We start from the raw sequence: 57,671 nt of genomic DNA, 5'->3' as shown, positions 1-57,671 counted from the left end.
CGCGGCGGAGCGCTTCGAGCTGCCGAACGCGGTGTGGGCGGTGGTCGACGACCAGCAGCTGCACGAACTCCGCATCCGGCAGGCCGAACAGGACGCGCACCGCGCCGCCGAGGGGCCGGAGCCGCCGCGGCTGCCCGAGCCCGAGTCGCGGCCGGAGCGCGCGGACCTCAGCCCGATCCCGGACGGCCAGGACCTCGGCACCCCGCGCTGGGCGGACGGGGTGATCGAGCCGGTCGACCTGAGCGATCAGCTCAAGCCGCTGCACGACCAGCTGGTGCGGCGCCTCGGCCACGAACGGGCGGACGAGCTGCTTTCCCCGACGTCGCAGGGGACTGCGCACGACAACTACGCCGAAGCCGAGCGCTACCTGTCGCGGATCCAGGCTTCGCTGCGCGATCTGTCCAACGGCGGCACGAGCGCCCCGCTGCGGTTGGAGGACCGGCTCCGCGGCGAGACCTACGAGCTGCACGTGGCCGCCGAGCAGGTGGGGCAGGCCGAGCCGGTCGGCATCAAGCACGGCGAACGGCAGCGGGCCACCAAGGCGTCGTTCGTGACCAGCACGGCGCGCAGCTTCCGGCGGGCGGTGCTGGAAGTGTTCAACATGGCCATCCCGTCGGTGATGATGCAGAACGACGAGGCCGCCGCGAGCACCGCGCCTGCCGAGCACGGTGCGCCGTACAGCTACTGGGGGCTCGGGCTCGGCCACGCCTTCGAGGGGCTCAAGGCATCCCGGAACGTGCGCCAGGACGGCACGGTCGAGCACACCCACACCGAAACGGTGCGCGGCGCGCTGGCCGAGCACCGCGTGAAGCTGCTGTTCGACCTGCGCATCGAGCGCCACGGCGAGCGCATCGCGGCGGCTCCGGATACCCGCACCGTCACCACGCACACCCCGGTCGAGGACGCGACCCCCGGCCCCGCGGGCTCGCGCAGTGGCGAGATCCACCGACGCAGCGCGGACGACGCCGGTGCGGCAGCGCTGGCCCGGTGGCGCGCCGACGCCGTGCAACTCCCGGAGGACCCGGCGAAGTGGCGGGCGATCGACTTCGGCGGCGACGTGCGCGACCTGGTCCGCGGAGCCGAGCGAACGCTCGAGGAAGCGGGCGTCGAGGTGGACGCGCACACCCGCAGGATGCTGCGCGCCGCCCTCACGTCGAGCCGGGCGACCGGAACGTTGGGTTCGCACGGCTCCGACGGGGTGCCGCTGGATCTGCCGTCGAGCCTCGGCGTCGAGTTGACGATGCATCCGAAGGCGACCGGCCCCGGCGAACTGGCCGGCTCCAGCGGCCGCATCGAGCTGGGCGGGGAATCGGCCTTCCCGAGCAGCACCCGGACCGAACACAGCACCGCGACGGGCAACTCGCTGAGCACGCTGCCGTTCGCCGCGTTCGGCGTGCCGCAGCACCCGGACGCGGCTTCCTACCCGAACCGGGAGATGTTCGGGCAGGCCGGTGACTGGATGATCCCGAACGAGCCTCTCGGTGCGAAGCGCAGTGAGCAGGCGTACCAGGGCGGCACCTCGTCCGGCGGCAGGCAGCTGCCCGCGCACGACGCCGACCCGTCCGGGATCACCAGTACCTGGTCGCACGGCGCCGGGTACCGGTTCGTCGCCACGCCCACCTCGAAGCTGACCCGCAAGCGACCCGCCGTCGTGGACGTCGAGTTCGAGCAGGGCTTCGTGCTCCGCCGCGGCGATGTTTCGGGCGCGCTGCCCGCTTCCTTGATCACCGCGAGCAGGGAACTCGCCGCGCGGGACGCCGAGTGGCAGACCGCCCGCGCCCGGCGCCGCGCCGCCGACCCGTCCGCGCCGGGCGACCGGGACGACCTGACCACGCAGGTGACCGGCGCGCCGGAACTGAGCCCGCACGTCGAGGCCGAACGAGCCGCCGAAGCCGCCTATTGGCAGGCGAAACGTGGCTACGAGCAGGCGCTCGACCACGCGCGCAACGACCCGGGCGTGCGCGCGGTGGACCCGGCCGCGCGCGTGACGATCCCGGCCGGGGCCGAGCGGCTCCCGGTGCAGGAGCGTCTCCGGCTGCACTCGATCGCGCGGCAGGCACTGGCCGCGCACGCGGACGGCCACCAGCCGGTCGTGCGGTACCGGGTCCGCGGTGATGTCGATTCCTCCCGCGCGGCGAACGATTTCTCCGCGCTGATGCCCGAACTCGACCACGCGCTGCGGCTGGCGCAGCGGAACCGGCCGGAGGGCGACCGGCTGGGCCGCAGCGATCTCGGCTTCGCCGCCGCCCCGCACTTCGTGCACTCCGAGGGGCCGACCGGGGTGGAGATCTGGGTCGAGCCGGGCGATCGGGCTTCCTCCGATGACGGCGCGGTGAGCTCCGACTTCGCGGACGGCCGTGCCGCCGTGGACGAGTCCGCATCCGCGCTTGCGGGCGATCGGGAGCGGTTGCGTGCGCGGGCGGCTGCCGCTGAGGAGTCGTTGGGCAAGCGGCGCGTCGACGAATTCGAGGCGTTGCTGCGCGATGCCGGGCGGATCGTGGGTCGTGTGCACGAGGTTCCGCCGATGGCCGATGTCCGGGACGCGACGCCGCAGCAGCGGGCGGAGCGGGAGTTCTTCGAGGACGTCGTGCGTGTCGTGGCGCGGGAATTGCACGTGGGCGATCCGAGCACGGCCGAGTCTCTTGCACGGCAACTCGCCGGGGAGTTCGGGACGGCTCGCCGTTCGGTGCCGCCGGCCGGTTTCGGCGGGGCTCGTGGTGCGGACGGCGGCGCGCCGCAGACCGATCCGGAGGCAGGCCCGTCCGGTCGTTCCGGCGAAGCGGAACCCGACTCGCCCGCGCCGGAACCGGGCCGGGGCGGCGGCGAACCGGCCGGTTCGGAGCCCGGCACGGACGGTTCTGTGCTCGACCCGGCGGACATCGAGAAGGCGCTGGCCGGGGAACTGAACCCGCAACCGGAGGATGCGCACGCCCGCCGCCTCGGGCTCGACCCGTTCGGCGCGCGCCGGAACGTGCCGGACGCACCGGACCACCTGATGCAGCACGGTGTCGGCTACGACTTCCGGAAGCTGAACGCGGACAAGCGGGACGCGTTCTTCGAACGGATCGACATGGCGCGCGGCGACCGGCCGACCTGGGATGAGCTGCAACCGGAGAACCTGTCGCCGCGCGCCGACTCGGTGACCGAGGGCAGGCGGGTCGGACGCAGCAGCGGCCCTGGCTTCAAGCACCGGCGCATCCCGCACCTGGTGCACAGCATTTGGCTGGGCGGGCCGCTGTACCGGGACCAGGCGAACGGCGGTTCGCGCGCCGACTTCATGGCCAACATCGGCAGCGCGTCGAGGAACGCGGACCTGCGGGACTTCAAGTTCATGGTGTGGACGGACGTCTCGCGCGCGGACATCGAGCGGGTCGGCGGGATGGATTCGCCGACCGGCCGGGACGGCCGGGTCCGCCAAATGCTCGATTGGGCGCGCGAGCACGACGTCCGGCTGGTGAACATCGACGAGGTGTTCCCGCGCCAGAACCCGATGTCGCTGGACGCCGAAGTGCGCACCGAGCGGGCGCGCGGCACGGGTGCTTCGTATGCCGTGGCCAGCGACGTGAGCCGGATCGAGATCCTGGACCGGTTCGGCGGTGTCTACACCGACGGCGACAACTCGCTGGTGCATCCGGACGGCCGCGGCCGGGACCTCGCCGGTGCGGTGCGCCAGGCCGCGGGGCACAAGTTCGGATTCCTGCCTTCCCGGGAACGGTTCGGCAAGCTCAACAATTCGGCGCTGATCGCTGCTGCGGGTGTCGACGCCACCCGGGAGTACCTGGGTGTCCAGCGCGAGAATTTCGGCAAGGACCTGGCCGAGACGATCGCGCGTGCGCAGGTCGTCAGCAGCGCCGGCATCGAGATGGCCGAGCAGTGGACGGCCACTGATCGGCGACCCATGTGGCTGGTCAACGATCGCTCGTCGAACGAGGACAGCGTTCGCAGCGAGACGCTGGGCCGGACCGGGCCGACTCCGTACATCTTCAACCGGTTGGCGGCAGCGCTCGGCCTTGCCGGGGACAACCCGCGCGATGAACTGCCCGCCATCAGCGACGAGGTCATCCACGTCAACTCCGGGCACAGCTGGCTGGAGCCCGGCCAGGCGAGCCAGCAAGATGCCGCGCCTGCGCCACCCGCACATCCGGGACGGGACGGCGTGCTCGAGGCGGTGCGCAGTGCCGTGCTGACGCTGCACCGGGAACTGCCCAACCGCGGCGGCCACCTGCACCTGCCGGGTGCGGCGCGCACGATCGACAAGCTTCCGGTTGAGCAGCGTGCGGCGGCGTGGGAGGCGGCGCTGAATCTGTTCCATCGGACCTTGCCTGCGGATGCGCGGGTGCAGTTGGTGCCGAAGTGGTTGGAGGGTGTTCCGGCTGGGGTGGCCGAGCAGGCGCGGCGGTTGTTCGGTGGCGAGTCGGATACGCCTGCCGCGGCTGGTGAGCGTGTTCGTGCGTTGGCTGCGGGCCGTCGTGATCTGGACGATCTCGACGTGGAGGCGATTCGGTCGGCGTTCCGGAATCGATTCGAGCGGGTCGTGTCCACGGAGCAGGCGCGTGCGGCGTTCGGGGGTTATCTGGGGTGGATGCACGAGCATGGTCAGGAACGTCGTTTCCCGGAGAATTCGTCGCGGTTGGGTGTTGAGGTCGCGCAGTACGTGGTGACCGGCGATCCGCGGGAGCAACTGCGTGGTGGTGCGCGGCAGGTTTCGGATGCTGCTGGGTCTGCCGAAGGGTCGGGCAGGGAAGGCGAGGGCTCCGAGCGCTTGCCGAGCGATGCGGGATCGGCCGTGCGTGCGCCCGGAACGGACTCCGTGCTCGATTCGGCGGTGCTCGAGCAGGCGCTGGCCGGTGAGTTGAACCAGCAGCCGGAGGATGTGCACGCGCGGCGGCTGGGGTTGGATCCGTTTGGTGTGCGCCGGAATGTGCCGGATGCTCCGGAACATCTGATGCGGAACGGTCGTGGTTATGATTTCGACAAGTTGCGTGCGGTGAAGCGGGATGCGTTCTTCGAGCTAGTCGACATGACTCGTGGTGAGCGTCCGTCGTGGGATTCGTTGCAGCCGGAGAATTTGCCGTCTCGTGCTGAGTCGGTGACCGAGGGCAGGCGGGTCGGACGTAATAGTGGTGCGGGTTTCAAGAATCAGCGCGTTCCGCACTTGGTGCACAGTATTTGGCTGGGCGGGCCGCTGTATCAGGACCGGGCGGATGGTGGTTCGCGAGCTGATTTCATGGCGAATGTCGGCAGTGCGGCGACGAATGCGGATTTGCGGAATTTCAAGTTCGTGGTGTGGACGGATGTGTCGCGTGCGGACTTCGAGCGGGTTGATGGGATGGAGGTGCCCGCGGGCCGGGATGCCCGGATTCAGCAGATGCTGGGTTGGGCGCGGGAGCATGGTGTCCGGTTGGTGAACATCGATGAGGTGTTTGCTCGCCAGAATCCGATGTCGCTGGATGCTGAGGTGCGGACCGAGCGGGCTCGGGGTACGGGTGCTGCGTATGCCGTGGCCAGCGACGTGAGCCGGTTGGAGATCCTGAACCGGTTCGGCGGCGTCTACACCGACGGTGACAACTCGCTGGTGCATCCGGACGGCCGTGGCCGGGACCTTGCGGATGCGGTGCGCACGGCTGCGCAGCACAAATTCGGATTCCTGGCGTCCCGGGAACGCGATGGAAAGATCAATAATTCGGCGCTTGTCTCCGCCGCTGGTGTCGGCGCTACCCGGGAGTACCTGCGTATTCAGCAGGACAACTTCACTAAGGACCTTGCCGAGACGATTGCGCGGGCGACTGTCGTCGAGACCGCGGGCATCAACATGGCCGCGCAGTTCACCGCCGCTGATCGGGAGCCGACGTGGCTGTTGAACGACAGTTCCTCGTCGACCGAGAACGAGACCCTCGGCCGGACCGGGCCGACGCCGTACATTTTCAATCAGCTCGCGGCAGCGCTCGGCGTCGCCGGGAACAACCCGCGCGCTGACCTGCCCTTCATCAGTGACGAGATCGTCCACGTCAATTCCGGGCACAGCTGGCTGGAGCAGGCGCCGGACGTGCAAGAATCCGCGCCTGCCCCGCGGGCACATCCGGGACGCGAGGGCGTGCTCGACGCGGTGCGCAGCGCCGTGGTCACGCTGCATCGGGAGATGCCCAACCGCGGCGGCTACCTGCACCTGCCGGGTGCGGCCCGCACGATCGACAAGCTTCCCGAAGCGCAGCGTCCCGCTGCGTGGACGGCCGCGCTGAATCTGTTCCACAGGACGGTGCCATCCGGCACGCCAGTGCACTTGGCTTCCAAGTGGCTGGACGACGTCCCACCCGAGGTGGCCGAGCAGGCGCGGGACCTGTTCGGCGCGGATCGGAACACCCGAGGCGACGGTGCGCGCGCCCGGGAGCGGGGACTCGCGGACCGGGGCGAGTTGGACGCGCTCGAGGTGCAGGCGGTGCGATCGGCCTTCCGGAACGGGTTCGGTCGTTCGGTGTCGCCGGATGAGGCGCGCGCGGCCTTCCGGGAGTACCTGCGGTGGATGGATGAGTACGGGAAGGAGCGCCGCTTCCCGGAGAATTCGGCGCGGTTGGGTTCCGAGGTCGCCCAGCTGGCGGTGACCGGGGATCCGCGGCCGCAGCTGCGCGGTGGTGCGCGGGATTCCGGTGGACCGGCGGCCGGTGGTTCGGGTTCCGGGCCTTCCCGGTTCCGCGGCTGGAAACGTTTCGTCCCGATGCAGCGCGGGGACCGGGAAGTTTCGGCAAGCTCCGCCGCCGTCGCGGTGAGCGATTTCGTGGACCCCGAGGTCACGATTCGCGCGAAGGTCGGCCGGTTCAGGTGGACCAACCTGCGCCTGGGCGACATCGCCTACCACGTCATGCCCGGCGACGGGAGCGGATACGGTGTCTCGTTCGCCCAGGACGATCCGTATTACCTCACCGGCCGGTACTACGACACGCTCAACACCTTGCCTGGCGAGTCGCCGCACGCGGCGGCCGTCCACCGGACGCGGCCGTCCGCGCAGCGCACGCAGTCCGATGTGCGGGTGTTCTCCTACGCCGCGACCGACCGCGGGTGGTACGAGATCTTCCGGCACGACGGTTCTTCCGTGCGCGTCGACGCCGCCGGGTACGGCGAGATCCTGGCCAACTTCCGGCCGATGCGGACACTGTCGCAAGCGATGTTCGACAGTCCGGGCGTCAAACTGCTGTCGGCGACGCCTGATGTGCGCTCCACTGCCAGGGTCCTGCACCGCAGCGGGGTGCCGTTGGTGGTCGAGGCGCCGGTGGGTGGTTCGGCCACCCAGCTCGCGGACGGACCCTTCAGCACTCCCGGCAACCTGGGATGGCAAGAACACACCCCGCACGGGCAGGTCCACACCCACAGCGTCTACTCGGACGGCAACGTCGACAACATCAGATTTTTCGAGAGGTTCCTGCCCGGTGCGCCTGAGATCTTGGACGCGAACCGGCCGTTGACCGGGCATCTCGACGACGGCACCCCGTTCGAGTTCTATCCGCACGAACTACTGGACACCGAACTCAAGAGCAAAGGAACGGGTTGGACCCGAACCGTCGGAAATTCCTACAAGAGTTCCGAGGAATCGTCGAAAGAGCGCTATCGGGGCGGTCTTGCCGATGAGCTGCACCATGTTGTGCGGACGCGGAAGGGTGAGCGGTCGAAGCTCGACGATGAGGTCTCCGATCTCGATCGGCACGACCCGTACCACCGCCTGGTTCCTGCTCCGTTCGCGCCGACCACGGTCACCCTGTCGAACCCGCGCACCGGTGCACCGCAACAGGTCACCGCCGGGCCGAACATCCTCAGCGCGCACGGAACCGAGGAAACCGTCATCATCCACGTCGAGCGGGGTGGTCAGCGCTATAAGTTGTCGGTCGACGGGCGGACCTTCACCCGGCTGTCGTTGCAGCGCCGGAATTTCCACCGGATGGTCGCGGCCAACCCGGCCGGAAAACTCCTGTACTCCATGTGCAGCGTTGCGCGGAACACCAGTACCGGCTTCGCGGACGAACAGCCTGGGGGAGTCTTCTTCCGGTCGTCGGTCCAGGAGTTCCACGATTTCACCTTCACGAACACGGCTTACGGCCCGCGCGACATGCTGTGGATTCCCCGTCTCTACGTCGAGGACAACGCGGGATGGGCCAGCAGCTACGTCAAGGACGGCCGGCAGTTCATCGAAGTCCACGAGAGCACCCGGTACACCGGGCAGGAGCCGGGGAATCCCGGCGGCGGTGCAGCGGTAGCCGAGCCGGTTGCCCCGGCTGTCGACGCGGATCTGCGGTCGTGGCTGGGTTCGTTCGATCAGCACACTTCGGAGTTCGTGCGGTCGTCGTTGTCGGCAGCGTTGGGGCGGGCGGTTTCGGCGGCTGAGATGTCCGCGGCGCTCGAGGGTTATGCGGCTTGGTTGACCCGGAATCGGCATCGTCATGCGGTGCCGGAGAACCTGCTGCAGTTGGCGTCCGAGATGGCGCAGTGGATGCAGACGGGTGAGACGAGCGGACTCCGCGGCGCCGGTCGCCGGTTCGGCCGCCCCGCCGGCGCAGGGCGCGTGCCCGCTGCTGCGGAGTCGTCGAGCGCGCAAGGGGCGCCCCCTGCCGGGTCCGGTGGGGCACGCAGAAGTACCCGGGCGGCTGCTTCGCGGCCCGACCCCGACCCCGATTTCGATCCGCAGCCCGGCCCGTCCCGTTCGGCGGACGCGGACGATCGGTACCCCGAGAACCTGGCCGTGCGGTTCGAACGTGGCGCGCTGTCGCCGGACAGTGAGATGCGGCTTCGGGGCCGGACGGCGGCATTCCTGGAGCAGATCGCACAACGTCCGGCGGAGGCCCTCGCGCAACAGCCCGCGATGGAGATCGTGGTCAACGGACGCCGCGTCAGCGAGGCCCTTCTTGCGCAGCGGCGCAGCACCGTGCAGGAGTTGATCGAGTCCGTGATCGGCGCCGTTCCCGGCTGGTCGGCGCAACCGGAGAGCCACGGGGCGGTGTCGAGGATCGTGTTGACCGGCCCCGCGGGCGCGCGCGGAGTCGTCGAGCTCTCCAGCCAGGCGAGGGTGAAGCTCGGCGACACCTTGGTCGGTGCACGGGTGCGGATCTCGGGCGTCGCCAAGCCGGATGTTCCCGGCGAAGGCGGCGCGGGGCACGCGGTGCAGTCCGCGGCTACCGACGGCGCGGACCGGTACGCAGAGCAGCTGGGCGTGCGGTTCACACCCGGCAGGTCTTCCTCGGGCCAAAACCTGTTGCCGGTCGAGGAGGAGCGGCGGCTCCGGCACCGGATGGCCGGGTTCCTGGAGCAGGCCGGGCAACAGCCGCCCGGGCAGCAGCTTGCGATGCAGGCCGTGCTCTCCAGCGTCAGCGTCGGCGAGGCTCTGCTCGCGCGGCGGCACAGTGTGGTCCAGGAGTTGTTCGAGTCGGTGGTCGATGCCGACCCCGCTTGGTCGCGCGAGAGTTCGTTCGACGGCCGCCGCGGGGTGACCAGGATCGTGTTGACCGGCCCGGCGGGTGCGGGCGGAGTCATCGAGCTATCCCACCAGAAGAACCCGCGGGTCGGCACCACATCGGTCGGTATGCGGGTGCGGGTCTCCGGCGTCGAGCAGGCGCGCGCTGCTCCCGCAGCAGGCGATTCCGTTGCGGGCAGCGCGGCGCGACCCGGGGCTGCGGGTGGTGGGGCCCGCTACGCAGAAGATCTCGGCGTGCGGCTCGCGGTCGGCAACAAGTCGTCCGGGCGCTTTCCGTTCTCGGCCGACGACGAGCAGCGGCTTCGGGATCGTGTGGGCGGGTTCCTGGAGCAGGTCGAGCATCAGCCGCCGGAACAGGAACCTGCGATGGCGGTCGTGCTCGCCGCCCACAACGTCAGCGACGCTTCGCTGGGGCGGCGGCGTGCCGCCGCGCAGGAGTTGATCGAGTCGGTGACCGGCGCCGTTCCCGGCTGGTCGGCGGAATCCTCGCTGGACAGCCGCGGGGCGGTGTCGAGGATCGTGTTGACCGCCCCCTCGGGTGCGCGGGGAGTCGTCGAGTTCTCCCAGCAGCCACGAGTGGTCATCAACAAGGTCCCGGTCGCTGTTCGGGTGCGGGTGTCGGCCGGGGCGGCGCCGGACGTTCCCGTTGACGGAGGCGCTGCGACCGCCGACCCCGCAGCAGCGGCTACCGGCATTGCGGAGCCGGCCGGGGAGGCCGGGCCCGATGCGATGGATTGGGTGCCGGAGGGAGCCGACCGGGGTTGGTCGTGGAGTGATCCGGCTCCGCCCGAGTTGTTCGGTGCCGGCGATTTCGATCCTGCAGCGGTGCTCCCGCCTCCGCTGTCGCCGCAGTGGGAATCCGCAGGTGTGCCCGCGGCGTCGGATGCATGGGAGCCGTCGTGGTTCGGTGCGGCCGAGGCTGTCGAGGTGCAGGGCGAGCCGCGTGCGGTGGAATCCGGCGTACCCGAGTCGGTCCGCCAGGCCGTCGAGGCGGATGCGGAGCCGTCGTCGAGCACGCAGGCGGTGCCCGAGGGTGCGGTCGCCGACGCACAGGACTCCGGTGTGCCCGCGGACTCCGTGCGGGACGCGGGGCAGGGGGCGCCGCGTGTTCATGGTGCGTTCGTCAGTTCCGCGGAGGCTTTGGAATTCGATCCGGGGCTGTTGCGGGAGTGGGTGCGTTCCGGGGGATCGGAGTCGTTGGCGGCGCGGTTCCGGTCGGCGGTCGCGGAGCAGCGTGCTCGGGGGATTTCTGCGGCGGCGTTCGAGTGGCCGCAGTTGTGGCTGGAGTCGATCGAGCCTCGCGGGCTGGATTCCGCGCGGTTGACGGGGCAGCTTCGCACGGCGCTGGAGGAGGCCGCCGGTGTCCCGTTGCCGGAGGAGGCTGTCGAGCTCACTCGGGTGCTGCGGCGTTCGCGCGAGCTCAGCGGGCCGGGCGCCGCTGTGGCAGCGCCCGCGGAGCGGCGTTTTGCGCTTGCGGCGGGCAACGCTCCGGCGGAGCAGTTCGTGCGTGCGGTCGAGGATCTCGGTGCGGACCTGCCGCTCGACTACGTGGGCAACGGCCGGGCGGAGTTGGAGTCGGTGTTCCGGCGTCGGCTGTATCGGCGGTTGGCTGCGTTCGTGCGGGAGGCGCAACGCGATCCGGAATTGCGCCTTCCGATCCGGGTGGCAGCGGGCTACCCCGGGATCAGGGCGAAACGTGTCGCCGCTGCTCGGGAGCAGGTGCGTGCCGGGATCGCGTTGGCGGTGCGGCTGGATCCGGCTGACGACCGGGTGGAAGCACTGCTGAACCGCGTCGATGTCGCCGGTCGAGCCAAGGTCGAGGTCACTGTTGCGGACTCGGACGGAGTGCCGCGGCGGCGCGGACACGGCTCGGCGATGGTGATCGGTGCCGCGATCGGTGCTGCCGAACGGGGCAACGCAGGTGCCGGGGAGTGGGCGCGGGTCGTGGACGCCGACGATGGATCGCACCGTGTTCATGGCGCTTTCGTTCGTTCGGCGGACGCGCTGGAATTCGACGCGGAGTCGTTGCGGGAGTGGGTGCGTTCCGGGGGATCGGAGTCGCTGGTGGCGCGGTTCCGGTCGGCGGTCGCGGAGCAGCGTGCTCGGGGGATTTCTGCGGCGGCGTACGAGTGGCCGCAGCTGCGGCTGGAGCTGGTCGATCCGCGCGGACTGGATTTCGCGCGGTTGACGGGGCAGCTTCGGACGGCGCTGGAGGAGGCCATCGGTGGCCGGTTGCCGGAAGAGGCCGTCGAGTTGCTCCGCCAGCAGCGCCACCAGAGCGCGTTCAGCGTCGTTTCGGGTTCGCTCGTGCGCAGACGTTTTGCGGTTGCGGTGGAGAATGCTGCGGCCGAGCGGTACCTGCGTGCGGTCGAACAGATCGACAAGGACCTGGTGCTCGGCTATGTGGGCAGCAACCGGGCGGAGTTGGAGTCGGTGTTCCGGCGTCGGCTGTATCGGCGGTTGGCTGCCTTCGTGCGGGAGGCGCAAGGTGATCCGGAGTTGCGTCTGCCGGTCGGGGTGGTGTCGACCAACTTCGAATTGAGGGCGAAACGTGCTGCTGCTGCTCGGGAGCAGGCGCGTGCCGGGATCGCGTTGTCGCTGGGGCTGGATCCGGCGGATGACCGGGTGGGGGCGCTGCTGAACCGCGTCGATGTCACCGAGCACGCGGCGTTCGATGTCACTGCTGCTGATCCGGACGGGGTGCCGCGGCGGAGCAGGCACCGCTCGGCGATGGTGATCGGTCCCTCGACCGGTGGCGGGTCGTACTCGGGGGGTCCTACGGTGCCGGCAGCCGCGGCCGGTCCCGGCGCGCAGCGCACCGGTACCCCGTTGCCTGCGGACACGGCGGCGGCACCGGAGTCGTGGGTGGGCGAGTTCTCGGAATTCCTGGATACGGTGCGGCGGGCTGTTGCGCGGAATGATCCGGGCTCGGTCGGACTCATCTCGCAGCATGGCGGCCCGTTGTCGGCGTGGTTGCGGGCGGCGGCGGACAAGCAGGCCGAGGCGCACCGGGATGGCACCGAGCCGATCGACCTGCGGGTGCACTTGAGCAGGTCAGCGGTCAGCGCCGGTGGTGGTCGGGTGCTCGCGCACCATGTGCGGGCGGTGATCGCCGCGTCGTTGCCTGCGGGCGCGGTTCTTCCGGAACCGCTGTTCACCGAGATCACGACCGCGGTCCACGACCTCCGGAGGCCGTTGGGCGTTGCCGACCGGGACACCGTGCTGGTCGAACTGGTCGAGACGCCGGGGCTGGCCGAGCGGGATTATCGGAATGTCGAGCGGCGGCTGGACCTGAAATTCCTGCCTGCTCGGGGGCGGCTTCCGGAGGCTGCGCGGCGGCGGTTGCGCTGGCGGCTGGCCGGGTTCGTGGAGGCCGCCGCGGATGCGCCCCGGATGCGGTTGCCGATCGAGATCGCCGCTACGGCGAGGCAGGGCCGGGCTCGGACCGACGCGGTGCGGCAGGAAGTGCGGGAGACGTTCGAGCAGTGGTTGCGCTCGCCGGGCGGCAGGTCCTGGATGCGCAGCAAGGGGATCCTGAGCCTGGACAGGGCTGTCGAGAGGTGGTCCGGGCGTGTCTCGATCGAGCAGATCGATCGGCGCGGCACCGGCGTGCCTGCCGGTGGGATGCGGGTTGCGCCGGTGTACGAGGTGCCCCCGGTGGGGTCCGCGCCTGCGGAGGGGTTGCCTGCGGGGCGGTTCACCGTTCCGGGACGGGAGTCCGAGGCGTCGCCGGTGCTCAGCTGGCTGTTCTCCGCAGGGGACCCGAGTGCGGATTTCGCGCATACGCTGCTGGCGATGGTCCGGGAAGCGGAGTCGGCGGGCCGGGAGTGGCCGGATGTGCGCGTGATCGCCGACCGCAACGGCGGGCGAAACCTCGGGCAGGTGTGGGACTCGCTAGCGGAGAAGCTGCGTGACGCGGTCGAGCGTGCCGCCGGGGCGGAACCGGTCTCGCACGTGCCGTACACCCGGCTCTATATGCACGGCGGTGTCGATCGGATCGAGGTGCATCCGGGGCCGGGGTGGTCCGCGGAGCAGTACCGCACGGCTGCGGCGCTGGATCTGTCGTTCGTCCGCCGGACGCCGACGATGTCGATGGCGATGTTGCAGCGGTTCGCGTGGCGCGCGCATGGCTTCTTGGATCAGCTGGCGCGGCGGGATGCGGACGAGCCAGGGCCGGTGCCGACGATGCGGATCGTGGCCCGGGTTTCGCCTGACGATCGTTGGTATTACGTGTGGGAGATGTTGGAGGAGGTGTTGCGGCACCGGGTGGCTGATTCGTTGTGGCAGCGCAGCGATGTGGAAGTGCTGGACGGGAACCGCGAGTCGCGGATCTCGCTGACGGCTCCGTCCGGAGCGCTCGGCGTGATCAGCCTGGTTCGGGAAAGCACGTACCCGAACCTGGTGCGGGTTGAGGTGTCCGGCCTCGGTGCCGAGCCGGCGCCTGCTGATGCGGCGGATTCGCCGGACGCGGGTGGTGCGTGGCCGCAGGCTGATCCATGGGCGTTGCAGGACGGTTTTGACGTGCCTGCGATTCCGGATGAGATTCCGGAGCTGCCGCCGGAGGTGTTGGACGATCTGCAGTCGGTTCTCGCCTCGGCCGATTGGCTGGGGACGCTGACGGCCCCGGACCCGTCGGGTGCGTTGCCGGAGTGGCTGATCGATCCGGCTTTGCTGGAGCAGTCGGCAGCGGACCTGGAATTGCCGGAGCTGCCTGCCGAGTGGGCGTGGCAGCAGGCCCCTTCCGGTGATCTCGGCACCGAGCTGCCGAGTACGGTCGACGAGCAGACCGCTGATCTCCGCAGGGACGAGTCCGGTGCTGCGGGTGTTGCCGAGCGGCCGCAGTCGGTCGACGCGCCGGAGGCCGATCGGATGGAGCTGGATTCGGATGGCGCGGATTCGTTGTTCTCCGATGGCAGGCCGTTCGACGAGTTCGTCGACTATGGCGGCGATGCCGTTCCGGGTGAGTCGTCGCCGGGTGATCGCGTTCGGTTGCGGGCGGATGCGGCTGCGGCTGTGGATGTGTTGGGCAAGCGGCGTCCGGAGGAGTTCGACGCGTTGTTGCGCGATGCGGGGCAACTCGTGGCGCAGGTGCACGAGGTTCCGGGGTTGGCCGATGTGCGGGAGGCGACGCCGCAGCAGCGGGCGGAGCGGGAGTTTTTCGAGGATGTGGCCCGTGTTGTGGCGCGGGAGTTGCACGCGCGTGGTCCGGGAGCGGCTGCGGGTCTTGCGCGGGAGTTGGCTGCGGAGTTCGGGACGGCGCGCCGGTCGTGAGGCCGCACCTCGCCTTCCGGCCGCGCCGCGAGTGCCCGAATTCCACCAGATGTCCGGCCGCGCCGGTCCCCGCCGGGTCGGCACCTGCCGCGGAGCCCGCGTCGCCGCCGGTGTCCACGACCTCGGGCGACCCGGTCCGTACCGGATCCGAAGCCACGAGTACGCGCAATAATGGAACCACCAGCGCTGCGCGACAGCGTTCCGCAATGGACAAGGAATTCCCATGACCACCGACGAATCCGCGGAAGCCGGCGAGGCGCAGTGGGCCTTCGTCCTCGACCCCGCCTGGCGACCCGAGTCGGATGAGCAGAACGCGCCCCTCGAAGCGGTCCTCGGCGCCTGGTACCTCGAACCGGACGGAACCACCGGGCCGTTCCGGGCGAACCCCTACTACCTGCCTACCCGGGAGAATTCGCCGACCGACCCGGTGGACGCGGCGTTGCAGCTGCTGATCGACGGTGCGTACGACGGCGACGAGCTGTTGGCGGTCATGCGGGACGCGCTGTTCGGGATCGCCCTCGACGAGCAGGGCAGCGCGGTCGTCGCACCGTCCCCGGACGACGTGCCTTCGGTGCTGGTCGCGACGTCACCCGTGCACGCCCACCGGGTCGAGGTGGCTGCTTGGCAGGAGATCACCGCCAAGGATCTGGCCGACTCGCTGCCCGGTGAGGGCGTCGACGTGCTGCTGAACCCTGGCGCGCCGGCGTCGATGCGGGTGTTGGCGAGTTCGCTGAAAGGCGCCGTCGCCGACGTCGAATCCGGTGCTCGGATCCCGGGTGGGAACCCGTTCGAGCCGCCCGAGCAGGACTGAACGGGCCCGGGAGGAGTCTCGATGGCAGCGGAAGAAACCACCTCGCCGGAGACCGCCGAGCGGGCGCCGGAGGTGGCAGCCCCGGATGCAGCCGCGGACCAGATCACCGGCGAAGCGCCGGAAGACCAGTGGGTCGTGCTGATCGACTCCGGGTGGGAACCGGAGGACGAGCAGGACCAGCCGCCGGAGAGCGCCGTGGTCGGCGCCTGGTACGTCGAGCGCGACGGTTCCACCGGGACGTTCCGCAGCAACCCGTCGTACTTGCCGTCCAGCCCGGACTCGCCGACCGACCCGGTGGACGCCTCGCTGCGGTTGGTGATGCGCGGTCAGCTGCCCGTCGAGGAGCTGCTGGCGACGTTGCCCGGTTCGCTGTTGATCATCGGCTTGGACGAGCAGGACGTGCCGATCATCACCCGTGCACCGGACGGCAGCCCGTCGGTGCTGGTGCTCAGCGCGCTCGCGCACGCGCACCGGCTGACCGTGCCTTCATGGCGGGAGGTCACCGCGGAGGGGTTGGCCGATTCCCTGCCGGAGCAAGGCGTTGATGTGCTGCTGAACCCCGGGGCGCCCGCCTCGACCCGGATCGGTGCGCCCGAGTTCTGCGCGGCCGTGCGCAGGCCGGTTCCCGGTGAACGGCCGGCAACCGCCGCGGAACCACCGGAGCGCACCGCAGCTCCCGATACCGTGGCTCCCTTGGCCGGGACCGCTGGACTAGTGGTCGATGAGCCGGTCCCGGCGACCGGGCACCGGGTGGCGACCGTCGAAGATTTCGCCGGTCAGCTCCGGTTCGGCGCTGCGGCGTCGGCCGGTCTGCACGGCGCGGCCGACGGGGAAGCCGCGTGGGTACCCGCTGAACCGCCGGCGAGCGACCCGGAAAATGGGTCCGGCGGGCGGGCGCGCGGCGATTCGTGAGGGATTCGCCGAGTTTCGGCCCGGCCCGGCCCGATCGGCGCCGCATGGCCGAGCCGACCGTGCCATTCTCCGATCAGCGAAAGGGGCGAACGTGGTGACCGTGGTCGACCGGATGCACGACCTGCTGCTGCACTTGGCGGGGCGCGTGCCGGATGACTTTCTGGCGTCGGCGCGGCAACGCCTGGCCGAGCGGACGGTGGCCGAAACGGCCGACGCGCTGTGCTTGCAGCTCGCCGAGCGCAAGGTGCCGGTGACGATCGCGCAGGCGGGTCTGCTCAGCGAGCTGGTGGACGATTCCGCTTCCGCGGTGTTCAGCGGCATCCCGATCCGGGACGACCAGCCGGCCCTGGAGTGGCTGTTCGCCGAGCAACCCGGAACTCCGGAGCAGCCCGCAGCCGAGACCACTACAGCCGCGCTGATCGCGGTGCTGTCCGGCAACTCCGCCGCGCGCGGACTCTGGCTGTCCTGGCGCACGCCGTTCCGCGACGGCGGCACACCGCTGCCGGTGCACGTGGTGGAAGCCGATGACGGCCTCCCCGCCCTGAGCGCCGAGCTGCACGGCGCGCTGGCCGAGCACCCCGGCACACCTCGCATCGAGGTCGTCGGCACCGATGAGGTGCCCGGTTACCAGCGCGCGGCCCGTGCCAACGGCGCACTGGTGTGGGCGGCGACCGAACCGCCCGAGCTGTCCGTGGCGCGGGTCTTCGACCGCGTCGACCCGGACGGCCGGCCGCAGTTCGACCAGGACCACCCGCAGCTCACCGACCAGGACGAGCTCCAGCGCGTGCTGGACTACCTGCGGGCGGGTGAAGTGCTGCTGAGCACCGCCGCCACAATGGACGACGTGGTGCGGCCCGACCGCGGCCAGGTCGTGCCGACGACCTACCGCACTGACGGCGTGTGGCTGTGGCCGGACGCGGTCAGCTACTACCTGGAGGAGTACGGCTTGGCGCCGGACGAGCAGTTCTTCGCGCACATCCGTGCCGCCGGACGCCCACCGGAGCAGTTGGACGCGGTCAGCACGCACCGCGCGCTGCGCCACCTGCTCGACCCGTCGACCTGACCCGGCCGGAAGGAGTCCCGATGCCGTCCGAGGTCACCGGTGAGGGGAACTGGTACCTGCTGATGGATCCGCAGTGGATGCCCGCTGCGGACGAGACGGAACCGCCCGTCGCCTCGATCATGGGCTTGTGGCCGGTGGACGAGAACGGCGAACTGGGCCGCTTCCGCGCCAATCCCGACTACGAACCCAGCGACCCGGACGCTCCGGCGGACCCGCTGGACGCGCTGTTCCGGATGCTGATCGCGCGCCGCGCCGAACCGGACCAGGCGCGGTTGTTGCTGCGCGACAGCGAGTACGAGGTCGCGCTCGGCCCCGGCGGCGGGCCGCTGATCGTGCCGTCGCCGGACGAGGTCGACTGCCTGCTGGTGGCGACATCCCCGGCGCACCGGCTGGATTCGCCCAAGGTCGGTTCGTGGCGGCACGTCGACATCGAGCAGCTCACCGAGATCCTGCCGGAGGGCATCGACGTGCTGTTCAACCCGGGCAGTCCCGGTTCGGTTCGCCTGGTGGCCGCGTTCGTGCGCTCCGCCAGGCAACCCACGGAACGACAACTCGCGAACGCGCGCACCAGCCTGCCCACCGCGGCCGCGGAAGACCTGCGGATGCTGGACTGGCGGATGGGCCCCGGAACCGGAGAGGGAACCGACCGATGAGCGAAGACCCCGGCCAGGGGCTGCCCGAAGCCGCCGCGGACGAGGACCCGACGGACTGGCTGCTGCTGACCGACACCGAATGGGCTCCGGAATTCGGGGAGGACCCGCCGCCTGAGCGCGTGCTCGGCGGCTGGGCCACCTGGGCGGACGGTTCGTGGGGCCGGTTCCGGGCGAACCCGGCCTACGAGCCCGCCACGCCCGACTCGCCGACCGACCCGGTGGACGCGGTGCTGCGGATGCTCGTGCGGGACGGCCGCGGCGCGGACGAGCTGATGTCGGTGCTGGAGGACACCTCGCTGGAGATCGCGCTGGACGCCGACGGTGTCGCGCTCGTCGCCGAAGCGCCGGACGGCAAGCCCTCGGTGCTGGTGGCAACGGCGACGCTGCACCGCGACCTGGTGCAGGCGGACGGCTGGCGGGCCACCGACATGCACGAGATCGCCGATGCGTTGCCGGAGAGCGGGGTCGATGTGCTGCTGAACCCCAATTCGCCCGCCTCGATGCGGCTCGACGCAGACGCGTTCCGCCGCTTCTCGGCCGACCCGGACCCGGCCGTGCAAGGCGAAATCCGCACCGTGAGCACCTAGAGTCGACTCCGCTGCCGGATCCTGCGTGGCGGAGCCCACCGCGCCGGGATGGCGTCCGGGGCCGATCCATGAAGGAAGTCCCCACATTCGGTCGCCGGCAGCGGCGCCGGGAACTCCGCCGCGGAAGAACGGGTTATGACTGACGGAGTCGACGCGAATGCGAACCCCGAAGCGGCGCGTCGAGCGGCACGGCAGCGCGCAGCTGGTGAGCGGATCCCGCGTTCCGGTACCGGGCGTGCCGATGATCATCACGCCGCGGGTACGTTGAGATCGGCGCAGATTGCGGTCGTGCGGTGAGTACGGAGGAACGCCGAACGTGAGCCAGAACGTCATCATGGTCACCCAAGGCATCGGCCAGGGCCATCGCAGCATCGGCGACGCCGTCGAAAGCGCCTCCGATGGCGCGGTGATCGTGGTGGGGCCCGGCCGCTACACCGAGAACCTGGTGCTGACCAAGGCGATCACCATCACCGCCGAGGAAGGTCCGGGCACCGTCCGGATCGCCGCGCAGAAGGGCGTCGCGGTCGCACTGGCCGCCGATTCGGCCGCGCTGTCCGGGATCACCGTGGACGCCGTCGACGGCGAGAACCCGGCGGTGCTGGCGACCACGGGTCAGCTTTCGCTGACCGAGTGCGAGGTCGGTTCCAGCGGCTGGGCCGCGATCTACGCTCGGGACACCGGCAGCGTGCTGATGCGCGAGTGCAAGGTCCGCAACCAGGTCGGCGCGGGCGTGGTGGTCACCTCCGCGCAGGGTGGTGTGCTGGATTCCTGCGAATTGCTGCAACTGGGCACCTCCGCGGTCGTCGTGGCCGAGAGCGGGGACCTGACCGTGCGGGCCTGCGCGGTGCGGGAGGCCGCGGGCAACGGGATTTGCCTGAACGGCCACGGCCGGATCTCCGTCGCGGACACCACCGTGTCCGGAGTGGCCAAACCGGCCATCGCGGTGGAGCAGCAGGCGCAGCTCAACGCGAGCCGGCTGACCGTGTCCGACTGCCGCGGCATCGGCTTCTACCTGGCGAGCCCGCAGTCGGTGCAGCTGGAGGAGTGCGGCGTCGAACGGGTCGGTGCGGAAGGCATGTACGTGGCGGAAGGTTGCGCGCCGGTGCTGCGCTCCTGCCGCGTGCAGGGTGCGCGCGGGCGCGGGCTGCACTTCGCGGGTCGTTCCTCCGGCGCGGTCACCGGCTGCGATGTGTCCGATGTGGACGGTGTCGGCGTCGGGCTCACCGAGCGCAGCACCGCCGAGTTCGACGGGACCGAGGTCTCCAGCTGCACCGGCGGGCTGCTCATCGAGGATGGCTCCGACCCGTTCTTCCGAAGGCTGCGGGTGATCGGCAGCGACGGCGCGGCGATCGTGGTGGACGGCGCCGCCCGCGGGCGGCTGGAGAACGTGGAGATCGACCGGACCGGCACGGAAGGCGTGCAGGTCAGCAATGGCGCGCGGCCCTCGATCTCGGGGCTGAGCCTGAGCCGTTCCGGCGCGGCGGGCGTCTCGATCAACGAGGCGGCGCTGCTGCTCAACGACTGCGACATCACCGAAGCGGGCGGCGACGGCGTGCTGGCGGGCTCCGGTTCGGACCTGTCGTTGCAGCGCTGCCGGGTGCACGGCAGCCGCGGCATGGGCTGCCGGGTCGCCGAGGGCGCGTCCGGGACGGTGTCCGAATCGGAGTTCACCGGTGGCGGCGCGGACGGTGTCCTGCTGGAAACCGAGGAGCCGGTGAAGCTGATCGGCTGCACGGTCCGGGACAACCGGGGCAGCGGGGTGCGCCAGCTGCGCCCCGCCGCGGAGATCACGGTGCAGGACCTGATCAGCGGCGGCAACGGCGCGCAGGACGCCTACGGGAGCTCGGCCGCGGCGACCACCGAACAACCCGCCGAACATCCTGCGCCGCAGGCCCGCGAGAAGGCCCCGAGCGCTTCCGACCCGCTGGGCGAGCTGAACCGGCTGGTCGGCCTGGACGGCGTCAAGAAGGAAGTCACCTCGCTGGTCAACCTGAACAAGATGGCCAAGCGGCGAGTGGACGCGGGCCTGTCCGCACCGCCGATGGCGCGGCACCTGGTGTTCGCGGGCTCTCCCGGCACCGGCAAGACCACCGTCGCCCGGCTCTACGGCGAGATCCTCGCCGAGCTCGGCGTGCTCCGCGTGGGCCACCTGATCGAGGTTTCCCGCGCGGACCTGGTCGCGCAGATCATCGGCGGCACCGCGATCAAGACGACCGAGGCGTTCAACACCGCGCTCGGCGGGGTGCTGTTCATCGACGAGGCTTACGCGCTCAGCGCAGGCAGCGGCGGTACCGGGCCGGATTTCGGCAAGGAAGCCATCGACACACTGGTCAAGCTGATGGAGGACCACCGCGACGACGTCGTGGTGATCGCCGCGGGCTATTCCAAGGAGATGGAGGATTTCCTGCGCGCGAACCCCGGCATGGAATCCCGGTTCAGCCGCACCATCGAGTTCGCCAACTACAGCCCGGACGAACTGGTCACGATCGTTGAAACGCAGTGCCGCAAGCACGACTACCAGCTCGATGCGGAGGCCGTGCAGGCACTGCTGGACTACTTCGAGGCGATCCCGAAGGACGGCACGTTCGGCAACGGCCGCACCGCGCGCAAGGTCTTCGAGGACATGACCGGCAGGCAGGCTTCCCGGCTGGCCGCGGACAACGACGCGCTGCCCGCGGACCTGACGGTGCTCAAGGCGGCGGACTTGGAGCTCACCGCTCGTTGAGCCCGCAGCGCGCGGAGCTGTTCCTGGCCAGCCGACCACTGGTCGGCGAGCCCGCTTCCGTCGGCGTGCGCGCGCCGGCGTGGGGTCGGCCGAGCCGGTGCCGCGGTCACTTCCGCTGCGAATCCGGCTGCGTTCCCCGCCCGTTCGCCGCGGTTTGATCGGTTGCCATGCCTGCGGGCGCCGACCTCTTCTCGCGCCGGTCGAGTTGCCGGGCGAGCGGACGGCGCCGGGTTCGCGATCGAGCAGCATTTCCGGCCACTGGCGGGCTTTTTGCGTCGAATCCGCACGTGACGTTGCGATGCTCCGCGCTGTGGCGGGCAGCGTCGGCACTTCCGTCGGATCGGCCGCACTCGCCTAGTCGGTGGCCGGTGCGTCCCCGGAAGACGGGGTGTCGGCGTGACCGGCCGAGTTCGCCTTCCGCCGCCGCGCCTCGCGCAGCTCCCGCTGCTTCGACCAGTCCGAGGCGCCCGGCTGCCGCTTCGGCAGCGACTCCGGCTTTCCGGTTCCCGTTCGCCCGGGTTCCGGCCGAGGCTCCGCCCGCCTGGGTTCGGTCGGCCCGCGCCTCCTTCGTCCGGCTTCCGGCCGCTCGGGCTCGGGGTGCTCGGGTTCCGGGTGCTCGGTCTCCGGCCGTCCAGCCTTCGGCGGCCCGGTCCCCGGCCGCCCGGTCTCCGGCGCGTGCGCCCCTGCGGCGGCAGCGGCGACCCCGCCTGTGCCCGCCGCCCCGTCACCGGCAGGCGCGGCCAGCGCAGCACGTTCGATCTTGACGGTCTTCCAGCTCGCCCCCGATTCCGGCGCACTCGGCGCGGATTTCGCGCGAACAGCCGGACTTCCGGCCGCGACCGTCAAGTTCCGGACCGTCGGCTCGTTCACCGCGGTCCGCCCGCCCGCCGGATGGGTCTCCGCGGACTCGCCGCTCGCTGCGGACGAAACGACCGATGTCGCGGCGGAATCGTCCGCTGCCGCGGCCTCAGTGCTGTGCGCGGCAACGGCCTTGTCGGTCGCGTCGACAACGAGGCGCAACGCGACCGTCGGCTCCCCCGCACAGCCGGACCGCGAACCTTCGCGCTCCTCGATTTCCCCGCACGGCCCGGCTTTCCCCGCCGACACCGCACCAGGCCTCGGAAACGCCTCGGTCGACGGCTCCGCGCAAGCGACATCAGCCCCGGACATCGCTGCGCGGTAGGCGATCGACTCGGCGCCGGAATCCGCCGTTCCATCGGAGTCCGCCGAGAGCACCGTGGGGAACACCAGCTGTCCCGCCATCGCGCCCGCGGCCGCGAACAGCTCCGCGCGCGCCTGCCTGCCCGCGACGCCGAGCACCAGCAGCCGCGCGCACGCCCGCTGCTCCGGCGTGAGCCCGTTCAGCAGGTGGTGCAACCGGACCGGCATCTCCGCGGGCAGCGGTGTGCACGGCGAACCGAGCGCGATGGTCAGCCGCGCAGGCTCGAACGCCAGCCGGTCGGCCGAGACGGCGGTCGCCGCCTGCGCGGCGGGCAGCATGGCGAGTCCGGCGGGAACCACCTTCGCCACGACCTCGTGCGGTCCCGGCTGCGGCCCCGGTGAACGAGCCCACCGGTACTGCAACGGCGCGGACGCGATCCAGCCGTCCGGCGGGGCCGCTGCCAGCAGCGGCAGCGACCGCCGGTCCGGCAGGTGCCGCAACAACGCCGCGAACGGTTGCCACCGCGGATTTCCCCGGTCGTCGCTGACGAACACGAACTCCGGCCGGCCGCCTGCCTGCCCGCCGTGCCGGATCAGCCCGGCACTGCTGGTGAGTTCCTGCCCGACGATTTCGGCGAGGCTGCCCAGCCAATCCGCGGTGATCGTGGCCGGATCGGCCGGGACGAGCTGCATCCGCTCCAGCAGCGCGCGCGGGAACCGCCGCAGCAGCGCGGCGACCCGGTGCGGCGCGATCGGTTCGCCGCCGGGGGAGCCGAGCACCAGCCTCGGGTGTTCGGCCGAGACGGCGACCGCGTGGCTGACCACGTCCTCCGCGCTGCTGGCCGAGCCCGAGACCGCCAGCCCGGCCGGAACCGGCCGGGTGTGCAGCCCGCCGTCGGTGACGACGCCGCGCGGCAGCTGGTTCTCCCAATCCGGCCGCGGATAGCGGGCACCGTGCAGTTCGCACCGGCGCCCGCCGGTGAACCGCACCCAGCCGTGGTGGTCGGCACCCGCGAAGATCGAGCCGCCGAGCACGAACGTCACCGGCCCGTCCGGGGCGTAGATCTGCGCGGCGAACTCGCGGGAGACCTTCTGCGCCAGCGCCCGGCCGCGCCCGTCCACCGCACCGGCCCCGGACATCGCCAGGAACAGCCTCGGTTGGTCCGAAGTGGACGGTCGGCGGCGGGCGGCCGCGGTCAGCGCGAGCCTGCAGGCGTGCCGCAACGCCTGGCGGAACGTCCCGGAGCGGATCGCGGGCGCCGAGGCCAGCACCAGCCCGTCGCCCGCGGCGACCGGGATCGAGCGGAACAACCGGCGTTCGGCCTCGTCGCCGGTGGATTGCAGGATCAGCACCGTCGCCCCGTGCGGTTCGACGGTCAGTTCGCGGACCCGGATCGGGTCGGGTTCTGCTGGCATCGGCCCGCTCTCGTTCTCGCGCGCTCGGAGGATCGCGCCGCGGCGCCGCGCCGGGCTCGGCCGGTCGGCGAGCGGCGGAGAATCGGCTGCGGCGCCCGCGGACACCGCAAGGCAGCAATGATCGCACTACCCACTGCGCACACCGCCGGTCGTATCGCCTCGACGCCTTGTCGCCTAGCGCGACCTGCTCCACTCGGGGCCCTCCGCCGCGGCGCGGTGATCGCATCGGCAACCCGGCGCGGCCGCTCGCGGCCTGCTCACGCGATGTGCTCGGTGGCCCCCTCGGCCTGCGCGCAGCGGCAGCCGGCCGCGGGCTCCCATTCCTTCGTCACGCGCCCGTCGTCGAGCGTGACGATCCGATCGGCGTAAGCGGCCGAACGCGGATGGGCGGAGAACAGCACGACCGTCTGGCCGAACTCGTCGGTGCAGCGGCGCAGCACGCGCAGCATGTGCCGCGCGGTCACGGCGTCCAGCGCCCCGGTCGGTTCGTCGGCCAGCAGCACGTCCGCCCGCTGCACCAGAACCCGCGCCAGCGCGACGCGCTGCTGCTCGGGCCCGGCCAGCTGGTGCGGCCTGCGCTCCAGCAGTTCCCGCACCTCCAGCGCGTCCAGCACGCGGTCCAACCGCGACCGGTCCGGGCGGCGACCGGAGATGTCGAACGGCAGCAGCAGGTTGTCCTCCGCGGTCAGCTCCGGCAGCAGGTTGCCGTGCTGGTAGACCACGCCGATCCGGTCCCGGCGGAACTCGGTGAGCTCGACCTCGCCGAGCCGCCCGAGGTCGGTGCCGCCGACCCGCACCGCCCCCTCGGTGGGCCGTTCCAACCCGGCCAGGCAGCGCAGCAGCACCGATTTGCCCGCTCCGGAAGAACCCAGCACGGCGGTGCAATGGCCCGGTTCGGCGCGCAGGCTGATCCCGCGCAGCGCGGTCACGGCGCGTTCGGTGCCGAACCGCTTGCTGATCCGTTCGGCGACCGCCCCGCCTCCGCCGAAGTTCGTCGGAGTTGCTCCGGACACAACGTCCTCCTCGCGTTCGTTCGATCCGGCGCGCCACCGCGCCTGGCCCGGACCACGGTCCTCTGCCGCAGTGCAGGCGGGGATCGGTCCTTCGGCCGGAAGAGCCGGACTTTCCGCCACTGCGCGGCTCTGCCACCCGTGGGACGCGCGGCCCGCGCGGACGTTGTCGTCGACCGGATGACCTAGGCCGAAAAGCCGCATGCGCACTGCTGGTCAGCGGCGACCGCGCACGCAGGCACCGCTGTCCTTCTGCGGGGAATGCACTGAAAAGTCGGAGCGGGGCCGCGGGCGACTCGTCCCGCGGCCCCGTCGCCGCACCGCACTCGGGGTGCTTCTCCGGGCCGTGCCACCGCGCGGGGCCGCAGCAGCGGCGGCCGCGAACGCGCGGGCGATTCGTACCGGCCGCGGCTCCACGCACTTCGGGGGGTTCGGGGCTGGGAGTCGCGGCGGGTGCGGGCAGGCACCGGGATCGGAACGGGGGGTGTGGTGGGGAGGTCCTGCGCGAACCTCCGGCTTGCGACGGCGCCCGGGCTCAGGCCGAGGCGGCCAGCCAGGTCGACCGTCCCGCTCGGGTGGGGACCCAGCATCCGCCGGCCTGCCCGGAGTGTTCCGGTTCCGGGTCGGCCAGTTCCAGCGCCTCTGCGATGACCTCGTCGGCCGGACCCACGGTGCGCCACAGCACGGTCTTGGGGAACAGCACGTCCGGTTCCTCGCCCGGGATGCGCGCCGCGTCGGCGTCGTCCTCGCCGTATAGCTGCACAATGTCGATCACGCCGTGATGTGCCCGGATTCCGACGACGGCGATCAGCGAGCCGTCGGAGGCCCGGGGATGGGCGAAGTGGAAGTCGCGGGCGATCAGTGCCTGCAAGCCGTCCGTTATCTCTTTCATGACGCCACCGAGGGTTGTGCGAGAGGGCTGGTCGGAGCTGCTGCGGGCGCCGGACGGGTTCAGACGATCAGGTCGTCGAACTCGCCGTCCTTGGCGCCGGACAGGAAGGCCGCGATCTCATCTCGGGTGTAGATCAGCGCGGGGCCGTCGGGGTAGCGGGAGTTCCGCACGGCGATCTCGCCGTCGAGCAGCGACGCCAGTTCGACGCAGTTGCCGACCGAGCCGCTGTAGGCGCTCTTGCGCCAGGCCGCCTCGGGCACGTGCTGTGCGGTCATTCCGTTGCGGATCTCCGGCATCGAAGTACCCAGCCTTTCCCCGACTTGCTTGCAACGACCATCTGCACGTGCATCCGGTCGTGCAAGGACCGTATCACTGAACAATGGAATGATGAATGCACGTGCAGGCGCACGACTAGCCGGGGTGGTCACGATCCGGTGGTTGTTGATCACGCACTGCGGTCGGCGATCCGACCGAATCCAAGATTAATCCTGCTCGGCCGATCGATTGTGTTCGCGCGAGGTAACGCAGCGAAGCTCAGGCCTGCGGAACGTGTGAGGTAAATCTCAGTCGAGGAGGTTCTTGCGGGCTGCTTGCAAGGTCTTGCGGGTGGCTTCCGGGGTCTGCGCGTCCACGGCGAGCCGGTGGCTGACCTTGCTGTAGATCTCCACGTCTTCCGGCTTGTCCAGGTAGAGCGCGCCGCAGAGGTGCTCCAGGTACACGATGTCCGGGATCTCCGGCTCGGCGAAGCGCAGGATGGAGAACGCGCCCTCGGCGCCGGAGCGGCCCAGATCGAACGGCAGGACCTGCAACGACACGGTGGCCAGCTTGGTGATCTCCAGCAGGTGTTCGATCTGCTCGCGCAGCACCGCGCGGCCGCCGATCGGACGGTGCAGCACCGATTCGTCGATGACCGCCCACAACTTCGGCGCGTTCGGCTGGTTGAACAGCCGCTGGCGGTACATCCGCAGGCCGACCCGGCGATCCACCTCGTCGTCCACGGCCTCCGGCATTCCCTGGCTGGCGATCGCGCGGGCGTACGCCTCGGTCTGCAGCAGGCCGGGGACGAACTGGATCTCGTAGGTCTGGATCCGGGAAGCCGACTCCTCCAGTCCCACGTAGTCCTGGAACCAGGACGGGACGAGGTCGCTGTAGCGGTGCCACCAGCCGGGCTGGTTGGACTGGCGGACCATTTCGAGGAACGTCGCGCGCTCGGTCTCGTCGGCCACGCCGTAGAGGGTGAGCAGGTCGGCGACGTCGCGCTCCTTGAAGCCGACGCGGCCGAGCTCCAGCCTGCTGATCTTGGAGCCGGAGCCGCGGATCTCGTAGCCCGCGTCGTCCCGGGAGATGCCGCTGGCCTCGCGCAACCTGCGCAGCTGGCCCCCCAGCACCAGGCGACGAGCGGTGGGGCCGCTGCCCGCGGCTCCATCCGTGGTCACGTCCAGACCTCCCGCATTCCGCACGGTCGTTCCCATGGACACTTCGTCGTGCCGTCGGCACTGTCCGTTACCCGGGTTCCGGATTATCCACCGTCCGGATGACCCAAGATCCAGACGGCGGAGTCTAGCCCATCATGCCCTACCGGTTGCACCGGTTGTAAAGCGTTCGAGCAGGTCGCAGGCGGCATGATCAACAAGTGCGATGTTGCGCACATCGCCGCGGGCGGTTCGTTCCGGCGGCGCAACGGCCCTGCGGTGGGGATCGTTAGGCTCGGTCCCGTGCTCACCGTCTCGACCGTGAACGTCAATGGATTGCGGGCCGCCGCCAAGAAGGGCTTCGTCGAATGGCTGGCAGGCACCGGCGCCGACGTGATCTGCCTGCAGGAGACCCGGGCGGAACCGGACCAGCTCACCGCGTCCGTCCGCGAACCCGAGGGCTGGCACACCGTGCTGGCGCCCAGTTCCGCCAAGGGCCGAAGCGGCGTGGCGGTGTATTCGCGGGCGCGGCCGGAGAGCTCCCGCGTCGGTTTCGGCAGCGCGGAATTCGACGACAGCGGCCGCTACGCCGAAGTGGAGCTGCCCGAAGTCGTGGTCGCCAGCCTGTACTTGCCCAGCGGCGAGGTCGGCACTGCGCGTCAGGACGAGAAGGAACGCTTCATGGCGGAATTCCTGCCGCACCTGGACGCGCTGCGCACCCGCGCGGCGGAAGCCGGCAAGGAAGTGCTGGTGTGCGGCGACTGGAACATCGCGCACCGCGAAGTGGACCTGAAGAACTGGAAGGCGAACCGCAAGAACGCCGGGTTCCTGCCGGAGGAGCGGGCCTGGATGGACCGCGTCTTCGACGAACTCGGCTACGTCGACGTCGTCCGCTCGCTGCACCCGGACGACCAGGGCCCGTACTCGTGGTGGTCCTACCGCGGCAAGGCGTTCGACAACGACTCCGGCTGGCGGATCGACTACCAGGCCGCCACCCCGGGCCTGGCCGCTCGCGCCTCCGAGGCGTGGGTGGAACGGGCTCCGAGCTACGACAAGCGCTGGAGCGATCACGCCCCGGTGACGGTGACCTTCGACCAGCCTTGATCAGCAGGGGAGCAGTCGCTGTACTGCGTCCAGTCGGGCGTCGGTCCGGGCGGACGGCATCGCCGAGCTGTAGGAGCGGCCACGCTCCAGGGCTTCCCGTGCAGCGTCGAACTCGCCTGCCCGTGCGTGGGATTCGGCGAGCCAGGAGAGGTAGAGGGCTACCTCCCGGGCGTGCTCAGCGGGGTACGTGGCGATAGCGGAGGACAGCAGCGGCGCCGCCTTGCCGGGTGCGCCGAGTTCGATCAGGCAGCGTCCCGCCATGACGTCGATTTCGGCTCTGTTGAGCCAGTACGTCCATTCCGGTTCGTCCGCTCCGCGCCGTTCATAGGTGTCATCCACCATGTCCAGCGTTCGCCAGGTGGCTTCGGTGTCTCCGGCCTTGGCGGATGCCCATGCGACACGTTCCAGCAAGAGCGCGCGAACCAGGGGAGTAGCTTCCTGCGCTCCCATAATCGCGCTGCGAGCGAGCAGCGCAGCGTCCGCGGGATTACCGACGTTCGCTGTTTGGTAGCTGAGGCTGGATAGGAGTTGGGCTCCCAGAACCTTGTCGTGAGCCCCATTCGCCGCTGCGACACCTGAGAGGTAGAAGCGCTCTGCCTGCCGGTATTCGCCTGCGTCACTGGCTACCCAGCCTGCTAGCTGGGCCAGCTCTCCCACTGCGGTGAACAGCCTCCGGCCGACAGGTTCTGCGAAGCTCGCCGAGCGGAGCAGGCTCTCCGCCTCGCCCAGTTCCTTGAAGATGACCGGACCTAGCTCATCGCTGCTCACCGTGTCGTCAAGGTGTCTCAGCTCCACTACGCGAGCTTCTAGCTCGCTGGCGAGTGAGTTGCCGACCTTCCGGCCCGAACGGGTGTGCACGGCCATCGGAGAGGTCGAAACAAGCCACTCGTGCGCGACACGGAGCGGGTCTCCTGGAGCAGGGCTCAGCGGCATCCCTAGTGCCTGCTCGTACGCAGCCACCACGTCGGGAACGGCTGAGCGCTTACCGGTCTCGACCATCGAGAGATGAGCCTTGGTGAAGTGCGTCCGCTCAGCCATGCGGTTCAGGCTCAGCCCTGCTGCCTCCCGCGCGGCGCGGAGATCTGCTCCAGTGCTCACGGCTCCCCCTTGTGAACCCTTGTGAACGGCTAAACCCTACCGCGCACGGCGCGCGACTCCGAAACTACTTGCAGGACGGGCCGTCGAAAGGAGTCATGCCGGAATTTGCAGGGTCCGGATCTATCTCTGATCCCGTTGAACCAACTCGAAGGCGCAGCGCGGGCGATCATCCGCGAAGCGCTGGATCCAGAAGGGTTGAGCATCCCTGAGCGCGAGCTACGAAAGCGGATTGTTGCCTTGGGGCGGCTCTATGAGTTGAAAGAGGTGAACTGAGCCTGGTCACTTTCCATGCTGACCAGCCGATCCTCCTTCAGTGCTTTCGGGAGGGAGCAAGAGGCCCCTGTCGGGCAGGGGCCTCGATCGCTCAGCTCTCGTCCACCGTTTTATTGATCTTCCGGGCGAGTTCCAGGTCGTGTTCGGTGATGCCGTCGGCGACGTGCGTCGTCGAGGTGACGGTCACGTACTTGTAGTCGTGCACCCGAATATCGGGGTGATGGTTCAGGTTGTTCACGATGAACGCGATCACGTTCACGAGCTGAATGGCACCGTTGAACCCCTTGCGCTCCCAAGTGCGCGCAATGGCGTTCCCAGCACGGCTCCAGCCTTCGATCCCGGCAAGGGCTTCGTCGACCGCGGCCGTGCTCAGCGACTCAGGCAATCCGACTCCTTAGTACGACGGTGGCGAAGACGATATCAGCTTCCGCGGCGAGCGCGCCGCGCGATCTTTCGTTGAGGTATGTCCGCGGAAGTTCCGCCGCGCAAATTCTTTAATTGAATGTCGTGGGCCGAGGTGCGCCGCAGAGGACTCCGGAGTTCTACCCGTCCGCACGGTTGTTCCGGCCGGACAGGGTTGCCATGGTTAGTGCGTGGACTTCGACGACGACGCATTGCTCGCCGAGCGCACTCCGCTGCCGGACGCCGTGGGTGGCCGGTTGCGGGAACAGCTGGTTTTCCTGGCCGAAGTGGACAAGCTAAAAGCGGTGCTGCGGCAATCGCCGCTGGCCGCGGTGGATCGGCGGGAGAACGATGCCGAGCACTCGTGGCACTTGGCGCTGATGGTGACCGTGCTCGCCGAGCACTCCGACGAGCCGATCGACGTCGGGCGGACCGTGCAGCTCGTGGTGGTGCACGACCTCATCGAGATCTACGCGGGTGACACGCCGCTCTACGACGACGCGGGCAGGGAAAGCCAGCAGCAGCGCGAAGAAGCCGCCGCGGACCGGTTGTTTGGCCTGCTGCCGTCCGACCAGGCGAAACACTTCCGCGAGCGGTGGGACGAATTCGAGGCTCGTCGCACTCCGGAGGCGCGGTTCGCCAAGGCGATGGACCGGATGCAGCCGCTGCTGCTGAACTGGCTCGCGCAGGGCGGCACCTGGCGCACTCCGGGCGTCACCGCGGACACCGTGCGCGAGCGCAAGTCGGTCATCGGCGACGCATCGGCTCCATTGTGGACAGCCGCCCGGGAGGTCATCGCCGAAGGCGAACGCCGCGGCTGGGCCGAACCCGGCGGCTGAATCCGTGCTTCGCGCCGCCGAGCCGTCGGCCACGCCAGAGCCGCGTGGACGGGCAGCTGAGTTGATCTTTGCCGGTATTGCCACTCGGGCGGGTGAGTGGTCGTTCTCACCCTGACGTCCTTCCGGGTTCACCGTATCGAGCTAAGCGTGCGCGCTCACCAGGAGCGATCAGTGACAGACGGGCTGTCAAGGGTACCCGGTGTCGGGGGGTCGCAGGGGGAAAATAGGATCTTTGCGTCGTGGCCGGTTTACGCAACGCGATCGTGGAGTTCACCCGCGATCGGTACGGTCCGCAACCGGGTTCAGAGAGTTTGTGACCCGTACGGGTTAACCGTTAAGGGAGGCAACGCTCGTGCGTAGCCGATTTGCACGCATGACCACGCGAGGACTCGTCCTCGGGATGCTGCTGGCCACCGCGGTCCTCGGCACCGCGACCGCGCAGGCGGCCGGACCGCGCCCCGCGCTCGCCCAGGACGTCAACCCGTTCGAATCGATGGCCACCCCCGTCGGCCTCGCCGCCGTCGGCTTCGGCATCGCAGGCATGGTCGCGGGAGTGCTGCGCCGCAAGAAGGTCGAAATCCAGCCGGAGAACCAGCGCAAGAGCTGAATCTGCCCGCACCCGGTCCGCCTGTCCGGGCGCGGCTTGCGAGAATCAACGGGTGAGCAGCGACGATTCCGCCACCCAGCAGACTCCGGCAGGCCAGGCGCGGCAGTCCGGCGACGCGGCGCCCGCGCGAGTGCCCCGCGTCCTGTCCGGCATCCAGCCCACCGCCGACTCGTTCCACCTCGGCAACTACCTCGGCGCACTGCGCTCCTGGGCGCGGATGCAGCACGACAGCGACGCCTTCTACTGCATCGTCGACCTGCACGCGATCACCGTCGAGCAGGATCCGGAACTGCTGCGCAAGCGCACCCGGGTGTCGGCGGCGCAGCTGCTCGCGCTGGGCATCGACCCGGAGCGCTCGACGCTGTTCGTGCAGAGCCACGTGCCCGAGCACGCGCAGCTCGGCTGGGTGCTGGAATGCCAGGCCGGGTACGGCGAAGCCGGCCGGATGACGCAGTTCAAGGACAAGGCCGCGCGGCAGGAAGCCGACCACATCAGCGTCGGGCTGTTCACCTACCCGGTGCTGCAGGCCGCGGACATCCTGCTCTACCAGGCCGACGCGGTCCCGGTCGGCGAGGACCAGCGCCAGCACCTGGAGCTGACCCGCAACCTCGCGCAGCGGTTCAACTCCCGCTTCGGCACTACCTTCACGGTGCCCGCCGCGCACATCCCGGAGGCCGCCGCGAAGATCCAGGACCTGCAGGACCCGGGCGCGAAGATGAGCAAGTCGCAGCCCAGCGGGGTCATCGACCTGCTGGAGGACCCGAAGCGCGCGGCGAAGAAGCTGCGTTCGGCGGTCACCGACAACGAGCGCGAAATCCGCTACGACCCGGAGCACAAGGCCGGCGTGAGCAACCTGATGGTGATCAACGCGGAGCTGACCGGGCGCAGCATCGGCGAACTGCAGGCCGCCTACGAGGGCAAGGGCTACGGCGACCTGAAGAAGGACACCGGCGAAGCCTTCGTCGAGTTCGTCACGCCGTTCCAGCAGCAGGTCAACGCCTACCTGGCGGATCCGTCCGAATTGGACAAGGTGCTGCGCCGCGGCGCCGAGCGGGCCCGCGAGGTGGCCGCGCGGACCCTGCGCACCACCTACGACCGCGTCGGGTTCCTGCCGCCTGCGGGCTGACGAGATCATTCGGCGGTAGCCTCTGAGCCCGTTCGGGGCAATCCCGGACAGTCCTGGGAGGTGCACTTTGCCGGATCGCAGCCAACCGGCGCGCAGCGCAGCCGAGGCGGAACCGCCCGGCAGGCTGGAACGGCTCCGCCGCAGGCACGGGTGGCTGGACCGGTTGATCCGCTCGTACGAGCGCTACCAGAGCCAGTACGGCGATTACTACGCCGCAGCGGTCACCTACTTCAGCGTGCTCGCGCTCGTTCCGCTGCTGATGATCGGGTTCGCGGTCGCCGGGTTCGTGCTCGCGGGCAACCGCGACCTGCTGGAGCAGTTGCGCCGCTCGATCACCGAGGCGGTGCCGAACCCGTCGATGAGCGGCCTGCTCAACCAGGTCGTGGAGCAGGCCATCAACCAGGCGGGCGCGGTCGGCGTGATCGGGCTGCTGGTGGCGCTGTATTCCGGGCTGGGCTGGCTGACGAACCTGCGGGAGGCGCTGACGGCCCAGTGGAGCCAGCAGTTCGAGGCGCCGCCGATGCTGCGGCGGCTCGGCTCGGACCTGCTGTCGCTGCTGTGGCTGGGGCTCGCGCTGGCGGTGTCGTTCGGGCTCAGCGCCGTCGGCGGCGGTGTCGGGCGCTGGCTGTTCTCGCTCGCCGGGATCGAGACGACGCTGGCCGCGCGGATCGTGCTCGGCGTGCTCGCGACGCTGCTGTCGCTGGCAGCGGGCTGGGTCGTGTTCACCTTGGTGCTGGCACGGCTGCCGCGCATTCCCGTGTCGATGCGCAGCGCCATGTGGGGCGGATTGTTCGCCGCGGTCGGGTTCGAGGTGCTCAAGCAGGTCGGGGTGATCTACCTGAACAGCGTCACCGGCTCGCCCGCGGCGGCCGCGTTCGGCCCGATCCTGGGGTTGCTGGTGTTCGCGAACCTGACTTCGCGGTTCATCCTGTTCGTGGCGGCGTGGACGGCTACCGCGCCGGAGAACGAGCGGGTCGCGCAGCCCGCGCCACCGCCGCCCGCGGTGATCCGGCCGATCGTGCGGGTGCACCGGCCGGGGCGCGGCGTGCTCGGCGGAGTTTTCGGGCTCGGCGCCGTCGTCGGCTGGGTGCTGCACCGCCGGAGGTGATCAGGGCGGCCCCCCGGCCTGGTTCGGGGCTAGGCCGGGCGGGCCGCGCCCCGCGCGGTCGTGGGGGACCGCGCGGGGCCGGAGCCGCCCTGCGACCGAACCCGGGGCGTGGGAACCGGTCCGGCACTCTGCTCCCCGGACCGGCTGCCCGGCGGCGCTGCCGGCGGCTCCTGCAATCGAGAATCCCGCGTCTCGCATCGCGTCGAACCCGCACGATTACCCGAGTACTACCTAGAACGACCGGGTGAGGCACCGCGCACAGCGCGCCGGGCCAGGCGCTGTCCGGGCAGCGGTCCGCGCAGGCCGCCTCGGGCGCCGCTGCGTTTCAAGCAGGACCTGGTGCCGCTCGGACCGATCCACGGCTGCGCACCGGGATCAGGGGTGTTCGTCCGAGGAGTCCGCGTTCCTGCGCGCGGCGGCCAGCTTGGCCCGGCGCTGCCGCAGCGCGAACAGCCCCGACACCGCGATCACCGCGGCCGCGAGCAGCGTCAACGGCCAGCCGAGCGTGCCGGACATCGCTCCCTGCGCCTGCGCGTCCGCGGAATCCGCACCGGCCTGCGGTTCGGGCGCGGCGTCCACGACCGAAGGCTTCGGCGGTTCGGACACCAGCCGCCCGACCGGCGCCGCGGCGGGCAGGCCGAACCCGTAGTCGAGCAGGTTCTCGGTCTGCTTGGACAACCGGACCGGCTTGTTCTCGCCGCGCATCAGCACCGCCACCAGCCGCCTGCCGCCGCGCTCGGCGGCCGCGGCGAACGTGTGCCGCGCGTCGTCGGTGAATCCGGTCTTGCCGCCCAGCGCGCCGGGGTAGTTCAACAGCACCGAGTTGTCGCTGCTCACCGGCATCGGCGGAGCACCGGGTTTACCGGGCAGCTGGATCTGCTCGGTCCCGGCGATCCGCGCGAACTCCGGGTCCTGCATCGCGGTGCGGAAGATCACCGCCAGGTCGTAGGCCGAGGTGCTCATCCCCGGTCCGTCCAATCCGGACGGACTCGCGGTGCGCGTGTCGTGCGCGCCGAGCCGGGGCGCGAGCGCGTTCATCTTGCGGACGGTCTCGTCGACACCGCCCAGCTTGACCGCCAGCGCGTGCGCCGCGTCGTTGCCGGACTGCATGATCATTCCGGAGAGCACTTGATGCACCGTGTAGGTCGTGCCGGGTTCCAGGCCGACCTTGCTGCCTTCCTGGTCTGCATCGGCTTGGGTCGCGGTGATCGTGTCGGCCAGGTCCAGCTCGCGCAGCGCCAGCAGCGCGGTGAGCACCTTGATCGTGGAGGCAGGCCGGTGCCGGGCGTGCGGATCGCGCGCCGCGAGCACCTCCCCGCTGTCCAGGTCGGCCAGCACCCACGACTGCGCGCCCACCTGGTCGACCGGCGGTGCGGCCACACCGGGCGGTGTGATCTCGGCGCACTCGGCGAGCCGTTCGCCGCCGACGGGCTCCGGGGGCACCGGCAGCGGCGGCGGACTCGGCATTCCCGGCGCGGGCACCTCGGAGGTGTCGACCGGTGCCGGCGGCTGGACCGCGTTCGGGCACGCGGGCTGGGCCGTCGCGACGGCCGGGCTCGAGCCGAGCAGGGTCAGCGCAGCGCATAGCGCGGTGCCGACGCGCAATCCGGCTTTTCCTTGCGGCACCGGCGATTCCGGTGCGGTTGGGATGGACCTGCGGACCGGGGGGAGAGTTCTCGCGGGCACCCGCCAAGGCTAGCGAAACGCGGCCTGCGCGGGATTCGTCCGTACGACTTTCGGTATCCGCCGAGACCGGGCGGGTGCGCGGTTCGGGCACCGCGCGACGAGCGGAGGCCAGGTGCGGCCGGCGACAGCGGCGGGCGGATACTGGCAGGCGTGAAGTTCTCCCGCCGTACCGCGCTGTTCCTGCTCGCCTTCGGGGTCTGGTCGTGGCTGCTGTGGCCCGCCTTCTTCCGCAACATCTGGATCAACGAGAAGTCCTGGGCGGGCGCCTCGCCCACGGCCTTCCTGTACGTGCACTTCGTGATCGCGGCGGTCTCGCTGGTGCTCGGCACGATCATCGGCGTGCTCGGCTGGCGCGCCTTCCGCGCGACCCGCAGCTGACCGGCGTCGGCACGCAGCAGTGCACAGCACCAGCCACGGGTGGACCCGACGCCGTGGCCGAATCACCACGTCCCGATGCTCCGCAGCACCTGGGAGCGCCTGCACGGGTGGAAGCGCTGGATCACCCTGAACGGCTCCGGGCACGGGTCGGCGACCGACGTGACGATGTTGGGCAACCAGTACGGCATCCACCACCCCGGAACGCCGCTGCCCGGGGCGCGTGGTGCCGAACCGGGGAACCGCTGCGTCGCCGCGTTCCTCGACCAGCAGCTGCGGCAGCTGCCTCAGCCGATCCTCGACCGCCCGACCGAGCAAAACCCCGAAGTGCTGTTCTGGCACCGGCGGTGACGGATCCGCCCGATCCGAACGCCGGTCACTTGCCGTGCGGGTCGGCGGCGTTGAGCGCGGCGACGACCTGGTCGTAATCGCCGCGCGCTTCGCCGTAGCGGAGGAACTTCACGTTCTCCACCTGGATCTCCCGGGCTTCGGGCAGGTTCTCGAGCAGCGACATGACCTCGTCGGCGAACTCGGCCAGCGGCATCGCGTGCTCGCTGTCCTGCTGGCCCGGCAGCAGTTCGGTGCGCACCGCGGGCGGTTCGATCTCCTGCAGCCGCACGCTGGTGTCGGCCAGCTGCAACCGGATCGACTCGGTGAGCATGTGGATCGCGGCCTTCGAGGCGTTGTAGCTGGGCGTCGCCGCCAGCGGGGTGAACGCCAGCCCGGACGAAACGGTGAGGATCGTGGCGTCCGGCCGGGTCCGGAGGTGCTCGATGAACTCGGCGATGAGCCGGATCGGTCCCAGCACGTTGGTGGTGATGACCTCTTCCGCCGACCCGAGGAAGGACTCGGGCCGGTGCCAGTCCTCGACGCGCATGATCCCCGCCATCGGGACGAGGACGTTCAGCTCGGGGTGGCGGGCCAGCACCTCGGCCGCAGCGGCGCGGATGCTCGCGGGGTCGGTGGTGTCGATCCGCGCGGTGTCGAGCCCGTGGTCGGCGCCGATGCGTTCGAGCAGTTCCGCACGGCGGCCGCCGACCACGACCGTGTTGCCCTTCGCCTGCAACCGCAGCGCGAGGGCCAGACCGATGCCGCTGGTGGCACCGGGGATGAAGATCGTGTTTCCGGTGATGTCCATGCCCTGAGTTTCACCGGGAAATCGGCAACGGTGCAGAGACCGGTGCTCCGGGGGACCCGCGATCCCTGGATAGGGGCGGCCGGGCGGTCCATGCTGGCGGCATGGACCGTGCAGCGCTCGCGAGCTTCCTGTTCCGCCGCCGGGAGGCGCTGCGGCCCGGCGACGTCGGCCTGCCCGACGGCGCGCGCAGGCGGACACCCGGTTTGCGCCGCGAGGAAGTGGCGTCGCTGGCCGGTATGTCCACGGATTACTACACGCGGCTGGAGCAGCGCCGCGGCCCGCACCCGAGCGCGCAGCTGCTCACCGCGTTGTCCCGCGCGCTGCGGCTCACCGCCGACGAGCGCGACCACCTGTTCCGCATCGCCGGGCAAAGCGCGCCGACGTCCATGGACGCGGCGACGCACGTCGCGCCCGCGTTGCTGCGGGTGCTCGATCGCCTGGACGACACGCCCGCGATGATCCTGTCCTGCCTCGGCGAGGCGTTGGTGCAGAACCGCATGGCCGTGGCCCTGTTCGGCGACCGCTCCGGGAACACCGGCCTCGCCCGCAGCGAGGTCTACCGGTGGTTCACCGACCCCGCGGAGCGGCTGATCTACCCGGTGGACGACCGCGACCGGCAGAGCCGCGCGCAGGTCGCCAACCTGCGCGCGGCCTACGGCGTGCTGGGCGCGAAGTCGGCGGCCGGGGAGCTGGTGCGGGCGTTGCAGCGGGAGAGCGACGAGTTCGCCGAGCTGTGGCAGCGCCACGAGGTCGCCACGCGGTTCACCGACCACAAGACGCTGCTGCATCCGGAACTCGGCCCGATCGAGCTGGACTGCCAGGTGCTGTTCACCGAGGACCGTTCGCAGGCGCTGCTGGTGCTCACCGCCGCCCCCGGCACCGAGGGCCACGCCAAGCTCGAACTGCTTTCGGTGCTCGGCCACGAACGCTTCACCGACGCCTCCCGGTGAGCACGGCCGCGCGGATCTGCCGAGCATCGGGGGCTCGACGAACTCGCTGCACACGCGCACCGTGGCCGGGAATGCGACAGCGCCCGCCCCGGAAGCCGGGACGGGCGCCGTGGTGCGTTGCCGATCAGCGGCGCCGGAACATCAGCGCGCGCTTGACCTCCTGGATCGCCTTGGTGACCTGGATGCCGCGCGGGCAGGCGTCGGTGCAGTTGAACGTGGTGCGGCAGCGCCACACCCCGTCCACGTCGTTGAGGATGTCCAGCCGTTCCTCGGCCGCCTCGTCCCGGCTGTCGAAGATGAACCGGTGCGCGTTCACGATCGCCGCGGGACCGAAGTAGGAGCCCTCGGACCAGTACACCGGGCACGACGTGGTGCAGGCCGCGCACAGGATGCACTTGGTGGTGTCGTCGAACCGCTCCCGCTCGGCGATGGACTGGGTCCGCTCCCGCGTCGGCTCGTTGCCGGAGGTGACCAGGTACGGCTTGATCGCCCGGTACGCCTCGAAGAACGGTTCCATGTCGACCAGCAGGTCCTTGTGCACCGGCAGGCCCTTGATCGGCTCGACGCTGATCGTCGTCTCGCCGCTCTTGGCGAACATGTCCTTCATCAGGACCTTGCAGGCCAGCCGGTTGACGCCGTTGATCCGCATCGCGTCGGAGCCGCACACGCCGTGCGCGCAGGAACGGCGGAACGTCAGCGATCCGTCGACGTACCACTTGATGTAGTGCAGCAGGTTCAGCACGCGGTCGGACGGCAGCGCCGGGATCCGGTAGGACTCCCAGTGCAGGTCCTCGTCGACCTCCGGGTTGAACCGCTGGATGCGGACCGTGACCATGGTCGCGCCCTCCGGGATCGGCGGGGCGTCCGAGGGCAGGTCCGCGGTCTGTTCGGTGTTCTCAACGGTTGCGGTCATCAGTACTTACGCTCCATCGGCTGGTACCGGGTCACGACGACGGGCTTGTAGTCCAGCCGGATGTCGGCCTGGAAGCCGGTCAGGCCCAGCGGCGCGTTCGGGTCCTCGGCGTCGGGCAACTGCTTGTACGACATGCTGTGCCGCATGAAGTTGGTGTCGTCGCGCGCGGTGTAGTCCTCGCGGGCGTGCCCGCCGCGGGACTCCTTGCGGGCCAGCGCGGCGTTGACCAGCGACTCCGCCAGGTCCAGCAGGAACCCGAGCTCGACGGCCTCGAGCAGGTCCGAGTTGAACCGCTTGCCCTTGTCGTGCACCGCGATCCGGCCGTAGCGCTCCTTGAGCGCCTGCACGTCGGACAACGCCTGCTTCAGCGTCTCCTCGGTGCGGTACACCGAGGCGTTCGCGTCCATCGTCTCCTGCAGCTCGGTGCGGATCTTGGCGACCCGCTCGCCGCCGTGCGCGGTGCGCAGGTGCTCGACCATGCCCTCCACGAGCTTCGCCGGGTTCTCCGGCAGCTCGACGTGCTCGTGCTCGCCCGCGTACTCGGCGGCGGCGATGCCAGCCCGGCGGCCGAACACGTTGATGTCCAGCAGCGAGTTGGTGCCCAGCCGGTTCGAGCCGTGCACCGAGACGCAGGCGCACTCACCGGCGGCGTAGAGGCCGGGGATGACGGTGTCGTTGTCCCGCAGCACCTCGCCCTCGATGTTGGTGGGGATGCCGCCCATCGCGTAGTGCGCGGTCGGGTAGACCGGCACCGGCTCCTCCAGCGGCTCCACGCCCAGGTAGGTGCGGGAGAACTCGGTGATGTCCGGCAGCTTCTGCTCCAGCACGTCCTCGCCGAGGTGCGTGACGTCGAGCAGCACGTAGTCCTTGTTCGGTCCGCAGCCGCGGCCTTCCAGCACTTCCAGCGCCATCGAGCGGGCGACGATGTCCCGCGGCGCCAGGTCCTTGATCGTCGGGGCGTAGCGCTCCATGAACCGCTCGCCGTCGACGTTGCGCAGGATGCCGCCTTCGCCGCGGACCGCCTCGGAGATGAGGATGCCGAGCCCGGCCAGGCCGGTCGGGTGGAACTGGTAGAACTCGATGTCCTCCAGCGGCAGGCCCTTGCGGTAGATGATGCCCATGCCGTCACCGGTGAGGGTGTGCGCGTTGGACGTCGTCTTGAAGACCTTGCCGAATCCGCCGGTGGCGAACACGACGGACTTCGCCTCGAACACGTGGATCTCGCCGGTGGCCAGCTCGTAGGCGACGGCGCCGGTGCAGACCTGCTCGCCGTTCTCGTCCTCGCTCATCGTGACGTCGAGGACGTAGAACTCGTTGAAGAACTCCACCCCGTGCTTGATGCAGTTCTGGTACAGCGTCTGCAGGATCATGTGGCCGGTGCGGTCCGCGGCGTAGCAGGCCCGGCGCACCGGGGACTTGCCGTGGTCGCGGGTGTGCCCGCCGAAGCGGCGCTGGTCGATCCGGCCTTCCGGGGTCCGGTTGAACGGCAGGCCCATCTTCTCCAGGTCCAGCACGGAGTCGATGGCCTCCTTGGCCATCACCTCAGCGGCGTCCTGGTCGACGAGGTAGTCGCCGCCCTTGATGGTGTCGAAGGTGTGCCACTCCCAGTTGTCCTCCTCCACGTTGGCCAGCGCGGCGCACATGCCGCCCTGCGCGGCCCCCGTGTGGGAACGGGTGGGGTAGAGCTTGGTGAGCACGGCGGTGCGGGCGCGCTGGCCCGATTCGATCGCCGCGCGCATCCCGGCGCCGCCGGCGCCGACGATGACCACGTCGTACTTGTGGTGTTGCATGGTCGCCTCCTAGGGCCGATGGCGAGGCCCAGCGGCGGGCCTCGAAGCTGCGCGGGCGGTTCTCAGCCGATGTTCGGGTCGAAGGTGAACAGCACGAACGTGCCCACACCAACGGTCAGCACGACCGAGACGTACAGCAGCATCTTCAGCCAGAAGCGGGACGCATCCTTGCGGGAGTAGTCGTTGATGACGGTCCGCAGCCCGTTGCCGCCGTGCAGCCCGGCCAGCCACAGCATCGTGAGGTCCCAGAACTGCCAGAACGGGTTCGCCCAGCGCCCGGCCACGAACGCGAAGTTGATCCGGTGCACCCCGCCGTCCAGGAACAGCATGATCAGCATGTGCCCGAGCACGAGGAACAGCAGCACGACGCCGGACAGCCGCATGAACAGCCAGCTGTAGAGCTCGAAATTGCTGCGGCGGGCGGCGGCGCGGTGCGGCGAGCGCGGCTTGTCGACCGACAGCGGTGCTTCAGTGGTGGTCATGGGTCAGCCCCCGAACAATTCCGTGACGGCGCGCGTGAGCATCGAGATGGCGGCGGGCACGATCAGCACCAGCCACAGCCCCAGCACGGTCCACAGCATCGGCTTCTGGTACTTCGGCCCGTTCGACCAGAAGTCCACCAGCATGACGCGGATGCCGTTGAAGGCGTGGAACAGCACCGCGGCCAGCAGACCCAGCTCGAACAGGATCATGATCGGGCTCTTGTACGTTTCGATGACCGTGTCGTACGCCTCGGGCGAAACCCGCACCAGAGCGGTGTCCAGGACGTGCACGAACAAGAAGAAGAAGGTGAGCACGCCCGTGATGCGGTGCGCGACCCACGACCACATGCCCAGATCGCCGCGGTAGAGGGAGCCCTTGGCACGAGGGTTGCCCTCGCGCTCGGGCGCCTCCGCCGCGGAGGCGGTGGTGCTGGCCATGGTGGAAGGCCTCCAACGTCGCTGGTGGACTTGCGGCCCGTTCGGGAACGAGGGGCGACCGGTGGAGAGTCGTCAGCATCTGCATCCGCACGCCCGTCACCGGCCACCTGAACTAGGGCCTTGGACTTCTCGGATGCTAGACCCGCGTCTCGGGCGTGGCCTACTCACCTGTGCTCTGTGTGATCGACCAGACAAAGCGGCCGGGCCGGTGGATCGATGTAGAAATCAACTCGTGACTCGCGGGCAATGCGCGGCACCCGCGTCAAGGGCCCTTCCGGAGAGCCATGTCACCACATCTGCGCTGCGCATAAGCTCACAAAAGCATTGCGGGCGGTTCGGTGTTCGCGCGGGTGCGTGCTTGTGGCGGCGGGAATGCTCCATTGTCCCGCAGCGCTCGTGAAATGCGGTATTCAGCGTGGCCGAAGGGCTTCGCCGGGATCGGGAGGTACGGATGGTGGCGGTGGATTGGGAGTGGTTGCGCGCGAAGGCCGTGGAAGCGGCGGCAACGGCGTACTGCCCCTATTCGGGATTGCAGGTGGGCGCCGCGGCGGTGTGCGACGACGGGCGCGTGGTGGCCGGGTGCAACGTGGAGAACGGCTCCTACGGCTTGACGCTGTGCGCCGAATGCACGCTGGCCGGGCAGTTGCGCCTCACCGGCGGGGGCCGGTTCGTCGCGGTGGCCTGCCGCAGCGGTGCGGGCGAGCTGCTGATGCCGTGCGGGCGTTGCAGGCAATTGCTGCACGAGCTCGGCGGGCCGGACTGCGAGGTCGACACGCCCCGCGGCATCCGCCCCATGCGCGAGGTCCTGCCGGACGCCTTCGAGCTCTGAGCATTCCGATCTCGCTTCGCGCGGCTGCAAGCGCGGGTTCCGGCGCTGATCGCCCCGGTGGGCTTGATCGGATGCGAGACTCGGGCGTCTTCGGCGACGGTGCCGGGCGACGGCGAGGAGGTCGGTGCATGGCGCACTCGGTGATCGACGTGATCCGCACCAAGCGGGACGGCGGCAGGCTCGACGACGCGCAGATCGACTGGGTGGTCGCGGCCTACACGCGGGGCGAGGTCGCCGAGGAGCAGATGTCCGCGCTGGCGATGGCGATCCTGCTGCGCGGCATGGATCGGGCGGAGACCGCGCGCTGGACCGCGGCGATGATCGCCTCCGGTGCGCGGCTGGAGCTGACCGGCCTCGCCCGGCCGACCGTGGACAAGCACTCCACCGGCGGGGTCGGCGACAAGATCACGCTGCCGTTGACGCCGCTGATCGCGGCCTGCGGGGCTGCGGTGCCGCAGCTGTCCGGGCGCGGGCTGGGGCACACCGGCGGGACGCTGGACAAGCTCGAGTCGATCCCGGGCTGGCGCGCCCGGCTGAGCGCGGACGAGATCCGTGCGCAGCTCGACGAGGTCGGTGCGGTGGTGTGCGCGGCGACCGAGGGGCTCGCCCCGGCCGATCGCAAGCTCTACGCGCTGCGCGACGTGACCGGAACCGTCGAATCGGTCCCGCTGATCGCCAGCTCGATCATGAGCAAGAAGCTCGCCGAGGGCGCGCAGTCGCTGGTGCTGGACGTCAAGTGCGGCTCCGGCGCGTTCATGAAGGACTTGGCGCAGGCCCGCGCGCTGGCCGACGAGCTGGTCGCCATCGGCACCGCGCACGGGGTGCGCACCAGTGCCGTGCTCAGCGACATGTCGGTGCCGTTGGGCTGCGCGGTCGGCAACGCGCTGGAGGTCACCGAGGCGGTCGAGGTGCTGCGCGGCGGCGGTCCGGCGGACGTGGTGGCGCTGACCCTGGCGCTGGCGCGGGAAATGCTGGCGCACGCCGGTCTGTCCGATGTGGACCCGGCGGAGGTGCTGGCTTCCGGTGCGGCGCATCGGGTCTGGCGCGCCATGATCGCCGCGCAGGGCGGGGATCCGGATGCGGAATCGCCGCGTGCCGCGCACGTCGAGACCTTCCCGGCGCCCGCCACCGGCGTCGTGTCCACATTGGATGCGTACGCGGTAGGGCTTGCGGCGTGGCGGCTGGGCGCGGGCCGCACCCGCAAGGAGGACGACGTGCAGCACGCAGCGGGCATCCGCTGCCTGGCGAAACCGGGCGACCACGTCACCGAAGGCGACCCGCTGCTCGAACTGCACACCGACACCCCGGACCGCCTCCCCGCAGCCCGCGAAGCTCTGACCGACGCCATCGCGATCACCGCGGACGCTTTCACTCCCAGCCCGCTGATCCTCGACACCGTCCGCCCCTGACCGCGCCTCGCCCGCCACCCGGAGATCCCCGAGTGAGCGGACTGTTGGTCCGACTGGATTGGCCGAACGGTCCGTTCGCTCCGCACGAAACCTCATCGGTTCAGAGCCTCAGCCGGCGCACCCGCGCATCGCCTGATCCGAGCGAAGTGGGGCGAGTGAACGGACTGTTGGTCCCAATAGATCGGTCGAACGGTCCGTTCACTCGGGGAGGAACGCGGCGCGTGCCGGGCGTGGAAACGCAGCGGGGCCGCGGTTCCCGGAGGAAACGCGGCCCCGCTGTCGCGAACGTCGTCAGGCGCTCTCGGCGGCGTAGCCCTCGTCGGAGGAGTCGTCCGAACCGAGCGCCTTGTCCTCGCGCTTGGCGCTCTTCGACCGGCCGCGCCGCTGCTGCTGCTGGCGCGGCAGCGTGGTGGGCGGCGGCGGGGACTGCTGCGCGCTGCCGCCCAGGATCAGCTCCGCGAACGTCGCCATCGCCTCGTCGAGCTGGCCGGCGTGGCGCCGCTCGGTCTCCTCGTTGGCCTGGCGCACCATCGAGTCCACCGCGTCGGAGTCCGGCCGGGACGCCAGCGAGCCGCTGATCTGCGAGAGGTTCTGCGCCAGCGTGCCGCCGAGCTCGCCGAGCCCGGTCTTGACGCCCTCTTCGACGGTCTCCAGCCGGCTGCTCACGCCCTGCTCGACCGCCTCGATCCGGCCGTGCACGTTCTCCTCGACGTTGTCCAGGCGGCTGGAGACCTTGTCCAGCCGGTCGGTGAGCTGCTCCAGCCGCTGCGCCAGGCCGTCCAGCTTCTCGGTGGGGTCCACCGCGGGCCGCTGCGCGAGCTCGTCGAGCTTGCCGCCCAGCTCGTCCCGGTTGCCGGAGACCGCCTCGGTCAGCGCGTGCTGCACGCCGCTACCGGACTCGGTGACCGCGCGCTGCAACGTCTCGCGGGTGCCGTCGAGGTGCTCGTGCACGCCCTCGTCGATCTCGGCGAACCGGCCGCGCAGGCTGGTCTCCAGGCCGTCGATGCGTTCGCGCACCGGGTCGGTGACCGCGCCGGGCAGCGACTCCAGCCGGGAGTCCTGCTTGTCCAGGTGACCGCCCAGCTCGTCCAGGCGCTTGTGGATGTGCCCGAGCTTGTCCTCCAGGCCGTCCATCCGCCCGGCGACGCCGTCGAACCGCCCGGACACGCCGTCCAGCCGGCCGTCCAGCTCGGCGAACGGCTTGGCGAGCTTGTCGAACAGGCCGTCCACGGCGGTCTTGACCTCGCCGATGACCCCGTCCTGGGCGTCGATCTTGGACAGCGCTTCGTCGACCCGCTCGGTCAGCGAGCCCAGCTCGGTGCGGTCCGGCAGTTCGGACAGCCGCTTGCGGACCGACCCCAGCGATTCCAGCGGGGACATCCGGGCGTGGATCTCGTCGAGTGCGTCGAAAATCTGTTGCTGCTCGCTCTCGCGGATTTCGGCCGCACGGGTGAGCATGTTCCGCATGCGGTCGAAGGACATGTTCTCGTTCACGGTGCGGACGTCCTTCGTCGAGGGGCAGGGGAGGACCGATCGAGCGTAGCTAGTCGATCCGCGCGTTCCCAGCCGCCCCCGGGTACTTTCCGTTATTGCGGCCGGGGTTCGCACTCCGAATGGCCTCGCGCAGTTGCTCTGTTCAGCGCAATGCGGTTGTGCGGCAATGGAGTGCCCGTACTGCGCTTGAGCTGGCCGGATGACTTTGCAGACAACGTGCGATCGGGTGGTTTTTCGCTCCGATGCGCCTGCGGACGATGCCGGTTCCGCGGTTGTAACGTGGGGTCATGTCGACACCGGTGAGCTTGGACACGATCCGCTTGGCCCCGAAAGTCCTGCTGCACGACCACCTCGACGGCGGGCTGCGACCGCAGACCGTGATCGAGCTGGCGGCCGAGGTCGGGTACGCCGACCTGCCGCACGAGGACTCCGAATCGCTCGGGAAGTGGTTCCAGGAGTCCGCGGATTCCGGCTCGCTGGAGCGGTACCTGGAGACGTTCTCGCACACCGTGGCGGTCATGCAGACCGCGGAGGCGTTGCACCGGGTGGCCGCCGAATGCGTGGAAGACCTTGCGGCCGATGGGGTGGTCTACGCGGAGATTCGCTACGCACCGGAGTTGTTCCAGGAACGCGGGCTCTCGTTGCCGGAGGTCGTGGAATCCGTGCAAGCGGGATTCCGCGAAGGGGAACGGCGTGCGGAATCGCAAGGAAAACTTGTCCGGATCGGTACCTTGCTGTGCGCGATGCGGCAGAACGCGCGCTCCGCGGAAATAGCCGAACTCGCGGTGCGCTACCGCGACACCGAGGTGGTCGGCTTCGACATCGCGGGACCGGAAGCCGGATTCCCGCCGACCCGCAACCTGGACGCCTTCGAATATTTGCGCCAGCAGAACGCGCACTTCACCATCCACGCCGGTGAGGCGTTCGGGCTCCCGTCGATCTGGGAGGCCATCCAGCACTGCGGCGCCGAACGGCTCGGCCACGGGGTGCGGATCGTGGACGACATCAAGATCGACGAGCACGGCGAGGCGCAGCTGGGCCGGCTGGCCTCCTACGTGCGGGACCGCCGGATCCCGCTGGAGATGTGCCCGTCGTCGAACCTGCAGACCGGCGCGGCGGGCTCGCTGGCCGACCACCCGATCGGCCTGCTGAGCAGGCTGCGGTTCCGGGTGACGGTGAACACCGACAACCGGTTGATGAGCCACTGCTCGATGTCCAGCGAGTTCGCCGGGCTGCACGAGACCTTCGGCTACAACTGGGCCGACATGCAGTGGTTCACGGTCAACGCGATGAAGTCGTCGTTCCTGGGCTTCGACGACCGGCTGGCGGTCATCAACGACGCGATCAAGCCGGGCTACGCCACGCTCATGGGCTGATCCGCCGCCGCGCACGGGCCATTCCCCGCGCCAGGCTGCAACGGAGTGAGCGGGCCGTTCGCCCCGCTGGACGGGTCGAGCGGTCCGCTCGCTCGGAACGGCGCGCGCCGCGCGGACTCCGCCGACACGCGCGGGCACCGCTGCGTCCGCACTGCTGGGGCGGAGCGAACGGACCGCTGGTATCCACCCGTCGCCGGGTTCAGTGCTTGCGCAGGCGCTGGTCCTCGAACTGGGCGACCAGTTCGCGCCAGGCGGCGACCTCCGCGTCGAACGGCGGGCTCGGCGGCAGCCGGTTCGGGCTCGGCCGCAGCACGAACGAGACCAGCCAGCCCAGCCGCTCGGACGGCTGCAGCGCCTCGTCCACGGTCTTGTCCCCGGCCCAGGCGGCCGCGTCCAGCAGCAGTTCCTCGGCCAGGTCCAGCTGGTTCGGCTCCACTTCGGACGGGCCTGCGGCGAGGTCGGCGTCCAGCCCGGTCAGCACGTAGGTGTTGTCCGGGTCGACCTCGACCTCCAGCTCACCCGCGTTGGCCCGCTGCGTGACCTGCGGCCAGGTCGCGACCTGCGCGAGGTCGTTGTCCGCCAGCGCCTCGCCTTCGGCCAGGTGCCGGGCGAGCGCGCGCGGCGAGGAGAACACGTCGATGCGCCCGTCGGAACCGAGGAACACCGGGTCGTCGTCGAGGTAGCAGCGCAGCGAGTAGAACTCGCCCGCGGAGGTCACGATCCGGATCGGGTCGATGCCGATCTCGTTCCAGAACGTGGGTTCGGCGTCCTCCACGGTGTCCACATCGGACTCTTCGCCGGTGGCGGGTTCCTCGTTGTCGTCGTCGCTGTCCAGCGCCTCGGCGAGTTCGGCCTCGGCGGTGGCGACCGCGTCAGCGGGCACCTCCGGAGTGGTCACCACCCCGTCCAGCGCGTCGAGCACCTCGTCCCAGCGCTCGGCGACCACCTTGCACACCTGCGCCCAGCGCTTCTGCCCGTCCTTGCCGGTGAACACCAGGGTGCCCTGGTCGAGCAGGTCGAAGCCCTCGGCGGCGTCGAGCACCTCGTGCACCGCGTCCAGCTCGCACACGTCGGCCAGCGAGCGGGCGATCTCGACGATGTCGTGCAGCTCGTTGATCGTCCAGGTGTCCGGGGTGTCCGCGACCAGCTCCGGCACGCCGACCAGGTCGAACTGGTGATCTTCGTCCGGGTTCAGCTCCACCGCCGAGAGGGCGGGCACCACGTGCCACGCCGGGTGGTCGTCGAGGTCGTGCTCGCGGGCGGTGCGCACGAACGCAGCGAGTCTCGAGGCGTCCGGGAACGCGTAGAGGGCCTCCTCGTAGCCGAGGAACGCCTCCCAGTCCTCACCGTCCTCGCGCCAGCGCGGAGCCCACAGGGTGACCAGGTCGCCCTGCGGCAGCCCCAGTTCGATGGGGACGATGTCCTGCGCCATCTTTCTACCTCCGGTGGCCGAACCAGACGTCGCCGAAGCCTACGGGGTGACCGACTCAGGCTTGCTCGCTGGTCGGGTTGCCCACGGTACCGATCCTGTCGAACCGCGCCGCAACCGATTTCCCCTCGCGAGAAGCACCTGGCAGCAGCGCCTCACGGTTGGCGGTACCGGCACCGCCGCGCCGCGTCGATCATGGAGCGAATGGATGTCACGGAGCTGTGGACGAGAATCGTGCTTTGGTTGGGTGAGCACGCACCGGTGACCGCAGCGGCCCTGCTCCCGCCCTACCCGCCGCCGGATTTCAGCGAGCTGGAACGGGAATTCGAGATCGGGTTGCCCGCGGACCTGCGGGAGTGGTGGTCCTGCTGCGGAGGCACCGACGGTGACGTCCTCGCCGACGTGCTGCCGCCGTTCTACACGCCGTACGGCGCGCAGCAGGCGTTGGAAGTGTGGAGCGCGCACCGCAAGACGTGGGCGGCGCAGTGGGAACGACCGGCCTGCGACTACTACGCGGGTTCGCCGGGGTCGAGCTACCACCCGGCGTGGATCCCCATCGCAGGCGACGGCTTCTCCGACGAGCTGGTCGTGGACCTGCGCCCCGGGCCGATGCGCGGGTGCGTGCTGGAGTGGGAGCAGGAGGCCGGTCAGGTGCAACGGCCGGAATGGCGCGACGTGGCGGCCATGCTCGGCGACGTGAACCGGGCGCTGACCGAAGGCGCACCGGCGGGTCACAGCCACCCCACCGTCACCGAGGACGGCAGGCTGGACTGGCAGATCCGCTGAACAGCCCGGTCACCACCCGTCGGGGAGGTGGAACCAGCCGAGTCCCGAGCCCGCCGAGCCGTGCTGCCGGACTCGGCACCGATGACCTGGTCAGATGCCGATCGGATGCCAGACCGTTTTGAGCTCGGTGCAGGCGCGGAGGCGGTCGATGCCCGGCGGGGCCGTCCAGTCCGGCTCCGCGCCGTGCGGGGAGCGGACCGGCAGCACGCGCTTGATCGTGCCCGCCGCCGCGGCTTCGAGTTCGGCGCGCAGTTGCGGCGGTGCGCCGGTCGGGTCGAGCGCGTTCACGTCCGCGTGCGTGGCCAGCCACCGCGCCGGCTCGGCGGCGTGGCCGGTGAGCAGGTTGACCGCTCCGGGCGGTACGTCCGAGGTCGCGAGCACTTCGGACAGCGCGACCGCGGGCAGCGGCCGCTCGGCGGCGGCGACCACCACGCAGGTGTTGCCCGCGGCCAGCGCCGGAGCGAGCACGCTCACCAGGCCGAGCAGCGCGGACTCCTGCGGTGCGAGCACCGCAACCACACCGGTCGGTTCCGGAACGCTGAACGAGAAGTAGGGGCCTGCCACCGGATTCACGGACCCGAGCGCGGTGGCGATCTTGTCGGTCCAGCCCGCGAACCACACCACGCGGTCGATCGCGGTGTCCACGAGCGACGCCGCTGCGGCCGGGCCGACGCCTTCGGCGGCCGCGACCTCGGCGCGGAACTGGTCCCGCCTGCCCTCCATCACTTCGGCGATGCGGAACAGCACCTGGCCGCGGTTGTACGCGGTCGCGCCGGACCAGCCCGGGAAAGCCTTGCGCGCGGCGGAAACCGCGTCCCGCGCGTCCTTGCGGGACGCTTCGGCGACGTTGCCGAGGAACGCGCCCGAAGCGTCGTGCACCGGCCGCACGCGCCCCGATTCGGAACGGGGGAAGGCGCCGCCGATGTAGAGCTTGCAGGTCTTGGCGACGGCCAGCCGGGCGGGTGCGGCGGACCCGGTGCCGCTCGACGGTCCGGTGTTCTCCGCGTCCCCGGAGTTGCCCGTGAGGTCGGGATCCGCGCCGGATTCGGGGGTTCTCGCGGGAACCGCCGCTGCTTCGGCGTTCGCGCCGGCGTCGGAAGTCGCCGTCTCGGGAGTGGCCGTCTCGGAAGTCGCAGCGCCCGGAGTCGCCGCGTCCGAACTCGCCGCGTCAGAAGTCAAGGTAAGCCTCCAGTCCCGCGCGCCCGCCTTCCCGGCCGAAACCGGACTCCTGGTAACCGCCGAACGCCGCGGACGGATCGAAGCGGTTGAACGTGTTCGCCCACACCACCCCGGCCCGGATCCGCTGCGCCGCCCACTGCGCGCGCGAACCCTTCTCCGTCCAGATCCCGGCCGAGAGGCCGTACGGGGTGTTGTTCGCCTTGCTGATCGCTTCGTCCGGCGTGCGGAAGGTCAGCACCGACAGCACCGGCCCGAACACCTCCTCGCGCGCGATGCGCATCGACTGCTGCACGTCGGTGAACACCGTGGGGGCGAAGAAGAAACCCTTCTCCGGCAGCGGGCACCGGCTGGACCAGCGCTGCGCGCCCTCGGCTTCCCCGGCCGCGGCCAGCTCGGTGATCCGGTCGAGCTGCGCGGCGGAGTTGATCGCGCCCACGTCGGTGTTCTTGTCCATCGGGTCGCCTACCCGCAGCGTGCCGATCCGCGCGCGCAGCTTCGCCAGCAACGCCTCGGCGACGGATTCCTGCACCAGCAGCCGGGAACCGGCGCAGCAGACCTCGCCCTGGTTGAAGAACACGCCGTTGACCACGCCCTCGACGGCCTCGTCCAGCGGGGCGTCGTCGAACACGACGTTCGCGGCCTTGCCGCCGAGCTCCAAGGTGAGCCGTTTGCCGCTGCCGGCCAGCTCGCGCTGGATCTGCTTGCCCACGGCGGTGGATCCGGTGAACGCGACCTTGTCCACGCCCGGGTGCGCCACCAGACCGGCGCCGACATCACCGGCACCGGGCAGGATGTTGACCACGCCCGCGGGCAGGCCCGCCTGCAGGCAGATGTCGGCGAAGACCAGCGCGGTCAGCGGCGTCGTCTCGGCCGGTTTCAGCACGACGGTGTTGCCGCAGGCCAGTGCGGGCGCGACCTTCCAGGCCAGCATCAGCAGCGGGAAGTTCCACGGGATCACCCCCGCCGCGACGCCCAGCGGGCGCGGGTCCGGGCCGAATCCGGCGTAGCCGAGCTTGTCCGCCCAGCCGGCGTGGTGGAAGAAGTGCGCGGCGGCCGCGGGCACGTCGAAGTCCCGCGACTCCTTGATGGGTTTGCCGTTGTCCAGCGTTTCCAGCACGGCCAGTTCGCGGGCGCGTTCCTGCACCAGCCGGGCGATGCGGAACAGGTACTTCGCCCGTTCCGATCCGGGCATCGGAGCCCACACGTCCTCGTGCGCCCGCCGCGCAGCGCGCACCGCGGCGTCCACATCGGACGGTGCGGCGGTGCTGACTTCGGCGAGCGGTTCGCCGGTGGCCGGGTTGAGCGTCTTGAGCGGCTCCCCGCGGCCGTCGGTGAACTCCCCGTCCACGAACATCCGGTACCGCGCCTGCAGATTCGCCACCGCGGCCGACTCCGGCGCGGGCGAGTACTCCCAGAACGTCATGCGTCCACCGCCACGTGTCCGGCGGCCGAGTAGTGGCCGTCGCGTTGCGTCCGCCGCTGCATCAGCAGATCTCCCAGCAGGCTCGATGCCCCGAAGCGGAACAGCCGCGGAGTCAGCCACTCCGGCCCGGCCACCTCGTGCACCGCCACCAAGTACTTCATCGCGTCCTTCGTGTTCCGGATGCCGCCTGCGGGTTTCACCCCGCGCAGCTCGCCGGTGCGGTCCAGCCAGTCCCGCACGGTCCGCAGCATCAGCGTGGTCACCGGCAGCGTCGCGGCGGGAGAGACCTTGCCGGTGGAGGTCTTGATGAAGTCGCCGCCCGCCAGCAGCGCCAGCCAGGACGCGCGCCGCACGTTGTCGTAGGTGGCGAGCTCCCCGGTTTCCAGGATGACCTTGAGGTGCGCGTCGCCGCAGACCGCCTTCACCGCGCGGATCTCGTCGAAGACCTCGCCGTAGCGGCCGGACAGGAACGCGCCCCGGTCGATCACCATGTCCACTTCGGACGCTCCGGCGGCCACGGCCAGCTCGACCTCGGCGAGCTTCACCTGCCGCGACGAGCGGCCGGCCGGGAAGGCGGTGGCGACCGAGGCCACGCCCACTCCGGAACGGCCCAGCGCTTCGACCGCCGTGGCGGCCATGTCGGGGTAGACGCACACGGCCGCGACCGGCGGAGTGTCCGGGTGCTCGGGATCCGGGCGGCGCGCCTTCGCCGCCAGCGCGCGGACCTTGCCCGGGGTGTCGGCGCCTTCCAGGGTCGTCAGGTCGACCATGCCGATGGCGGTGTCGATGGCCCAGCGCTTGGCGTCCGTCTTGATGCTGCGGGTGCCCAGCGCGGCGGCCCGCTGCTCCAAGCCCACTTGGTCGACTCCGGGCAGGCCGTGCAGGAACCGGCGGAGCGCTGCTTCGTCGCGGGTGGCGTCGGCGAGCTCCGGTTCGACCATGCGGGCAGTCTAGGTCAGCGAACGGCCGCGCTCGACGCGTCGGACCTGGCGAATTCCCGCACCGGTGCGTCGATCACGAGTCGGGCAGCGACTCGCCCGTCCGTGCGGGGAGCCGGTCAGCGGTCGTCGAGGACCGAGCAGGGCCGGTCCCGGTGGGCGCCGGGCGGCAGTGACTTGAGCTCCTCGGCGGTGAACTCGCGGTCTTCGAGCCGGCACAGGTCGGCCGCGGCCCGCCACGGGTCGAGCAGGATGCGGTGCGAGGCCTTGGTGCACGGCGTCCGCGGTGCGGCTCAACGCGCCCTGCACACCACCGATGCGCTGGTAGGCGTCGTGGGTCAGGAACCCGCCGAAGCGGTTCTGCCACAGCTGCCGGGGCCAACGCTTCCTCGGCATCGTCCGCCATTTCGCCTCCAGCCCTCGCGCGGCACAACCGCCGCTGACCGTTCGGGCAGCTCGGCGCGCGCTGCACACGCAAGGTAGCGAAACGATCAGCGCACGCGGGCCGGTTCGGCGTGATCCGTCGTGGTGGCCGCCGACCGGAGCTACACGAACGGGGGACGCGCGACCGCAATTTCACGGGTAGTCGGGAGAGGTGCGCCCATCTGCATCCGCGCAGCGGTTCCCGCGCGTCCGGGGCCGCGACTGACGGAGGTGAGAACCCATGAAGGCAGTGGTCTACCGAGAGCCCTTCGCGGTCACCGTCGACGAGGTCGACCGGCCCGCCATCCACCACCCCAACGACGTGATCGTCCGCGTCACCTCCACCGCGATCTGCGGTTCCGACCTGCACATGTACGAAGGACGTACCGCGGCGGAGCCGGGGATCGTGTTCGGGCACGAGAACCTCGGCATCATCGACGAGGTCGGTTCGGGCGTGGTGAGCCTCAACCGCGGCGACCGGGTGGTCATGCCGTTCAACGTCGCCTGCGGCTTCTGCAAGAACTGCATGGCCGGGGACACCGCGTTCTGCCTCAACGTGAACCCGGGGTTCGCCGGTGGTGCCTACGGCTACGTGTCGATGGGGCCGTACACCGGCGGGCAGGCCGAATTCCTGCGGGTGCCGTTCGCCGACTTCAACTGCCTGAAGCTGCCGCCGGACTCCAGCAAGGAGTCCGACTACGTGCTGCTGGCCGACATCTTCCCGACCGGCTACCACGGCTGCGAACTCGCCCAGGTCTCGCCGGGTGAGTCGTGCGTGGTCTACGGCGCCGGTCCGGTCGGGCTGATGGCGGCGTACTCCGCGCTGCTGCGCGGGGCCTCGCGGGTGTTCTGCGTCGACCGGGTGCCGGAACGGCTGGCCAAGGCCGAGGAGATCGGCGCCATCCCGATCGATTTCAGCGCGGGCGACCCGGTCGAGCAGATCAAGGACCAGACCGAGGGCGAAGGCACCGACAAGGGCGTCGACGCCGTCGGCTACCAGGCGCAGGTCGCGGACGCCTCCAAGGAGGAACCGGCCGTCGTGCTCAACTCGCTGATCCAGACCGTGCGCCCGACCGGGCGGCTCGGCGTGCCAGGGCTGTACGTGCCCGCCGACCCGGGCGGGCCCGACGAGCAGGCCAAGCAGGGCATGCTGCTGGTCGCCTTCGGCAAGCTGTTCGAGAAGGGCCAGGTCATCGGCACCGGTCAGTGCAACGTCAAGCGGTACAACCGGCAGTTGCGCGACATGATCACGGCCGGCCGCGCGGCACCGAGCTTCGTCGTCTCGCACGAGCTTTCGCTGTCCGACGCGCCCGACGCCTACCGGAAGTTCGACCAACGCGTGGAGGGCTACACCAAGGTCGTGCTGCACCCCTGACGGCGGCGGTGCACGGTCCGTCGACCTCGCGGACCGTGCACCGCGCGTGCCCGGGCCTGGAACAGCACGCCCTCGGCAGTCCGCGACCCCGACGTTGTCGTCGACGACAGCGTCGAACGGTTCTGCCCGCCGTGCTCGGCGCCGGACGACCGGTGACCCGGAGCCTGCCGACTGGTTTGATCAAGCCGATGCCGAAGCGAGGGAGCGAGCCGGCTGCACCCGGTCCGCTACGCCTCCGTCCCGTGGGCCGGGATGCTGACCTGGGTGATTAGTGTGGGCGGCCATGGACGTTCGGGTCGTGGACCATCCGCTGGCGAAATCGAGGCTCTCGACGATGCGCGACGCGCGCACCGAGAACGCCGCTTTCCGCGCCGCGCTGCAAGAACTCACCCTCATGCTGATCTACGAGGCCACCCGCGACGCCGAAGTCGCCGAAGGGACCATCCACACCCCGGTCGCCCGCACCACCGCGTACCGGCTGGCGGACCCGCCGCTGCTGGTGCCGGTGCTGCGGGCCGGGCTGGGCATGGCCGACCAGGCGCACCGGCTCATCCCGGAAGCGCAGATGGGTTTCGTCGGGCTCGCCCGCGACGAGGAGACGCTGCTGCCGACGCCGTACCTGGAGTCGCTGCCGGCCGACCTCGCGCAGCACCCGGTGCTGGTGCTGGACCCGATGCTCGCCACCGGCGGGTCGATGCTGCACACCATCAACCTGCTGACCGGGCGCGGCGCCACCGACGTCACCGCGATCTGCACGCTCGCCGCTCCGGAAGGGCTGCGGCGGCTGGAGGAATCCGGGCTGCCGGTTCGGGTGGTGACCGCCAGCGTCGATGAGCGGCTCAACGAGTCCGGCTACATCGTTCCCGGGCTCGGGGACGCGGGGGACCGCGAGTACGGCGCGGTGTGAGCTCGGACCGCGGGCATTTCCGGAGCGCGAGCACCTGGAAGTTTGCTTGGGCGGGGTGCTGGTGCCGCGCTACCATCCTGCGCATGGCCATGACGGTGCGGCTGACCGACGAGGAGAGCGACCGGCTGGCGGAGTTGGCCGCCGCCGAGGGTTGCTCCCAGCAGGAGGTCGTTCGCTCGGCGCTCGCCGAGCGCTGGGCCCAGCGGACTCGCAAGGAACAACAGCTCGGCGAGGTCGTGGCGCGGGTGCTGCCCCGCTACCGGGGTTTGCTGGACAAGCTCGGCCCCGCATGATCGATCATTGATCGGTGCTCGTTTACCTCGACGTCTCCGATCTGCTGCTGCTGGCCACCGCGGTCACCGATGGCGACATGCTGGTGCGCGACAGCGGCCTGCTGGATTCGGCCGCGTACCGGCCGCGGGCCGAGGTCCTCGGTGTGCCCGCCTACGAGACGTTGTGGCTGAAATCGGCCGCGCTGCTGGATTCGCTGGTGCGCACCCGGCCGTTGCACGCCGGGAACTGGCGGCTCGGCTGGGTCGCGGCGGTCGCCATGTGCGACGTCAACGGCTGGTGGATCGAAGCCGACGAAGACGCGGCGCTGGAGCTGGTCCGGGAGGTCGGGCGGGACCAGCGGGCCATCGCCGACATCGCGGATTTCCTGGAGCGTTGGGCGAAACCCAAGGGCTGAGCGGATGGCTGCAGCCGCTGCGAACTGCAGCGACGCCGACGCCCCCTGCGATGGAACGGGCCGGACCGATGATGTTCGCGCGGTGTTCGCACGGGCGATCTCGGCTGCTTCGTCCGATTCGTGGCAGGCTGGGAACGTGGCTCTACCAAGATCCGCGATCGGGACGGCGCTGCTCGGCGCCGCGGTCGCCGGGGCCTGTTGGCGCAGCATCCGCACGGTGCGCCAGGCGCGTTCGGTCGTGCCGCTGCGCGAAGCCCCGTCCAGCTCGGTCATCCCGGCCACCGTCACCGTGGTCGTCCCCGCCCGCAACGAAGCCGCGGTGCTCGACGACTGCCTGCGCGGCATCCGGACCCAGACCTACGGCGCCGCGGACGCGAACACGCTGCGCATCGTGGTCGTCGACGACGGTTCCACGGACGGCACCGGCGACATCGCCCGCGGGCACGCCGAAGCCGATCCGCGCGTGCGCGTGGTGCACGTCGACGGCCCGCCGGAGGGCTGGAGCGGCAAGGTGCACGCGATGCACGTCGGCGTCGAATCCGCTGAACCGCCGGGCGCGGGGGAGTGGCTGCTTTTCGTGGACGCGGACACGGTGCTCGGGCCGGAACTGCTGGCACGGCTGCTGACGACGGCCGAAGCGGGCGATTCCGATCTCGTTTCCACACCCGGCGGACCGCCGGCAGGCCACTCGGCCACTTGGCCGCTGCTGATGCCGCCGGGGCTGCAGATGATCGGGGAGAACGCCGCGCCGGACGGCCGGGGGCGCAAGGCGTTCGCGATCGGGCACTGCATCCTGCTGCGGCGTTCGCACTACGAGAAGATCGGCGGCTGGGCTTCGCTGGCCTCGATGCGCAACGAGGACGTCGCGATCGCCACGTCGGTGCGCGATCACGGCGGCAGCACCGCCACCGTGGACGGCCTGGATCACCTCACGACCTCCGGGATGGACCCGTTCGCGCAGGGCTGGAGCTCGTTCCGGAAGAGCTTCGTGGCCGGGACCAAGGAGTCGGTGCCGGTGCTGCTCGGCGGCGGAGTCGGGCAGATCGCGCTGTCGCTGGCCGCACCCGCGGCTGTGGCGTGGGGATCGCGCGGGCGACCGGTGCTGCTCGCGGTCGGTGCGGTCGGCTGGGCGGCGCAGAGCATCGCGCACGCGCACACCGCGCGGTACATGCGGGCGAACCCGGAGCTGGCGCCGCTGGCGCCGTTCACCGGAGCGCTGTTCGGCGGCGTGCTGATCGATGGTGCGGTGCGGGTGCTGCGCGGAACGACGGCCTGGAAGGGCAGGCGCACTCAGTAAGGCGCGGTGTTTCGCGGGTGTGGCCCGTTCGCGGCGGAACGGGCCACCCGGCGGGCAGTGCGTAGGTCAGCTCTCGGCGAGCCGGGTTTCGTGCTTTCGCATGGCGATCGGTGCGCCTGCCAGGTCCTCTTCGTTGCACAGCAACTTGAGGTCGTAATACGGCGCACCTTGGCGTTCGTCGTAGTCCAGGTGGACGGCGATGACGTCCACCGGTTCACCCAGCCACGCTTGCGTTTCGCGCAGCCAATTGGCGGACCGTTCCAGCGCGGTCGGCAGATCGTCGTCGCGGAACTCGACCGGCCGGTAGGGCACGGCGTGCACCTCGTCCCGCGGATTCGCGGGCTGTGGGAGGTCCACGGAGACACCGGAGTCGTCGAGTTCGAGTTCGATCGTTTCCTCACTCACCGTGAAAGCGTAACGCT

45 protein-coding genes (1 of these 45 cut by a window edge) are annotated in these 57,671 nt (G+C 70.4%); 25 read left to right on the top strand and 20 right to left on the bottom strand.

Going from position 1 to position 57,671, the window contains the following annotated elements:
- The 7 genes from V1457_RS03515 to V1457_RS03485 form a co-directional block, all read left to right on the top strand.
- Positions 1-14,725 carry the 3' end of a hypothetical protein gene (locus tag V1457_RS03515; protein WP_338600136.1) on the top strand. 33,416 nt of this gene lie to the left of the window's left edge, so only the last 14,725 of its 48,141 coding nucleotides appear in the window; the start codon falls outside the window, past its left edge; it ends in the stop codon at positions 14,723-14,725.
- Between the two features lie 223 nt (positions 14,726-14,948).
- Positions 14,949-15,536 (top strand): type VII secretion system-associated protein, encoded by a 588-nt coding sequence (locus tag V1457_RS03510; protein WP_200068566.1) that lies wholly within the window; start codon positions 14,949-14,951, stop codon positions 15,534-15,536.
- A gap of 21 nt (positions 15,537-15,557) precedes the next feature.
- Positions 15,558-16,448, top strand: a complete 891-nt coding sequence (locus V1457_RS03505; protein WP_338600131.1) for a type VII secretion system-associated protein — start codon at positions 15,558-15,560, stop codon at positions 16,446-16,448.
- A gap of 91 nt (positions 16,449-16,539) precedes the next feature.
- Positions 16,540-17,511 (top strand): hypothetical protein, encoded by a 972-nt coding sequence (locus V1457_RS03500; protein WP_338600128.1) that lies wholly within the window; start codon positions 16,540-16,542, stop codon positions 17,509-17,511.
- A gap of 20 nt (positions 17,512-17,531) precedes the next feature.
- The gene (locus tag V1457_RS03495) at positions 17,532-18,164 is read left to right on the top strand and encodes a type VII secretion system-associated protein (RefSeq protein ID WP_338600125.1); all 633 of its coding nucleotides are present in this window, start codon (positions 17,532-17,534) and stop codon (positions 18,162-18,164) included.
- The gene (locus V1457_RS03490; protein WP_338600122.1) at positions 18,161-18,751 is read left to right on the top strand and encodes a type VII secretion system-associated protein; all 591 of its coding nucleotides are present in this window, start codon (positions 18,161-18,163) and stop codon (positions 18,749-18,751) included. The genes V1457_RS03495 and V1457_RS03490 overlap by 4 nt, the downstream gene beginning before the upstream one ends.
- A 316-nt stretch (positions 18,752-19,067) precedes the next feature.
- Positions 19,068-21,476, top strand: coding sequence for a right-handed parallel beta-helix repeat-containing protein (locus V1457_RS03485; protein ID WP_338600119.1), 2,409 nt, complete (start codon positions 19,068-19,070; stop codon positions 21,474-21,476).
- 354 nt (positions 21,477-21,830) lie between these two features.
- Here V1457_RS03485 and V1457_RS03480 read toward each other — a convergent pair whose 3' ends face one another.
- The 5 genes from V1457_RS03480 to V1457_RS03460 all read right to left on the bottom strand — a co-directional run bounded on the left by V1457_RS03480 (position 21,831) and on the right by V1457_RS03460 (position 27,427).
- Positions 21,831-24,053 carry a hypothetical protein gene (locus V1457_RS03480; protein WP_338600116.1) on the bottom strand — a complete coding sequence of 741 codons (2,223 nt, stop codon included), beginning with the start codon at positions 24,051-24,053 and terminating at the stop codon, positions 21,831-21,833.
- A gap of 257 nt (positions 24,054-24,310) precedes the next feature.
- Complete coding sequence (locus tag V1457_RS03475; RefSeq protein ID WP_338600113.1) at positions 24,311-25,066, bottom strand: ABC transporter ATP-binding protein; 756 nt, start codon at positions 25,064-25,066, stop codon at positions 24,311-24,313.
- A 532-nt stretch (positions 25,067-25,598) separates the two neighbouring features.
- Complete coding sequence (locus V1457_RS03470) at positions 25,599-25,955, bottom strand: hypothetical protein (protein WP_200068574.1); 357 nt, start codon at positions 25,953-25,955, stop codon at positions 25,599-25,601.
- A 59-nt stretch (positions 25,956-26,014) separates the two neighbouring features.
- Positions 26,015-26,230: a DUF397 domain-containing protein gene (locus tag V1457_RS03465; RefSeq protein WP_307849893.1), complete on the bottom strand. Its 216-nt coding sequence runs from the start codon at positions 26,228-26,230 to the stop codon at positions 26,015-26,017.
- A gap of 288 nt (positions 26,231-26,518) precedes the next feature.
- Positions 26,519-27,427, bottom strand: a complete 909-nt coding sequence (locus V1457_RS03460) for a helix-turn-helix domain-containing protein (protein ID WP_407074745.1) — start codon at positions 27,425-27,427, stop codon at positions 26,519-26,521.
- A 243-nt stretch (positions 27,428-27,670) separates the two neighbouring features.
- Between V1457_RS03460 and V1457_RS03455 the strand changes: the two genes are divergently transcribed.
- Positions 27,671-28,471, top strand: coding sequence for an exodeoxyribonuclease III (locus V1457_RS03455; protein ID WP_338604798.1), 801 nt, complete (start codon positions 27,671-27,673; stop codon positions 28,469-28,471).
- On the opposite strand, the gene V1457_RS03450 is transcribed toward V1457_RS03455, so the two are convergent.
- A complete protein-coding gene (locus tag V1457_RS03450) occupies positions 28,472-29,569 on the bottom strand; it encodes a helix-turn-helix transcriptional regulator (RefSeq protein WP_338600104.1) in 1,098 nt (365 codons plus the stop codon). It abuts the gene before it with no gap.
- A gap of 135 nt (positions 29,570-29,704) precedes the next feature.
- Here V1457_RS03450 and V1457_RS03445 point away from each other — a divergent pair, with 135 nt between their 5' ends.
- Positions 29,705-29,842: a hypothetical protein gene (locus V1457_RS03445; RefSeq protein ID WP_200068579.1), complete on the top strand. Its 138-nt coding sequence runs from the start codon at positions 29,705-29,707 to the stop codon at positions 29,840-29,842.
- A 91-nt stretch (positions 29,843-29,933) separates the two neighbouring features.
- Here V1457_RS03445 and V1457_RS03440 read toward each other — a convergent pair whose 3' ends face one another.
- Positions 29,934-30,227: a 4a-hydroxytetrahydrobiopterin dehydratase gene (locus V1457_RS03440; RefSeq protein ID WP_200068580.1), complete on the bottom strand. Its 294-nt coding sequence runs from the start codon at positions 30,225-30,227 to the stop codon at positions 29,934-29,936.
- A 208-nt stretch (positions 30,228-30,435) separates the two neighbouring features.
- Between V1457_RS03440 and V1457_RS03435 the strand changes: the two genes are divergently transcribed.
- The 4 genes from V1457_RS03435 (at position 30,436) to V1457_RS03420 (ending at position 33,924) form a co-directional block, all read left to right on the top strand.
- Complete coding sequence (locus tag V1457_RS03435) at positions 30,436-31,083, top strand: HD domain-containing protein (RefSeq protein ID WP_338600096.1); 648 nt, start codon at positions 30,436-30,438, stop codon at positions 31,081-31,083.
- 373 nt (positions 31,084-31,456) lie between these two features.
- Positions 31,457-31,690, top strand: a complete 234-nt coding sequence (locus V1457_RS03430; RefSeq protein WP_200068582.1) for a hypothetical protein — start codon at positions 31,457-31,459, stop codon at positions 31,688-31,690.
- 130 nt (positions 31,691-31,820) lie between these two features.
- Positions 31,821-32,816 (top strand): tryptophan--tRNA ligase, encoded by a 996-nt coding sequence (gene trpS, locus V1457_RS03425; protein WP_200068728.1) that lies wholly within the window; start codon positions 31,821-31,823, stop codon positions 32,814-32,816.
- Positions 32,817-32,883: 67 nt separating this feature from the next.
- Positions 32,884-33,924 (top strand): YhjD/YihY/BrkB family envelope integrity protein, encoded by a 1,041-nt coding sequence (locus V1457_RS03420; protein ID WP_338600092.1) that lies wholly within the window; start codon positions 32,884-32,886, stop codon positions 33,922-33,924.
- A 375-nt stretch (positions 33,925-34,299) separates the two neighbouring features.
- Here the strand turns inward: V1457_RS03420 and V1457_RS03415 are convergent, their stop codons facing one another.
- On the bottom strand, positions 34,300-35,529 hold the full coding sequence (locus V1457_RS03415; RefSeq protein WP_338600089.1) for a D-alanyl-D-alanine carboxypeptidase family protein: 1,230 nt from the start codon (positions 35,527-35,529) through the stop codon (positions 34,300-34,302).
- Between the two features lie 231 nt (positions 35,530-35,760).
- Between V1457_RS03415 and V1457_RS03410 the strand changes: the two genes are divergently transcribed.
- The gene (locus V1457_RS03410; RefSeq protein WP_200068585.1) at positions 35,761-35,988 is read left to right on the top strand and encodes an SCO4848 family membrane protein; all 228 of its coding nucleotides are present in this window, start codon (positions 35,761-35,763) and stop codon (positions 35,986-35,988) included.
- A gap of 75 nt (positions 35,989-36,063) precedes the next feature.
- On the top strand, positions 36,064-36,336 hold the full coding sequence (locus tag V1457_RS03405) for a hypothetical protein (RefSeq protein ID WP_338600086.1): 273 nt from the start codon (positions 36,064-36,066) through the stop codon (positions 36,334-36,336).
- 25 nt (positions 36,337-36,361) lie between these two features.
- Here the strand turns inward: V1457_RS03405 and V1457_RS03400 are convergent, their stop codons facing one another.
- Entirely contained in the window at positions 36,362-37,123 is a 762-nt protein-coding gene (locus V1457_RS03400; protein WP_200068587.1) for an SDR family oxidoreductase, read from the bottom strand.
- Positions 37,124-37,224: 101 nt separating this feature from the next.
- On the opposite strand from V1457_RS03400, the gene V1457_RS03395 reads away from it, so the two are divergent.
- Positions 37,225-38,073 carry a helix-turn-helix transcriptional regulator gene (locus tag V1457_RS03395; protein ID WP_338600082.1) on the top strand — a complete coding sequence of 283 codons (849 nt, stop codon included), beginning with the start codon at positions 37,225-37,227 and terminating at the stop codon, positions 38,071-38,073.
- Between the two features lie 124 nt (positions 38,074-38,197).
- On the opposite strand, the gene V1457_RS03390 is transcribed toward V1457_RS03395, so the two are convergent.
- The 4 genes from V1457_RS03390 to sdhC form a co-directional block, all read right to left on the bottom strand.
- Entirely contained in the window at positions 38,198-38,986 is a 789-nt protein-coding gene (locus tag V1457_RS03390; protein ID WP_200068589.1) for a succinate dehydrogenase iron-sulfur subunit, read from the bottom strand.
- Positions 38,986-40,776 (bottom strand): succinate dehydrogenase flavoprotein subunit, encoded by a 1,791-nt coding sequence (sdhA, locus tag V1457_RS03385; protein WP_200068590.1) that lies wholly within the window; start codon positions 40,774-40,776, stop codon positions 38,986-38,988. Before sdhA ends, V1457_RS03390 begins: the two co-directional genes overlap by 1 nt.
- A gap of 62 nt (positions 40,777-40,838) precedes the next feature.
- Positions 40,839-41,258 (bottom strand): succinate dehydrogenase hydrophobic membrane anchor subunit, encoded by a 420-nt coding sequence (locus V1457_RS03380; RefSeq protein WP_200068591.1) that lies wholly within the window; start codon positions 41,256-41,258, stop codon positions 40,839-40,841.
- Positions 41,259-41,261: 3 nt separating this feature from the next.
- Entirely contained in the window at positions 41,262-41,696 is a 435-nt protein-coding gene (gene sdhC, locus V1457_RS03375; RefSeq protein WP_200068592.1) for a succinate dehydrogenase, cytochrome b556 subunit, read from the bottom strand.
- A 451-nt stretch (positions 41,697-42,147) separates the two neighbouring features.
- On the opposite strand from sdhC, the gene V1457_RS03370 reads away from it, so the two are divergent.
- Positions 42,148-42,525, top strand: a complete 378-nt coding sequence (locus V1457_RS03370; RefSeq protein WP_338600074.1) for a cytidine deaminase — start codon at positions 42,148-42,150, stop codon at positions 42,523-42,525.
- Between the two features lie 128 nt (positions 42,526-42,653).
- Positions 42,654-43,934: a thymidine phosphorylase gene (locus tag V1457_RS03365; RefSeq protein ID WP_338600071.1), complete on the top strand. Its 1,281-nt coding sequence runs from the start codon at positions 42,654-42,656 to the stop codon at positions 43,932-43,934.
- A gap of 291 nt (positions 43,935-44,225) precedes the next feature.
- Here the strand turns inward: V1457_RS03365 and V1457_RS03360 are convergent, their stop codons facing one another.
- Positions 44,226-45,428, bottom strand: coding sequence for an apolipoprotein A1/A4/E family protein (locus V1457_RS03360; RefSeq protein ID WP_200068594.1), 1,203 nt, complete (start codon positions 45,426-45,428; stop codon positions 44,226-44,228).
- A 287-nt stretch (positions 45,429-45,715) separates the two neighbouring features.
- Here V1457_RS03360 and V1457_RS03355 point away from each other — a divergent pair, with 287 nt between their 5' ends.
- Complete coding sequence (locus tag V1457_RS03355; protein WP_200068595.1) at positions 45,716-46,804, top strand: adenosine deaminase; 1,089 nt, start codon at positions 45,716-45,718, stop codon at positions 46,802-46,804.
- A 199-nt stretch (positions 46,805-47,003) separates the two neighbouring features.
- Here V1457_RS03355 and V1457_RS03350 read toward each other — a convergent pair whose 3' ends face one another.
- The gene (locus tag V1457_RS03350) at positions 47,004-48,236 is read right to left on the bottom strand and encodes a primosomal protein (protein ID WP_200068596.1); all 1,233 of its coding nucleotides are present in this window, start codon (positions 48,234-48,236) and stop codon (positions 47,004-47,006) included.
- Between the two features lie 201 nt (positions 48,237-48,437).
- Between V1457_RS03350 and V1457_RS03345 the strand changes: the two genes are divergently transcribed.
- The gene (locus tag V1457_RS03345) at positions 48,438-49,019 is read left to right on the top strand and encodes an SMI1/KNR4 family protein (protein WP_200068597.1); all 582 of its coding nucleotides are present in this window, start codon (positions 48,438-48,440) and stop codon (positions 49,017-49,019) included.
- 90 nt (positions 49,020-49,109) lie between these two features.
- On the opposite strand, the gene V1457_RS03340 is transcribed toward V1457_RS03345, so the two are convergent.
- From V1457_RS03340 to V1457_RS30550, 4 genes are all read right to left on the bottom strand, one after another.
- Positions 49,110-49,973 carry an aldehyde dehydrogenase family protein gene (locus V1457_RS03340; RefSeq protein WP_338604794.1) on the bottom strand — a complete coding sequence of 288 codons (864 nt, stop codon included), beginning with the start codon at positions 49,971-49,973 and terminating at the stop codon, positions 49,110-49,112.
- Positions 49,974-50,187: 214 nt separating this feature from the next.
- Positions 50,188-51,621, bottom strand: coding sequence for an aldehyde dehydrogenase family protein (locus tag V1457_RS03335; RefSeq protein ID WP_338600064.1), 1,434 nt, complete (start codon positions 51,619-51,621; stop codon positions 50,188-50,190).
- On the bottom strand, positions 51,618-52,562 hold the full coding sequence (deoC, locus tag V1457_RS03330; protein WP_338600061.1) for a deoxyribose-phosphate aldolase: 945 nt from the start codon (positions 52,560-52,562) through the stop codon (positions 51,618-51,620). Before deoC ends, V1457_RS03335 begins: the two co-directional genes overlap by 4 nt.
- Positions 52,563-52,571: 9 nt before the next feature.
- Positions 52,572-52,955, bottom strand: coding sequence for a hypothetical protein (locus tag V1457_RS30550; protein WP_407074744.1), 384 nt, complete (start codon positions 52,953-52,955; stop codon positions 52,572-52,574).
- A 268-nt stretch (positions 52,956-53,223) separates the two neighbouring features.
- Here V1457_RS30550 and V1457_RS03325 point away from each other — a divergent pair, with 268 nt between their 5' ends.
- The 5 genes from V1457_RS03325 to V1457_RS03305 all read left to right on the top strand — a co-directional run bounded on the left by V1457_RS03325 (position 53,224) and on the right by V1457_RS03305 (position 57,249).
- Complete coding sequence (locus V1457_RS03325) at positions 53,224-54,357, top strand: glutathione-independent formaldehyde dehydrogenase (protein WP_200068600.1); 1,134 nt, start codon at positions 53,224-53,226, stop codon at positions 54,355-54,357.
- A gap of 283 nt (positions 54,358-54,640) precedes the next feature.
- Positions 54,641-55,264 carry a uracil phosphoribosyltransferase gene (gene upp, locus V1457_RS03320; RefSeq protein WP_200068601.1) on the top strand — a complete coding sequence of 208 codons (624 nt, stop codon included), beginning with the start codon at positions 54,641-54,643 and terminating at the stop codon, positions 55,262-55,264.
- Between the two features lie 83 nt (positions 55,265-55,347).
- Positions 55,348-55,557: a ribbon-helix-helix protein, CopG family gene (locus V1457_RS03315; protein ID WP_200068602.1), complete on the top strand. Its 210-nt coding sequence runs from the start codon at positions 55,348-55,350 to the stop codon at positions 55,555-55,557.
- 14 nt (positions 55,558-55,571) lie between these two features.
- Complete coding sequence (locus tag V1457_RS03310; protein WP_200068603.1) at positions 55,572-55,952, top strand: type II toxin-antitoxin system death-on-curing family toxin; 381 nt, start codon at positions 55,572-55,574, stop codon at positions 55,950-55,952.
- Positions 55,953-56,088: 136 nt separating this feature from the next.
- Entirely contained in the window at positions 56,089-57,249 is a 1,161-nt protein-coding gene (locus tag V1457_RS03305) for a glycosyltransferase family 2 protein (protein ID WP_338600053.1), read from the top strand.
- A gap of 66 nt (positions 57,250-57,315) precedes the next feature.
- Here the strand turns inward: V1457_RS03305 and V1457_RS03300 are convergent, their stop codons facing one another.
- Positions 57,316-57,654, bottom strand: coding sequence for a hypothetical protein (locus V1457_RS03300; RefSeq protein WP_200068605.1), 339 nt, complete (start codon positions 57,652-57,654; stop codon positions 57,316-57,318).
- Positions 57,655-57,671: the final 17 nt, after the last annotated feature.

The organism is Saccharopolyspora sp. SCSIO 74807 (genome assembly GCF_037023755.1).
GTDB classification, from domain to species: domain Bacteria; phylum Actinomycetota; class Actinomycetes; order Mycobacteriales; family Pseudonocardiaceae; genus Saccharopolyspora_C; species Saccharopolyspora_C galaxeae.
Note: the sequence above shows the minus strand (reverse complement) of the source record. Positions and strands in the feature narration are given on the sequence as shown.

Coding starts and splice junctions, on each gene's coding strand:
- V1457_RS03370 (WP_338600074.1), top strand. CDS start 42,148: ATGGTGGCGGTGGATTGGGAGTGGTTGCGCGCGAAGGCCGTGGAAGCG.
- V1457_RS03365 (WP_338600071.1), top strand. CDS start 42,654: ATGGCGCACTCGGTGATCGACGTGATCCGCACCAAGCGGGACGGCGGC.
- V1457_RS03380 (WP_200068591.1), bottom strand. CDS start 41,258: ATGACCACCACTGAAGCACCGCTGTCGGTCGACAAGCCGCGCTCGCCG.
- V1457_RS03400 (WP_200068587.1), bottom strand. CDS start 37,123: ATGGACATCACCGGAAACACGATCTTCATCCCCGGTGCCACCAGCGGC.
- V1457_RS03315 (WP_200068602.1), top strand. CDS start 55,348: ATGGCCATGACGGTGCGGCTGACCGACGAGGAGAGCGACCGGCTGGCG.
- V1457_RS03390 (WP_200068589.1), bottom strand. CDS start 38,986: ATGACCGCAACCGTTGAGAACACCGAACAGACCGCGGACCTGCCCTCG.
- sdhA (WP_200068590.1), bottom strand. CDS start 40,776: ATGCAACACCACAAGTACGACGTGGTCATCGTCGGCGCCGGCGGCGCC.
- V1457_RS03325 (WP_200068600.1), top strand. CDS start 53,224: ATGAAGGCAGTGGTCTACCGAGAGCCCTTCGCGGTCACCGTCGACGAG.
- V1457_RS03345 (WP_200068597.1), top strand. CDS start 48,438: ATGGATGTCACGGAGCTGTGGACGAGAATCGTGCTTTGGTTGGGTGAG.
- V1457_RS03395 (WP_338600082.1), top strand. CDS start 37,225: ATGGACCGTGCAGCGCTCGCGAGCTTCCTGTTCCGCCGCCGGGAGGCG.
- V1457_RS03490 (WP_338600122.1), top strand. CDS start 18,161: ATGAGCGAAGACCCCGGCCAGGGGCTGCCCGAAGCCGCCGCGGACGAG.
- V1457_RS03505 (WP_338600131.1), top strand. CDS start 15,558: ATGGCAGCGGAAGAAACCACCTCGCCGGAGACCGCCGAGCGGGCGCCG.
- sdhC (WP_200068592.1), bottom strand. CDS start 41,696: ATGGCCAGCACCACCGCCTCCGCGGCGGAGGCGCCCGAGCGCGAGGGC.
- V1457_RS03480 (WP_338600116.1), bottom strand. CDS start 24,053: ATGCCAGCAGAACCCGACCCGATCCGGGTCCGCGAACTGACCGTCGAA.
- V1457_RS03470 (WP_200068574.1), bottom strand. CDS start 25,955: ATGAAAGAGATAACGGACGGCTTGCAGGCACTGATCGCCCGCGACTTC.
- V1457_RS03495 (WP_338600125.1), top strand. CDS start 17,532: ATGCCGTCCGAGGTCACCGGTGAGGGGAACTGGTACCTGCTGATGGAT.
- V1457_RS03355 (WP_200068595.1), top strand. CDS start 45,716: ATGTCGACACCGGTGAGCTTGGACACGATCCGCTTGGCCCCGAAAGTC.
- V1457_RS03405 (WP_338600086.1), top strand. CDS start 36,064: ATGCTCCGCAGCACCTGGGAGCGCCTGCACGGGTGGAAGCGCTGGATC.
- deoC (WP_338600061.1), bottom strand. CDS start 52,562: ATGGTCGAACCGGAGCTCGCCGACGCCACCCGCGACGAAGCAGCGCTC.
- upp (WP_200068601.1), top strand. CDS start 54,641: ATGGACGTTCGGGTCGTGGACCATCCGCTGGCGAAATCGAGGCTCTCG.
- V1457_RS03460 (WP_407074745.1), bottom strand. CDS start 27,427: ATGGGAACGACCGTGCGGAATGCGGGAGGTCTGGACGTGACCACGGAT.
- V1457_RS30550 (WP_407074744.1), bottom strand. CDS start 52,955: ATGCCGAGGAAGCGTTGGCCCCGGCAGCTGTGGCAGAACCGCTTCGGC.
- V1457_RS03510 (WP_200068566.1), top strand. CDS start 14,949: ATGACCACCGACGAATCCGCGGAAGCCGGCGAGGCGCAGTGGGCCTTC.
- V1457_RS03335 (WP_338600064.1), bottom strand. CDS start 51,621: ATGACGTTCTGGGAGTACTCGCCCGCGCCGGAGTCGGCCGCGGTGGCG.
- V1457_RS03430 (WP_200068582.1), top strand. CDS start 31,457: ATGACCACGCGAGGACTCGTCCTCGGGATGCTGCTGGCCACCGCGGTC.
- V1457_RS03350 (WP_200068596.1), bottom strand. CDS start 48,236: ATGGCGCAGGACATCGTCCCCATCGAACTGGGGCTGCCGCAGGGCGAC.
- V1457_RS03465 (WP_307849893.1), bottom strand. CDS start 26,230: ATGACCGCACAGCACGTGCCCGAGGCGGCCTGGCGCAAGAGCGCCTAC.